The organism is Streptosporangium sp. NPDC049078 (assembly GCF_040648855.1).
Lineage (GTDB): Bacteria > Actinomycetota > Actinomycetes > Streptosporangiales > Streptosporangiaceae > Streptosporangium.
Genome location: NZ_JBEZEL010000008.1, coordinates 211,095 through 266,895 on the forward strand (window position 1 = coordinate 211,095; position 55,801 = coordinate 266,895).

The 55,801-nt window shown below is 70.4% G+C and carries 53 protein-coding genes, 1 pseudogene and 1 riboswitch (1 of these 55 running past the window's edge); of the genes and pseudogenes, 23 read left to right on the forward strand and 31 right to left on the reverse strand.

Annotation, left to right across the window (positions count from 1 at the left end):
• Positions 1 to 107: 107 nt before the first annotated feature.
• Positions 108 to 209: pseudogene (locus AB0B90_RS15535) on the forward strand (uroporphyrinogen decarboxylase family protein); the annotation flags it as partial.
• A gap of 72 nt (positions 210 to 281) precedes the next feature.
• On the opposite strand, the gene AB0B90_RS15540 reads toward AB0B90_RS15535, so the two are convergent.
• Positions 282 to 1,340, reverse strand: a complete 1,059-nt coding sequence (locus AB0B90_RS15540) for a DUF4349 domain-containing protein (protein ID WP_350946699.1) — start codon at positions 1,338 to 1,340, stop codon at positions 282 to 284.
• Positions 1,341 to 1,494: 154 nt separating this feature from the next.
• On the opposite strand from AB0B90_RS15540, the gene hemG reads away from it, so the two are divergent.
• The 3 genes from hemG (at position 1,495) to AB0B90_RS15555 (ending at position 4,529) form a co-directional block, all read left to right on the forward strand.
• Positions 1,495 to 2,937, forward strand: coding sequence for a protoporphyrinogen oxidase (gene hemG, locus AB0B90_RS15545; protein WP_350946700.1), 1,443 nt, complete (start codon positions 1,495 to 1,497; stop codon positions 2,935 to 2,937).
• A gap of 2 nt (positions 2,938 to 2,939) precedes the next feature.
• Positions 2,940 to 3,641, forward strand: coding sequence for a hydrogen peroxide-dependent heme synthase (hemQ, locus tag AB0B90_RS15550; RefSeq protein ID WP_350946701.1), 702 nt, complete (start codon positions 2,940 to 2,942; stop codon positions 3,639 to 3,641).
• A gap of 315 nt (positions 3,642 to 3,956) precedes the next feature.
• Positions 3,957 to 4,529, forward strand: a complete 573-nt coding sequence (locus AB0B90_RS15555) for a hypothetical protein (protein ID WP_350946702.1) — start codon at positions 3,957 to 3,959, stop codon at positions 4,527 to 4,529.
• On the opposite strand, the gene AB0B90_RS15560 is transcribed toward AB0B90_RS15555, so the two are convergent.
• On the reverse strand, positions 4,511 to 4,645 hold the full coding sequence (locus AB0B90_RS15560) for a hypothetical protein (protein ID WP_350946703.1): 135 nt from the start codon (positions 4,643 to 4,645) through the stop codon (positions 4,511 to 4,513). The genes AB0B90_RS15555 and AB0B90_RS15560 overlap by 19 nt on opposite strands.
• Positions 4,646 to 4,820: 175 nt before the next feature.
• Entirely contained in the window at positions 4,821 to 5,222 is a 402-nt protein-coding gene (msrB, locus tag AB0B90_RS15565; RefSeq protein ID WP_350946704.1) for a peptide-methionine (R)-S-oxide reductase MsrB, read from the reverse strand.
• Positions 5,223 to 5,739: 517 nt separating this feature from the next.
• On the opposite strand from msrB, the gene AB0B90_RS15570 reads away from it, so the two are divergent.
• On the forward strand, positions 5,740 to 6,228 hold the full coding sequence (locus AB0B90_RS15570) for an NUDIX domain-containing protein (protein ID WP_350946705.1): 489 nt from the start codon (positions 5,740 to 5,742) through the stop codon (positions 6,226 to 6,228).
• Between the two features lie 153 nt (positions 6,229 to 6,381).
• Positions 6,382 to 6,834 (forward strand): YbaB/EbfC family nucleoid-associated protein, encoded by a 453-nt coding sequence (locus AB0B90_RS15575; RefSeq protein ID WP_350946706.1) that lies wholly within the window; start codon positions 6,382 to 6,384, stop codon positions 6,832 to 6,834.
• 169 nt (positions 6,835 to 7,003) lie between these two features.
• On the opposite strand, the gene AB0B90_RS15580 is transcribed toward AB0B90_RS15575, so the two are convergent.
• From AB0B90_RS15580 to AB0B90_RS15595, 4 genes are all read right to left on the reverse strand, one after another.
• The gene (locus tag AB0B90_RS15580; RefSeq protein WP_350946707.1) at positions 7,004 to 7,813 is read right to left on the reverse strand and encodes a hypothetical protein; all 810 of its coding nucleotides are present in this window, start codon (positions 7,811 to 7,813) and stop codon (positions 7,004 to 7,006) included.
• Between the two features lie 16 nt (positions 7,814 to 7,829).
• The gene (locus AB0B90_RS15585) at positions 7,830 to 8,219 is read right to left on the reverse strand and encodes a hypothetical protein (RefSeq protein ID WP_350946708.1); all 390 of its coding nucleotides are present in this window, start codon (positions 8,217 to 8,219) and stop codon (positions 7,830 to 7,832) included.
• A gap of 226 nt (positions 8,220 to 8,445) precedes the next feature.
• Entirely contained in the window at positions 8,446 to 8,814 is a 369-nt protein-coding gene (locus AB0B90_RS15590) for a hypothetical protein (protein ID WP_362923005.1), read from the reverse strand.
• A 177-nt stretch (positions 8,815 to 8,991) separates the two neighbouring features.
• Positions 8,992 to 9,732 carry a pyrimidine reductase family protein gene (locus tag AB0B90_RS15595; RefSeq protein WP_350946710.1) on the reverse strand — a complete coding sequence of 247 codons (741 nt, stop codon included), beginning with the start codon at positions 9,730 to 9,732 and terminating at the stop codon, positions 8,992 to 8,994.
• 145 nt (positions 9,733 to 9,877) lie between these two features.
• Here AB0B90_RS15595 and AB0B90_RS15600 point away from each other — a divergent pair, with 145 nt between their 5' ends.
• Positions 9,878 to 10,264, forward strand: a complete 387-nt coding sequence (locus AB0B90_RS15600) for a hypothetical protein (RefSeq protein WP_350946711.1) — start codon at positions 9,878 to 9,880, stop codon at positions 10,262 to 10,264.
• Positions 10,265 to 10,369: 105 nt separating this feature from the next.
• On the opposite strand, the gene glgX is transcribed toward AB0B90_RS15600, so the two are convergent.
• From glgX to AB0B90_RS15620, 4 genes are all read right to left on the reverse strand, one after another.
• Positions 10,370 to 12,490, reverse strand: a complete 2,121-nt coding sequence (gene glgX / locus AB0B90_RS15605) for a glycogen debranching protein GlgX (protein ID WP_350946712.1) — start codon at positions 12,488 to 12,490, stop codon at positions 10,370 to 10,372.
• A gap of 338 nt (positions 12,491 to 12,828) precedes the next feature.
• On the reverse strand, positions 12,829 to 13,257 hold the full coding sequence (locus AB0B90_RS15610; protein ID WP_329083919.1) for an OsmC family protein: 429 nt from the start codon (positions 13,255 to 13,257) through the stop codon (positions 12,829 to 12,831).
• A gap of 106 nt (positions 13,258 to 13,363) precedes the next feature.
• Entirely contained in the window at positions 13,364 to 14,983 is a 1,620-nt protein-coding gene (locus tag AB0B90_RS15615; protein ID WP_350946713.1) for an isovaleryl-CoA dehydrogenase, read from the reverse strand.
• A 281-nt stretch (positions 14,984 to 15,264) separates the two neighbouring features.
• Positions 15,265 to 16,722, reverse strand: a complete 1,458-nt coding sequence (locus AB0B90_RS15620; RefSeq protein ID WP_350946714.1) for an ankyrin repeat domain-containing protein — start codon at positions 16,720 to 16,722, stop codon at positions 15,265 to 15,267.
• A 164-nt stretch (positions 16,723 to 16,886) separates the two neighbouring features.
• On the opposite strand from AB0B90_RS15620, the gene AB0B90_RS15625 reads away from it, so the two are divergent.
• A complete protein-coding gene (locus AB0B90_RS15625) occupies positions 16,887 to 17,627 on the forward strand; it encodes a DUF1707 domain-containing protein (RefSeq protein ID WP_362900189.1) in 741 nt (246 codons plus the stop codon).
• 35 nt (positions 17,628 to 17,662) lie between these two features.
• Here the strand turns inward: AB0B90_RS15625 and AB0B90_RS15630 are convergent, their stop codons facing one another.
• From AB0B90_RS15630 to AB0B90_RS15660, 7 genes are all read right to left on the reverse strand, one after another.
• Positions 17,663 to 18,424: a sirohydrochlorin chelatase gene (locus tag AB0B90_RS15630; RefSeq protein WP_362923008.1), complete on the reverse strand. Its 762-nt coding sequence runs from the start codon at positions 18,422 to 18,424 to the stop codon at positions 17,663 to 17,665.
• Positions 18,421 to 19,149, reverse strand: a complete 729-nt coding sequence (locus tag AB0B90_RS15635; RefSeq protein WP_362923010.1) for a phosphoadenylyl-sulfate reductase — start codon at positions 19,147 to 19,149, stop codon at positions 18,421 to 18,423. Before AB0B90_RS15635 ends, AB0B90_RS15630 begins: the two co-directional genes overlap by 4 nt.
• Positions 19,146 to 19,322, reverse strand: a complete 177-nt coding sequence (locus tag AB0B90_RS15640) for a hypothetical protein (protein ID WP_362900185.1) — start codon at positions 19,320 to 19,322, stop codon at positions 19,146 to 19,148. The genes AB0B90_RS15635 and AB0B90_RS15640 overlap by 4 nt, the downstream gene beginning before the upstream one ends.
• The gene (locus AB0B90_RS15645) at positions 19,319 to 19,462 is read right to left on the reverse strand and encodes a hypothetical protein (RefSeq protein ID WP_012893136.1); all 144 of its coding nucleotides are present in this window, start codon (positions 19,460 to 19,462) and stop codon (positions 19,319 to 19,321) included. The genes AB0B90_RS15640 and AB0B90_RS15645 overlap by 4 nt, the downstream gene beginning before the upstream one ends.
• A gap of 49 nt (positions 19,463 to 19,511) precedes the next feature.
• Positions 19,512 to 21,194: a nitrite/sulfite reductase gene (locus AB0B90_RS15650; protein ID WP_350946721.1), complete on the reverse strand. Its 1,683-nt coding sequence runs from the start codon at positions 21,192 to 21,194 to the stop codon at positions 19,512 to 19,514.
• 148 nt (positions 21,195 to 21,342) lie between these two features.
• Complete coding sequence (locus tag AB0B90_RS15655; RefSeq protein WP_350946722.1) at positions 21,343 to 21,477, reverse strand: putative leader peptide; 135 nt, start codon at positions 21,475 to 21,477, stop codon at positions 21,343 to 21,345.
• 111 nt (positions 21,478 to 21,588) lie between these two features.
• The gene (locus tag AB0B90_RS15660) at positions 21,589 to 21,714 is read right to left on the reverse strand and encodes a hypothetical protein (RefSeq protein WP_350946723.1); all 126 of its coding nucleotides are present in this window, start codon (positions 21,712 to 21,714) and stop codon (positions 21,589 to 21,591) included.
• 192 nt (positions 21,715 to 21,906) lie between these two features.
• On the opposite strand from AB0B90_RS15660, the gene AB0B90_RS15665 reads away from it, so the two are divergent.
• From AB0B90_RS15665 to rsgA, 4 genes are all read left to right on the forward strand, one after another.
• Positions 21,907 to 22,305, forward strand: a complete 399-nt coding sequence (locus AB0B90_RS15665) for a YccF domain-containing protein (RefSeq protein WP_350946724.1) — start codon at positions 21,907 to 21,909, stop codon at positions 22,303 to 22,305.
• A 93-nt stretch (positions 22,306 to 22,398) separates the two neighbouring features.
• Entirely contained in the window at positions 22,399 to 23,409 is a 1,011-nt protein-coding gene (locus tag AB0B90_RS15670) for a YihY/virulence factor BrkB family protein (protein WP_350946725.1), read from the forward strand.
• Positions 23,410 to 23,422: 13 nt separating this feature from the next.
• Positions 23,423 to 23,501, forward strand: a riboswitch (ZMP/ZTP riboswitch).
• 32 nt (positions 23,502 to 23,533) lie between these two features.
• A complete protein-coding gene (gene glyA, locus AB0B90_RS15675; protein ID WP_350946726.1) occupies positions 23,534 to 24,790 on the forward strand; it encodes a serine hydroxymethyltransferase in 1,257 nt (418 codons plus the stop codon).
• Positions 24,791 to 25,145: 355 nt separating this feature from the next.
• Positions 25,146 to 26,273 carry a ribosome small subunit-dependent GTPase A gene (gene rsgA / locus AB0B90_RS15680; protein ID WP_362923013.1) on the forward strand — a complete coding sequence of 376 codons (1,128 nt, stop codon included), beginning with the start codon at positions 25,146 to 25,148 and terminating at the stop codon, positions 26,271 to 26,273.
• Between the two features lie 182 nt (positions 26,274 to 26,455).
• Here rsgA and AB0B90_RS15685 read toward each other — a convergent pair whose 3' ends face one another.
• The 4 genes from AB0B90_RS15685 to AB0B90_RS15700 form a co-directional block, all read right to left on the reverse strand.
• Positions 26,456 to 26,770 (reverse strand): WhiB family transcriptional regulator, encoded by a 315-nt coding sequence (locus AB0B90_RS15685; protein ID WP_012893126.1) that lies wholly within the window; start codon positions 26,768 to 26,770, stop codon positions 26,456 to 26,458.
• Between the two features lie 105 nt (positions 26,771 to 26,875).
• A complete protein-coding gene (locus tag AB0B90_RS15690; RefSeq protein WP_350946728.1) occupies positions 26,876 to 27,832 on the reverse strand; it encodes a sucrase ferredoxin in 957 nt (318 codons plus the stop codon).
• A gap of 126 nt (positions 27,833 to 27,958) precedes the next feature.
• Positions 27,959 to 29,491, reverse strand: coding sequence for a glycerol-3-phosphate dehydrogenase/oxidase (locus tag AB0B90_RS15695; RefSeq protein WP_362923015.1), 1,533 nt, complete (start codon positions 29,489 to 29,491; stop codon positions 27,959 to 27,961).
• Positions 29,488 to 30,126 carry a TetR/AcrR family transcriptional regulator gene (locus tag AB0B90_RS15700; protein WP_362923017.1) on the reverse strand — a complete coding sequence of 213 codons (639 nt, stop codon included), beginning with the start codon at positions 30,124 to 30,126 and terminating at the stop codon, positions 29,488 to 29,490. Before AB0B90_RS15700 ends, AB0B90_RS15695 begins: the two co-directional genes overlap by 4 nt.
• 46 nt (positions 30,127 to 30,172) lie before the next feature.
• Here AB0B90_RS15700 and AB0B90_RS15705 point away from each other — a divergent pair, with 46 nt between their 5' ends.
• The 3 genes from AB0B90_RS15705 (at position 30,173) to AB0B90_RS15715 (ending at position 34,962) form a co-directional block, all read left to right on the forward strand.
• The gene (locus tag AB0B90_RS15705; protein WP_362923160.1) at positions 30,173 to 31,747 is read left to right on the forward strand and encodes an FAD-binding oxidoreductase; all 1,575 of its coding nucleotides are present in this window, start codon (positions 30,173 to 30,175) and stop codon (positions 31,745 to 31,747) included.
• 75 nt (positions 31,748 to 31,822) lie between these two features.
• A complete protein-coding gene (locus AB0B90_RS15710; RefSeq protein ID WP_362923019.1) occupies positions 31,823 to 33,331 on the forward strand; it encodes a metallophosphoesterase in 1,509 nt (502 codons plus the stop codon).
• 35 nt (positions 33,332 to 33,366) lie between these two features.
• Positions 33,367 to 34,962, forward strand: a complete 1,596-nt coding sequence (locus AB0B90_RS15715; protein ID WP_362923021.1) for a bifunctional 3'-5' exonuclease/DNA polymerase — start codon at positions 33,367 to 33,369, stop codon at positions 34,960 to 34,962.
• 82 nt (positions 34,963 to 35,044) lie between these two features.
• On the opposite strand, the gene AB0B90_RS15720 is transcribed toward AB0B90_RS15715, so the two are convergent.
• The 5 genes from AB0B90_RS15720 to AB0B90_RS15740 all read right to left on the reverse strand — a co-directional run bounded on the left by AB0B90_RS15720 (position 35,045) and on the right by AB0B90_RS15740 (position 42,811).
• Positions 35,045 to 36,376 carry an MFS transporter gene (locus AB0B90_RS15720; RefSeq protein ID WP_362923023.1) on the reverse strand — a complete coding sequence of 444 codons (1,332 nt, stop codon included), beginning with the start codon at positions 36,374 to 36,376 and terminating at the stop codon, positions 35,045 to 35,047.
• Between the two features lie 238 nt (positions 36,377 to 36,614).
• A complete protein-coding gene (locus tag AB0B90_RS15725) occupies positions 36,615 to 38,717 on the reverse strand; it encodes a protein kinase (protein WP_362923025.1) in 2,103 nt (700 codons plus the stop codon).
• 215 nt (positions 38,718 to 38,932) lie between these two features.
• Entirely contained in the window at positions 38,933 to 40,342 is a 1,410-nt protein-coding gene (locus tag AB0B90_RS15730; RefSeq protein WP_350946735.1) for a DUF1116 domain-containing protein, read from the reverse strand.
• Between the two features lie 122 nt (positions 40,343 to 40,464).
• Positions 40,465 to 41,913: an FdrA family protein gene (locus AB0B90_RS15735; protein WP_362923028.1), complete on the reverse strand. Its 1,449-nt coding sequence runs from the start codon at positions 41,911 to 41,913 to the stop codon at positions 40,465 to 40,467.
• Complete coding sequence (locus AB0B90_RS15740) at positions 41,900 to 42,811, reverse strand: DUF2877 domain-containing protein (RefSeq protein WP_350946737.1); 912 nt, start codon at positions 42,809 to 42,811, stop codon at positions 41,900 to 41,902. Before AB0B90_RS15740 ends, AB0B90_RS15735 begins: the two co-directional genes overlap by 14 nt.
• 189 nt (positions 42,812 to 43,000) lie before the next feature.
• Between AB0B90_RS15740 and AB0B90_RS15745 the strand changes: the two genes are divergently transcribed.
• The 7 genes from AB0B90_RS15745 (at position 43,001) to AB0B90_RS15775 (ending at position 50,908) form a co-directional block, all read left to right on the forward strand.
• On the forward strand, positions 43,001 to 44,572 hold the full coding sequence (locus AB0B90_RS15745; RefSeq protein ID WP_350946738.1) for a PucR family transcriptional regulator ligand-binding domain-containing protein: 1,572 nt from the start codon (positions 43,001 to 43,003) through the stop codon (positions 44,570 to 44,572).
• A gap of 94 nt (positions 44,573 to 44,666) precedes the next feature.
• The gene (locus AB0B90_RS15750; RefSeq protein ID WP_350946739.1) at positions 44,667 to 44,882 is read left to right on the forward strand and encodes an RNA-binding S4 domain-containing protein; all 216 of its coding nucleotides are present in this window, start codon (positions 44,667 to 44,669) and stop codon (positions 44,880 to 44,882) included.
• Positions 44,883 to 45,163: 281 nt separating this feature from the next.
• Entirely contained in the window at positions 45,164 to 46,552 is a 1,389-nt protein-coding gene (locus AB0B90_RS15755) for a solute carrier family 23 protein (RefSeq protein WP_350946740.1), read from the forward strand.
• Positions 46,549 to 47,418 carry an FAD binding domain-containing protein gene (locus AB0B90_RS15760; protein WP_362923031.1) on the forward strand — a complete coding sequence of 290 codons (870 nt, stop codon included), beginning with the start codon at positions 46,549 to 46,551 and terminating at the stop codon, positions 47,416 to 47,418. Before AB0B90_RS15755 ends, AB0B90_RS15760 begins: the two co-directional genes overlap by 4 nt.
• On the forward strand, positions 47,411 to 47,887 hold the full coding sequence (locus tag AB0B90_RS15765) for a (2Fe-2S)-binding protein (RefSeq protein WP_350946742.1): 477 nt from the start codon (positions 47,411 to 47,413) through the stop codon (positions 47,885 to 47,887). Before AB0B90_RS15760 ends, AB0B90_RS15765 begins: the two co-directional genes overlap by 8 nt.
• Complete coding sequence (gene cutA, locus AB0B90_RS15770) at positions 47,884 to 50,274, forward strand: aerobic carbon-monoxide dehydrogenase large subunit (RefSeq protein ID WP_350946743.1); 2,391 nt, start codon at positions 47,884 to 47,886, stop codon at positions 50,272 to 50,274. Before AB0B90_RS15765 ends, cutA begins: the two co-directional genes overlap by 4 nt.
• A gap of 232 nt (positions 50,275 to 50,506) precedes the next feature.
• A complete protein-coding gene (locus tag AB0B90_RS15775; RefSeq protein ID WP_350946744.1) occupies positions 50,507 to 50,908 on the forward strand; it encodes a hypothetical protein in 402 nt (133 codons plus the stop codon).
• Between the two features lie 242 nt (positions 50,909 to 51,150).
• On the opposite strand, the gene AB0B90_RS15780 is transcribed toward AB0B90_RS15775, so the two are convergent.
• The 3 genes from AB0B90_RS15780 to AB0B90_RS15790 are packed head-to-tail and all read right to left on the reverse strand — an operon-like array spanning position 51,151 to position 54,181.
• Positions 51,151 to 51,708, reverse strand: coding sequence for a hypothetical protein (locus tag AB0B90_RS15780; RefSeq protein ID WP_362923034.1), 558 nt, complete (start codon positions 51,706 to 51,708; stop codon positions 51,151 to 51,153).
• A 14-nt stretch (positions 51,709 to 51,722) separates the two neighbouring features.
• Entirely contained in the window at positions 51,723 to 53,942 is a 2,220-nt protein-coding gene (locus AB0B90_RS15785; protein ID WP_362923036.1) for a hypothetical protein, read from the reverse strand.
• A complete protein-coding gene (locus tag AB0B90_RS15790; protein WP_350946747.1) occupies positions 53,939 to 54,181 on the reverse strand; it encodes a hypothetical protein in 243 nt (80 codons plus the stop codon). Before AB0B90_RS15790 ends, AB0B90_RS15785 begins: the two co-directional genes overlap by 4 nt.
• 448 nt (positions 54,182 to 54,629) lie before the next feature.
• Here AB0B90_RS15790 and AB0B90_RS15795 point away from each other — a divergent pair, with 448 nt between their 5' ends.
• Positions 54,630 to 55,049 carry a PPOX class F420-dependent oxidoreductase gene (locus tag AB0B90_RS15795; RefSeq protein ID WP_350946748.1) on the forward strand — a complete coding sequence of 140 codons (420 nt, stop codon included), beginning with the start codon at positions 54,630 to 54,632 and terminating at the stop codon, positions 55,047 to 55,049.
• A 65-nt stretch (positions 55,050 to 55,114) separates the two neighbouring features.
• On the opposite strand, the gene AB0B90_RS15800 is transcribed toward AB0B90_RS15795, so the two are convergent.
• On the reverse strand, positions 55,115 to 55,801 hold the 3' portion of the coding sequence (locus AB0B90_RS15800; RefSeq protein ID WP_350946749.1) for an LLM class flavin-dependent oxidoreductase. Its footprint extends 213 nt past the window's final position; only the last 687 of its 900 coding nucleotides appear in the window; the start codon falls outside the window, past its right edge — the gene reads right to left on this strand; its stop codon occupies positions 55,115 to 55,117.

A 55,801-nucleotide genomic window follows, 5' to 3' on the forward strand; every position in this document is an offset into this window, starting at 1 on the left:
GCCCCCACAGGGCCCGCCAGCCAATGTGCTGCCCGCCCGACCCCCCCCCCCCACGCATGGCCCGGCCGCCCGCGGTGCACCCCCCCCCCCCCCCCGCGGCCGAGACCGAGGGCCACGTGTTCAACCTGGGCCACGGAGTGCTGCCCGGCACCGACCCCGACCAGCTGGCCCGCCTCACCGACTTCGTCCACGAGACCTCGGCCCGCTGACCGGACCCGGCTCCCCGGCCGGAGACGCCCCATCGCGGGCGGTCGGACGCCCGGCCCGCGCGCCCCGGGCGTTCACCCGGGGGCGCCTCCCCGCCCCGGGCTCATGGGAACCGGTCCTCCGCCCCCGCTCTCCTTCGCGTCCTCGCCGTCCTCCGCCTCGTCCTCGTCGTAGCGGTCCGGCTCGGGGTCCGCGGGCGCGGGGCCGAGCGGCCCGTCGCCACGTCCTGAGCGCCGTCCGCGGCGCATGAGGGCCACCGCGAGCCAGACCAGGCCGATGAGGACGAGCCAGGGGAGCAGTACGCCCAGGAGCGTCAGGCCGACCTTGACGGCGGTGACGAAGGCGCTCCACCCCGTCCGCAGGCCGCCGAGGAAACCGGACGGCTCGTCCTCCTCCTGCGGAACCACCGTCGCGGGGCCGACCAGGTTCAGCGTCAGCGTCGCCACGCTCGTCTGTGAGGCGAGGGTCTTCTGCCTCGCCTGCAGGGACTCCAGCTCGCTCTCGCGGTTGGAGACCTCCCGCTCCACCTCGAGCACCTCGCCGATGGTGTTGGCCCGCTTCAGCAGTGTGCGCAGCGAGTCGAGCGCGGCCTTCGCCGACTTCAGCCGGCTCTCCACGTCGGCCACCTGCTCGGTGACGTCCTCGGTGTTCTGCTGCAGCGACTCGCGGGTGCCCAGATCCTTGCCCAGCCGGTCGAGCGCGCCGGGATAGTTCCCCGGCGGGATCTTGAAGACCAGCGTCGCGGAGCCCTCGCCGCCGGAGTGGGCGTCCGACCTCTCCATGGCCAGGTAGCCGCCCGCGGCGGTGACGATCTGCCGTGCCCGCTCGGCGGCGGCGGTGACGTCCTTGGCCCTGACCGTCATCTCCGCCGTGTAGATGATCGCCCTGTCCTGTGGGACCACCTTCACCTGGGCGGTCTTCTGTGCCTCGTTCTTCGGGGCGGTGTCCCTGCCCGAGGCGTCCTGCGGGGCCGCCTCGCCGACCTGGACGTCCCCCCGCGCACCGGAGCCGGCGGCGGGTGCCGCGGCGTCGGACGCGCTCTGCGACTCGACCCCTCCTCCGCAGGCGGACACCAACAGCGCCAGGACCACCAGGGGAGCGGCCAGGCGCGGACCACACCGGATTCTGCTCACTGATCTCATGAACCTCCTGACGCCCGGCGCGGTGAGGCGGTTCGACGCGGGCAGTCACGATGGCGTCACGTTCTTCACGCCGCCGGGTCACGGAGGTACCGGGAGCGTGAGCGGGATACGCGGGCGCGGGGAGGGGGCGATACGGTCGGGAGTCATGGAAGGCAAGCGGAGGCATGTGGTGGTCGTCGGCGGCGGGATCGCCGGGCTGGCCGCCGCGTGGCACCTGCGAGGGCGCGGCGAGCACCTCAGGGTGACCGTTCTCGACGGCGCCTCGCGGATCGGCGGCAAGCTGCACGCCACCGAGGTGGCGGGAGTCATGATGGACGCGGGTGCCGAGGCGATGCTCGCCCGGCGGCCCGAGGGCAAGGAGCTGGCCAGGCTGGCCGGGCTGGGCGACGAGCTGATGTCTCCCGGCACCGTCAAGGCGGGCATCCTGACCAGGGGTTCGCTGCGGCCCATGCCGGAGGGACACGTCATGGGCGTTCCCTCCGACGTCCTCGCGCTGGCCAGGTCGGGCGTGCTGAGCCCGGCGGGCCTGGCCCGGGTGCCCCTGGACCACATCCTTCCGGCCACGCGCGTCACCACCGACGTGTCGGTGGCGGCCTACGTCCGGGCCAGGATGGGCGAGGAGGTGGTCGACCGGCTCGTCGAACCGTTGCTCGGCGGCGTCTACGCGGGCAGGGCCGAGCGGCTGTCGCTGGACGCGACCATGCCGAGGATCGCGATCGCGGCCAGGTCGGAGCGGTCGCTGCTCGCCGCGACCAGGGAGATCGTCGCCGACACCCCCAAGGACGCCGGCCCCGTCTTCACCACCCTGAGGCGAGGGATGGGCAGCCTGCCCGAGGTCGTCGCCGCCGCCTCGGGGGCCGAGATCAGGACCGGCGTCACGGTCAGGGAGCTGCGTCGGACCGAGGACGGCTGGCTGCTGGTCACCGGACCCGTCCCCGCCCCGGAGACCGTCGAGGCCGACGCGGTGATCATCGCCGTTCCCGCGCCCGCGGCGAGCCGTCTGCTCGCCGGGGAGGTGCCCCGGGCCGCCGCGGAGCTGGCCAGGATCGAGTACGCCAGTATGGCCATCGTCACCCTCGCCTACCCGCGCGAGGCGTTCCCCGCTCCGCCGACCGGCAGCGGCTACCTGGTCCCGGCCGTCGACGGGCGGCCGATCAAGGCCGCCACGTTCAGCTCGGTCAAGTGGCCGCACCTGGCCGAGAACGACCCCGGCCTGGTCCTGCTGCGTTGCTCGATCGGCAGGATCGGCGAGGAGGGCGTGCTGCAGCGCGACGACGCGGAGCTGGTCGCATTGGCGATCGCCGAGATGGTCGAGGTGATGGGCGTGCGCGGGCTGCCCCGCGACTCGCGGGTGACCCGGTGGGGAGGGTCTCTGCCGCAGTACGAGGTGGGCCACCTCGACCGGGTGGCCCGCATCCGGTCGGCCGCCGCCGACCAGCCCGGCCTGGCCCTGTGCGGTGCCGCCTACGACGGTCTCGGCATTCCCGCCTGCGTCGCCACCGCCCGTACCGCGGCGGCCCGGATTCTCGACCACCTCGATCCCGCGAGAGAATGGCGGGACAGCACCGATTCGTTGACAAAGGGGTGACGATGACGGACGCCAACCCGCGCCCCAAGGCGCGCGACCTGAACCAGGTGATCCGCTACACGATGTGGTCGGTCTTCAGGATGAAGGAGCGCTGTCCGGGCCACCGGGAGGGCATGGCCGCCGAGGTCGAGGAGCTCATGGCCCAGATGGGCCGCAAGGACGTGGTCACCCGCGGTCTGTACGACGTGTCGGGTTTCCGCGCCGACGCCGACTTCATGTTCTGGTGGCACGCCCCGACGGCGGAGGACCTGCAGGAGACCTACTCGCGCTTCCGCCGCACCGGCCTGGGACAGCTGGCCGAGCCGGTCTGGTCGGCCATGGCGCTGCACCGACCGGCCGAGTTCAACAAGTCACACATCCCGGCCTTCCTGGCCGAGGAGGAGCCGCGGGCGTACGTGAGCGTCTACCCGTTCGTGCGTTCCCTGGAGTGGTATCTCCTGGACGACGCCGACCGCCGCCGGATGCTCGCCGAGCACGGCAGGATGGCCCGCGACTACCCCGACGTGCGGGCGAACACCGTCGCCTGCTTCTCGCTGAACGACTACGAGTGGATGCTTGCCTTCGAGGCCGACGAGTTGCACCGCATCGTCGACCTGATGCGCGTCCTGCGGGGCGCCGAGGCCCGGCGGCACACCCGCGAGGAGACGCCCTTCTACACGGGGGTCCGCAAGCCGCCGAGCGAGCTGATCGCGGCGCTGCCGTAGCCTCCGCGCGTTCCTTCGCCGCGGGGCTTCGGCCCGGCGGCGAAGGGGAGGCGCGGCCGGGCACACTCCGTGAACCTCTCGAAACCCGTGAGGTTCGGGAGTTTCGTGAGGTGAGGGAAGTGTCTCCTGTGACGGCCCGGCGGAAAATAATCCGCTGAAGGTCTCTTTGTCGTCCCTTGGCTTTGTCATACTCGGGGAAAATCACCCGTCTATGTGAGGCCGAAGGTGAAAAGGGGCGAAGATCTGGCACGATCCAGGCGACGTGCTCGGGGGCGCCGGAGAAAGAAGTCTCGCTCACCCGTTCTCGAGGTCTCGGTGGCCGTCACCGCCTTCGCCGTGGGGGCCCTCGCGGTGAGCGGGTGGTTTTCCGGTGATCAGGCCTCGGCGGGCGGGATGACCCCGGCGCCGGTGCCGAGCGCCGTTCCCCGCGCCGCCGCACCGCCGCAGTCCCCCGTGTCGGGCGCGGTGGTGGCCGCCGAGGTGGACGGGAAGGGGGCGAAGAGCGAGGAGGAGGCCGCGAAACGGTCCAAGGCCGAGAAGAAGCGCCAGAAAGACAGGGAGACCGAGGCCTCGGGGCCGTCCAAGCACACCGACAAGAAGGCGGTGGCCTACTTCGAGAGCCGTAAGGCGACTAAGCGGGTCAAGGACATCCGCATGGTCGGCGGCTATCTGCGGATATACACGGACCTGCCGGAGAGCGCGAGCAACTCGAAGCAGGCGATCAAGCTCTGTGAGGCGGGGGTCGACTATCTCGTCGGAGAGCTCGGCGTGCCCAGCCCCGTGGTCTTCGTCCAGGCGGAATTCGGGGAGAACGGCAACCCGGTCCTGGCCAACGTCCTCGGCCCCGACGACCCCGACTGCCGCCTCACCTATCCGAGTCCGCGATAGTCGACGCGGCGCGCCACCGGGGCCACTCGGACCCGGGTTTTGCCGCAGATCGAGCAGCGCTGGGTGACCACCCGGCCGATGGTCTCGATGATCTCCCATTTGTGGCGGAGATGCACGAGGACTCCTTAGACGATCACACTAAGCGAAACCGTGAATACCATGGGTCGTCTCGCTCTGCCCCTCCTGGTGGCTCGTTAACCTTCCGGGCGGAGCGACATGACTGTCCGAACGCGTTGAAGGCCCCACCGGAGGTGCGCTCCGGCGAGGCCTTCACGGGTGTGAGCCGGTAGCTTACTCGACGGGCTCCAGCCTCAGCGAGACGGAGTTGATGCAGTATCGGTCGTCGGTGGGGGTGCCGTAACCCTCGCCGTGGAACACGTGGCCCAGATGCGAGTCGCAGGTCGCGCACCTGACCTCGACGCGGGTCATGCCCATCGAGCGGTCCTCGATCAGGGTCACCGCCTCGGACTTCGACGGCTCGTAGAAGCTCGGCCAGCCGCAGTGGCTGTCGAATTTGGTATCGGACCTGAACAGTTCGGCGCCGCAGGCGCGGCAGCTGTAGACACCCACCGTCTTGGTGTCGACGTACTCCCCGGTGAAGGCGCGCTCGGTCCCCGCCTGGCGGAGCACGCGGAACTCCTCGGGAGAGAGCTGGACGCGCCACTCGGCGTCGCTCTTTACCACCTTGTCCATTCCACCAGCCTATGCGGTCTCCGGGGTGGGCGGAGGGAGGAGATCCGGGGACGGGGGGCGATCGGAGGGGGTGTGTCCGGGAGGCCGCCCGCGTGTTGTGCGCGTCCGGAAAAATCTTGAAGGGCGAAGCATCCTTTTGTGGCCGTTTTGGCGTCTTTAGGTATGTGGAGGGTGTTTCACCTTCCCGCTGAGGGGGGAGATCATCTGCCGGCCGCTCCACGCTCTGCGGATCGGCCATGATGCCACCGTCCGGGCGGCGCGCCAGCGTCCGGACGCCGGTGGGTACGACAGATGATCATGCTGGTCCGTCCCGTCGAGTGCCCGGTCCCGCCGCCGTGGCGGCTCCGGGGCGGACCACCCGTTTCGCCCGTCGTTCCGGCTCGCTGCCTTAGGGTGCGCTTCCGAGGGGGACCCGGTGACTCCCGGTCTCGCGGTGTGCTCCGGGTGCCGGTTGACCTACGGTTGTCCCTGACCGGCGGGCGACCGCCCGCGCCTCCCCTGCCCAGGACGGACTCCCTTGAGCGACCGCGACAACAGCACGGCACCCGTCGACCCCCGCCCGGCGGGCCGCTCCCACATCGGGGTCAGCTGCAGCTTCGTCTGCCACGACGGCGAGGGCCGCGTCCTTCTTCACCTGCGCGGCCCCAAGGCGAGAGACAGCCGCGAGGTGTGGGACTCCGGGGCGGGCGAACTCGGTTTCGGCGAGGACTTCGAGGAGTGTGTGCGGCGTGAGGTGGGGGAGGAGTTCGGCGCCACCGCCATGGAGCTGGTCCAGGTGGGGGTGGCCAACGTGAGGCGGACCTCGGGAGACGCGCCGACCCACTGGGTGTCCGTCCAGTTCGCGGTTCTGGTCGACCCGCGCGAGGTCACGCCGTCGGAGCCGGACCGCATCGGGAACCTGACCTGGTTCGGCGAGGACGAACTGCCGACCGGCCTTCACCCCGCGCTGCCGGGCCTGCTCGCCCGGGTGGCACCTCACATCGGCTGGTCGGCCGCACGCGCCTGAACGGCGCCCCCTGGAGAGCGCCGAGCCTGTTCGGGCCCGTCGTCGGGCGACTTCCTTGAGGTGGATGGTGGCTGTTTACCCGCGTTATCGCCATATGGGGCATTAGAGTGCGTATGGCATTTTTGATCTTGACTCGTTTCCTGGAGGATTCGGATGACCACGGCTGACGGCCGCTTCGGGCGGACGGGTAATCCTGAGGTGGACCAGCTGGCGGAGGGGTTCGACAAGCTCTCGGCGCGCTACGAGCGGATGCGTGAGGAGCTGACCGAGATGCGGGCCCACGGCGAGGCGGCCGACGGGCTGGTGAAGGTGGAGGTCGCTCCCGGCGGGGCACTGCTGGGCGTCGACATCAATCCCAGGGCGATGAGACTGGGCTCGGAGGCGCTGGGAGAGGCGATCATGGAGGCCGTGGGGGAGGCCTCGAAGATGGCGGCCGCCCGGATGGACGAGGTACTGGCGCCCCTGCTCGGCGGCATGACGGGGTTCAGTGAGGCGCTGCAGGGGCGGATGCCCACCCTGGACCCGGAGGGTGGTCTCTCCGCGGATCCACGGGTCGCCGAGGCGCTGCGGAACCTGCGGGAGATGCGCGACAAGTACCAGGTCTGAGGCGGCTCCCGCACCGGGACCACGGTGACGCCGACGTGCACGCGATGCGCGACGAGGGCTCCGGCGCCGGGTCGCGTCCGTGTCGGCGCGCGCCGGGTACGAGATCCGACGCGGTCGCACACGACGCGGGGCGGGGACACGTCATGTCCCCGCCCCGCGTCATGTGCGATCAGGTGTAGGACCAGCCTTCCCCCGGCGATCTGGTCGCGCTCTTGCGCACGATGTCGTCGAAGTCCGTCCTGCCGTCCGTGCCGTCACTGTCGAGGTTGGCCTGCGGCAGGGGGAACTGGTTGTCCGCGCCCATCAGTGCCGTCAGGTTGCCCAGGCTGAAGATGACGGCCGCCGTCGCGCCGACGACCGCGTTGACCGTCGTGCCCATCAGCAGGAGCCCGGACGACTCCTGAGTGGCCTTGGCTATCGCCACCAACGTGGCGCCCTGCGCGGCGACCGGCGGTACGGCCGAGGCCATCATCTGCTTGCCGATCAGCTCGACGATCTCCGAGGCGATGATGATGCCCAGGAGGCCGTCGACGATCGTTCCGGCGTTGTTGACGATCTTATGGATCTCCGACTGGGCGCCCTGCACCGCGGTGGCCATCTGCGACGCGGCCGTCTCCAGCTGCTGGACCTCCTGGAAGACGATCGACATGAACCTGTCGAAGGCCTTGCGGTCCTCGCCCTCGGGCCAGGCTGCCTGAACCGCCTTGACCTCGTTGTCCCACTCCCTCGTCCGCAGGTGCAGGAGTTTCAGGTTGACCGTACGCCAGTCGTTGAACGCCTCGGTGATCGCCTGGTCGTCCCCCGGCTGGGCGAGCAGCCATACGGCCGCCGCGCCCGCCGCGGGCTTGGCCAGTGTCCCGGCCAGCTGGATCTTCGCCAGGGTGGCGGCCCACGCGGGGCCGTAGGTGCCCAGGAGCTTCATCCCGCCGATGGTGGCGACCCCGGCTATGGCACCGGTGAAAGCCTCTTCGCCCGCCATGGAGCCTCCTTCCCGTTCAGTCGGTGGGCCCCAGGGCCTTGCCCTTCGTCGCCCTTTCGAGGTCGGCCACGTCCAGCGCGATCTTGCCCTGGAGGTCGGCCGTCTTCAGCGTGTCCTGTGCGCGAATGGCGGTCGCCAGTTCGGCCTCCCGGTAGTGGTGCACCACGCTGAGCAGTCCCGCGTTGATGCCGTCGAGGCATTTGACGAAGTCGGCGGCCTGCTTGGCCTGGTACTCCCGGGACGGTGTGTAGTTGTTGGCCACCGTGACCGCGCCGATGGCGCCCCACTGGTAGGCGCTGAGCCGTGTGTTCTCGGCCAGGGTGCTGACCTGCTCCGCGATCGGCCGGAAGACCCTGATCAGGTTCTGGGTGGCGGCCTTGAGGGCCTCTGTGTTGACGTCGACCACTGTGCGTCGGCCTCCTGGATGTCACGCGTGCCGCACCCCCGTGGCGCGACTCCCGGTTTCCTGTCTATGAACGAGGAGTAAATCAGGAGAACCAACAACATCACAGGTATCTCTCGATCTTTGTGACAAAGATCAAAAAGCCCGGCGCGGTCGAGCGGGCTCGACCCGCCGGGCGCGGGAAAGCGGCGGGAGCGCGGCGGGAGCGCGGCCGGAACGGGGGTGAGGGTCAGCCTCGGCGTCGCCGGGCGGCGGCGAACGTCACGTTCACGCCGATGATCCCGACCCACATGAGCGCCAGGATGAACATGAGGACTGATTCGCTCAGGCCGGTGTAGGACACCGCGACCGTCCCCGGCACCCCGAGCCCGAGGGAGATGATCGACAGGGCGAGCCGCTGCCCGGCGTCCAGGGACGGGCGGACCCCGGGGCTCTCCCCGCGCGCCTGGGCGAGCCGGTCGTCCACCCGTTTGTCGATCTCCTGGTCCATCTTCTCCAGGAAGCCCTCGACGAGGGAGTCTTCGTATTCCGGCCCCAGATGCCTGCGGGCCTCGAGCGAGGCGCGCAGGTCGTCGTCGGAGGAAGGGGTTCGTGGCATATTCGAGATATATCGTTTCTGTGCGGGGAAGTCCAGGCGAATGCCGGCCCGGCCTCGCGGAACCCTCGGCGAGGTCACGGGACCCTTTGAGTCCTCGGCGTCCTCGGCGTCCCTGAGCCCTCGCCGTCCTCTGTGTCCTCGGCATCCCTGCGCCCTCGGCGCGGTGGGGATCGGGCCTCAGACGGTCTCGGTCTCCTCGTCACGTCGCCGGACGTAGCGGGTGAAGAGGAACCCCTCGTCCTCCAGGACGTGGGCGAGGCGCAGGCGAGCGAGCGAGGACGGGCCGTCGAGGACCCTGGCGGCGTCTCCGCCGATCAGTATCGGGCTCACCGTGAGACAGAGTTCGTCGACCAGATCCGCGGCGGCGAACTGGGCGTTCACCTTCGGGCCGCCTTCGCACAGCATCCGGCCCAGGCCGCGTTCGGCGAGTTCCCTCACCGCCAGCGCCGGATCCACCCGCTCGCCCCCGGCCACGATCACGTCGGCGTTCCTGGCGGCCTCCTCGCGGCGTTCCCTGGGGGCCGCCTCACAGGTGACGACGATCGTTCGCGCCTCGGGGTCCGCGTCGGTGAACAGCGGGCCCGACAGGTCGAGATCGAGCCCGCGGGTGATCACCGCCACCGGCGGGACGGCGGGGCGTCCCTCGCGCAGCCCGCGCCACGACGGCCTGGCCCGTACCGGGCCGTACCCCTCGGCCCGTACGGTCGCCGCCCCGGCCACGACGACGTCGGCCAGCCCGCGCAGCACCCAGAAGACCTGGCGGTCGCCCCTGCCGGACAGTTCGCCGGACAAACCCTTCAGCCAGGTCCCGCCGTCGGCGCTGGCGACCATGTTGATCCTGAGGCACGGGTCGTCCGGATAGGCGTAGACCCGCGCGAGATCGACCTCGGCGGAGGTCTCGGGATGGATGAGGCGCATGGCCCTACCTTCGCACGGAGGCGAGCTGTGAACTTTCCCGGAATGGTCGATAACGGTTGGGGTGGCTTGTAGTGACTTCGGATGACTCCCGATACATGATTCATCCTTGAAGAGACGGGAGGGTCGTGTGAGGCTTGTCACGATCGTGACATGGTTGATCACCGCGATGGCCGGGATCTACCTGCTGTACCTGTGGCTCTCCGGGGGAGGGCTACGTCAGCAGGCGACCAAGGTGACTCGCTTTCCGACGTTGTTGATCTTCGCTCATCCGGTCCTGGCGATCTCCGCCCTGGCCTGCTGGGTCGTCCACGTGGTCACCTTGGACCCGCTCTTCGCCTGGCTGTCGTTCGGTGTGCTCTCGGCCTCCGCGCTGCTGGGCTTCACCATGTTCACCCGCTGGCTGGGCGCCGGCCGCCACGCCCGCGGCGCCGAGCAGCGCTTTCCCGTGGTCGCCGTCCTGCTGCACGGCGCCGTGGGAGTGGTGACGTTCGTGCTCGTCCTGCTCACCGCCGCGGTCGCGTCCGGTGCCTGAGAGTCCGGCGCTTGAGGGTTCAGGGGGTCGAGAGTCCGATGTCGGGGGCGTCCGGCGTCTGAGAGCCGTCTCTCCTGTTCGCCGCCCGAGGGGCGTACGGGATCCCTACAGGCGCGCGCAGCGCAGGATCCGCACCGAGCGCCCGGTCACCTCCACCGAGGCCTCGGCCGGCCAGGACCCCTCGGAGAAGGGGAACGTCTCAGGACCGTCGTCCGCGGTGTCCAGCACGTGCTGCCATCGCTTGCCGTACTTCGCCTCGGGGAGGCTGAAGGCCATGTTCTCGTGGTGGGCGTTGATCAGGAGCAGGAACGAGTCGTCCACGATCCGCTCGCCTCGCGTGTCCGGTTCGGTGATGGCGTCGCCGTTCAGAAAGACGGTGAGCGACTTGGCGTAACCGGTGTGCCAGTCACCGGCCGACATCTCCACCCCGGCCGGAGTGAGCCAGACGATGTCGCGGGTCCCGTCGTCGGCCTTGTGGCCGTGGAAGAAACGCCGCCGCTGGAAGACGGGATGCTCTCGCCGCAGTTTGGACAGGCTCCTGACGAAGTCGAGGAGGTCTCCCTCGCTTCCGGCCAGCGACCAGTCGATCCAGGAGACCTCGTTGTCCTGGCAGTAGGCGTTGTTGTTGCCGTGCTGGGTCCTGCCGAACTCGTCGCCGGCCGGCAGCATCGGCACGCCCTGGGAGACGAACAGGGTGACCAGGAAGTTGCGGCGCTGGCGCCGGCGCAGGTTCACGATCTCCGGGTCCTCCACCGGGCCCTCGGCCCCGCAGTTCCACGACCGGTTGTCGTCGGTGCCGTCGCGGTTGTTCTCCAGGTTGGCCTCGTTGTGCTTGTGGTCGTAGGAGACCAGGTCGGTCAGGGTGAACCCGTCGTGGCAGGTGACGAAGTTGATGGAGGCCACCGGGCGGCGCCCCGAGATGGCGTAGAGGTCGGCGGACCCGGTCAGCCGGGAGGCGAACTCGGGCAGCGCGGACCCGCTCCCGCGCCAGAAGTCGCGCACGCTGTCGCGGTACTTGCCGTTCCACTCCATCCACAGCGGCGGGAAGTTGCCCACCTGGTAACCGCCCGGCCCCACGTCCCACGGTTCGGCGATCAGCTTCACCTGGGAGATCACCGGATCCTGCTGGATCAGGTCGAAGAAGGCGCTCAGCCGGTCGACGTCGTGCAGTTCGCGGGCGAGGGCGGAGGCCAGGTCGAACCTGAAGCCGTCCACGTGCATCTCCAGCACCCAGTAGCGCAGCGAGTCCATGATCAGCTGGAGGGCGTGCGGAGAGCGGACGTTGAGGGAGTTCCCACAACCGGTGTAGTCGAGGTAGTAGCGCCGGTCGCCGTCGTGCAGGCGGTAGTACGACCGGTTGTCGATGCCGCGGAAGCCCAGCGTGGGACCCATGTGATCACCCTCGGCGGTGTGGTTGTAGACCACGTCGAGGATGACCTCGATGCCCGCCTCGTGCAGCGCCCGCACCATCGCCTTGAACTCCAGCACCTGCTCACCGCGCTGGCCCGAGCCGGAGTAGGCGGCGTGCGGGGCCAGGTAGGCGATCGTGTTGTAACCCCAGTAGTTGGTCAGCCCTCTGGCGACCATCGCGTGCTCGGGGACGTACTGGTGCACCGGCATCAGCTCCACCGCGGTGACGCCCAGGCTCAGCAGATGGTCGATGACCGCCGGGTGGGCCAGTCCCGCGTAGGTGCCGCGCTGCTCCTCGGGCACCGCGGGGTGGCGCATCGTGAGCCCGCGCACGTGCGCCTCGTAGATCACGGTCTGGTGGTACGGGGTCCGGGGCGACCTGTCGTTGCCCCACTCGAAGAACGGGTTGATCACCACGTTCTTCGGCATGAAGGGGGCGGTGTCCTCGTCGTTGCGGTTTCCCGGATCGGTGAACTGGTACGAGAACATCGCCTCGTTCCACTTCACGTCGCCCTCGACGGCCTTGGCGTAGGGATCGAGGAGCAGTTTGGAAGGGTTGCACCGGTGCCCCTGGTCGGGGTTGTAGGGGCCGTGGACCCGGTAGCCGTACCGTTGCCCCGGCATGATCCCCGGGACGTAGCCGTGCCAGACGAATCCGTCGACCTCGGTCAGCTCGACGCGCTCCTCGCGGTCGTCGTCTCCGAAAAGGCAGAGCTCGACACGCTCCGCTACCTCGGAGAACAGTGAGAAGTTGGCACCCACGCCATCCCAGGTGGCGCCGAGCGGATAAGACTCTCCCGGCCAGACTGCGCGCATGTGACCCTATTCTCCTCTGGTAAGGCTCCCCTGTGCAGGGTGTTCTCGCCTCTGTCACTTTAAGGTGGTATTGAGGAGTTTCGTATCCGGGGTTTGGCGTGCTTTCCGTACCTGCCGTTTCCGTGCATGCGCTGTGACCACGCGTGTCCGGCGAGGACACGCGTGGCCGCGAAGATGTCGTGCCCGGCCCGCCGCCGACCACCCAGGGTGACCGGTTCGAGGCGGTTGCCGCTGAAGAAGGTCCGGCCGGGTGAGTGCCCGGCCGGAGCGGTTCGGTCCCCGGTCAGCCCGATCGCGCGCCTACGGCCCCGATCGGCGGCGTGCGCGTACGGCCGTGATCAGCTCAGCAGTTCGGCGTTGAGACTGATCGTCGTGCCCGAGAGGGCCTTGCTCACCGGGCAGTTGGCCTTGGCCGTCTCGGCCGCCTCCTGGAACTGCTCGGCCGTGAGGCCGGGAACCTGGGCGCGGACCGAGATGACGATCCCGGTGATGCCCTCACCCGGCTGGAAGGTCACGTCGGCCTTCGTCTCCACGGTCTGGGGCGGGGTGCCCGCCTGGGCCAGCCCGTGGGAGAGGGCCATCGAGAAGCACGAGGAGTGGGCGGCCGCGATGAGCTCCTCGGGAGAGGTCTTGCCATTGGCCTGCTCGGCGCGCGAGGGCCAGGACACGTCGAACGTGCCCACCCCGGAGGAGTCGAGGGAGACGCTGCCGGAACCGTCGAGCAGCGCGCCCTTCCACTGGGTCGTCGCGGTACGTGTCGTCGCCATGGCGATTATCCTTTCGATCATGAACCGTTGGCCATGACCGACCCTACTCGGCGCCGGTGCCCGGCTGTGTCCGGGGCGCGCCCCGGACACAGCCGGGCACCGGAGGTCAGAAGGAGGCGCGGTCGAGGAGGGCGTCCAGATCCAGGCCGGCGGGCAGGGTGCCGAAGGCGCGGCCGGTGTCCCCGGCCAGGCGGGAGACGCAGAAGGCGTCGGCGACGGCCGCGGGGGCGAGCCGCACGAGCAGGGAGCCCTGCAGCACCAGCGCCATGTCCTCGGCGACGCGCCGGGCGCGGACCTCGAAGTCGCCTGTGTCGTCCAGGGACTTGCGCAGGCGGTCGGCGGCGGCGTCCAGGTGCCGGTCGGCGCCGGCGGCGAGCGCGACCTCGGCGAAGAACACCTCCCGCGCCTCGGGCTCGCGGCCCAGGGCGCGCAGCACGTCGAGCGCCGCGACGTTCCCCGATCCCTCCCAGATGCCGTTCAGCGGCGATTCACGAAACAGCCTGGGCATCTGCGACTCCTCGACGTAGCCGTTTCCTCCCAGGCACTCCAGCGCCTCCGCCGCGTGCGCCGGAGCGCGCTTGCAGATCCAGTACTTGCTCACGGCCAGCGCGGTGCGGCGCAGCGCGGCCTCGGCCTGGTCGCCGGCGATGGCCCGGTCGGTGGCTCCGGCCAGCCGCGTCATCAGGACGGTCGCCGCCTCCGACTCCAGGGCGAGCTCGGCCAGGACGTTGCGCATCAGCGGCTGGTCGGCGAGCTTCCTGCCGAACGCCCCGCGGTGCCGGGTGTGGTGGACGGCCTGCGTGACGCCGTACCGCATGCCGGCCGCCGAGCCGATCACGCAGTCCAGCCGGGTCATGTTGACCATCTCCAGGATGGTCCGCACTCCGCGTCCCTCCTCGCCCACCAGATGGGCCGTCGCGCCGTGGTACTCCACCTCGGCGCTGGCGTTGGACCTGTTGCCCAGCTTGTCCTTCAGCCGCATCAGGTGGACGGCGTTGCGGGTGCCGTCGGGAAGGACGCGGGGGAGCAGGAAGCACGACAGTCCGCCGGGGGCCTGGGCGAGGACGAGGAACACGTCGCACATCGGGGCGGAGTTGAACCACTTGTGCCCGGTCAGGGCGTAGCTCCCGTCGCCCAGCGGTTCGGCGCGGGTGGTGCCCGCGCGAACGTCGGAGCCGCCCTGCTTCTCGGTCATCGCCATTCCCGCGAGCACGCCGCGCTTGCCGAGCGGCGGGCGCAGCCCGAAGTCGTAGCTCCGCGAGGCCAGCAGGGGCTCCCAGTCGGCGGCGAGCGCCGGGCTGTGCCGCAGCGCGGCGATCGAGGCGTAGGTCATCGAGATCGGGCAGCCGTGTCCGGCCTCGACCTGGCTCCAGACGTAGAACTTGGCGGCGCGGGCCACGTGCGCGCCCGGCCTGGCGCTCGCCCACGGGGTGGCGTGCATGCCGTTGTCGACGGCGACGGTCATCAGCTCGTGCCAGGCGGGATGGAACTCCACCTCGTCGATCCGCCTCCCGTAGCGGTCGTGGGTGCGCAGGACGGGCGGGTGCTCGTTCGCGAGCCTTCCCCACTCCTGGGCCTGTTCCGAACCGGCGAGAAGACCGAGCCGGCGCAGTTCCCCGGTGGCCCATCCCGCCCCCTCGCGTTCCACGCCGTCCATCAGGGCGGCGTCGGCGGACACGTCGTGTCCGGTGAGCGGGTGAGCCTGGTTGAAGACGTCATGGGTCACGTGCGGCCTCCGGTAACTCATTCGGCTCGTCGCCGGGTTCTGCGCCTATCTCAACATCCTGCCGGGGGAAAGTTGCCCTTTATTGGGCGCTATATCCGATTTACGTCCGCTGTTGGACACCGGCTTCCGGAAGTTCACCCCGCCGTACGCGTACGGCGCGGACCGCGCGGACACGCGTACGGACCACTGTCGGCCACGCGGGAGGATCCGCGCTCGTCCCGACGGCGCCGGGACGAGGCGAGAGCGGGCGCGGACCGCCGGGTGAGGCCCCCGCCCGCGCGTCAGGGATTCTTGACCAGGTCGCGGACGTAGTCGTCGTCCTCGTCGCTCTCCGCGAGCACGCGCTCCGCGCCCCGCTGAGCTCGCGCGTCCCCCCGGGTGGCGAGGCCGCGCGTGGCCTCGGCGACCGTGTTCAGGTCCTCGTCGTCGAGCCTGGCGGCGAGCGCGTCGCGGATCCGCTCGCTGTCCTTGGGGTCCTCCGTCAGGCCCGCCAGGCCCATGGTGGCCCAGTCGCGCACCTCGGCGTCGGGGTCCTCGGTCATGGAGATGAGCAGCGCGAGCCCTTCGGCGTGACCCGGGGGCAGGACGGCGGCGAGCGCGGCGGGATCGGCCTGGGTGCGGGTCCAGCCGTCGGCGGTGACGATCTCCAGCACCTCGGGCAGGGCACGCGGGTCGGCGTGGTGACCGAGCGCGCCGAGCACCGAGCGCAGCACCCGCTCGTCGCCCTCGGTGGCCGCCATCCGTCGCAGGATCGGCAGCGACTCCTCCAGGAACGGCTTCTCGTTCTCGGTGAAGCCGAGCTGGGCGAGCACGTCGACGGCGAACTCCCGCTTGCGCGGATCCTCGTTCGAGCACAGCCGCGCCGCCGCGTCGAAGGTCTCACCGTCGTCGCGCCTGCTCAGCGAGCTCGCCACGGTCCACCAGGTCTCGGCCTCCTCGTCGATGTCCCGGTAGGGCATCGCCCGCTCGACCAGCTCGTCGAACGGCAGCCGCTCGCCCGTGGCGTCCTCCAGCAGGGTGGCGACGGCCGCGTGCCCGCGCTGGCAGGTGAGTTCGGCGACGCGGGTCCCGTCGGGTCCCACCGCCGCGACGGTCACCAGGTCGGTGCCGTCCTTCGCCCTGCTGCGGCCCACGACGAACTGCGAGCCCTCGGGGGCCTGCTCGGTGAGCTGCTCGAGAAGCGCGCTCTCCAGCTGGGTGCCCAGCCAGTCGTAGGCGATGGAAAGCGGCGTGTCGCCGTCGCCGTCGGGCCGGTCGGCCTCGGCGCCGGCCTGCAGCAGCGTCTGTACGACGCCCAGGGCGCCGCGCCGGGTGGCCAGGGTGAGCGGGGTGTCGCCGCCCTCGTTGGCGTCCTCGGGGTTCGCTCCCGCGGCGAGCAGCGCGCCGACCGCGTCCGCCCGCCCGTTGGCGGCCGCCCAGAGCAGAGCGGTCCATCCGCCGGCCTCCCGCCCGGACACGTCGGCACCGGCGGCGAGCAGCGCCCGCAGGACCTCGACATGGTCCCAGGAGGAGGCCACGCACAGGGGCAGTCCCTCGTCCTCGCCGCCACTGATCCGGTTGGGGTCGGCTCCGTGGGCCAGCAGCGCGCGCACGATGTCCACGCGGCCCTGGTTCGATGCCAGGTAAAGGGCGGTGGGCTCTTCCGTGCCGTCGGGGTCGGCGCTCGTGCCGTTCCGCAGCAGCCGCTCGGCCCGCTCGGCGTCGTTGGCCGCCACCGCGTCCAGGAGTTCTCGGTACATGCCTCCGGATCATATGGCGTGCCTCCCCGGCGCGGCCGTACGCCGGTCCCGCGCCCCTGGTGGGGGGGCGTCATCCGATCTGATTAGCGAGTTTCCTCCCTCGGGGGGATCCGCACGCCGTAGCAACTCGCGATATGTTGTGAGTTATGAATAATCCCGGGGAAATGCGGGTCTCGGACGCGGAGCGGGAAGCCGCCGTCGAGTGGTTGCGGGTCGCCTCCGTCGAGGGCCGTCTCACCCTCGGGGAGCTGACCGAGCGTACCGAGGCGGCCTACACCGCCGTCACCCAGGCCGAGCTGGCGGTGATCACCTCCGACCTGCCCGGCGGTCGCCCGGTGCCCGCACCCGCCTATCCTCAGCCCTCGTCGGGGGAGGGCGGCTCGGTGCGACGCTGGTTCGTGGCGGTGATGAGCAGCTCCAAGCGGCGCGGCACCTGGCGGATCGACAAGCCACTCGGCGCCGTCGCCGTGATGGGCGACGTGCTGCTCGACCTGCGCCAGGCGGAGGTGCGCACGGGGGTGGTCGACATCATGGCCACCGCGATCATGGGTGACGTGAAGATCATCGTCCCGGACGGGGTGGACGTCGAGATCGACGGCATCGCCATCATGGGGGACAAGAAGGTCCAGGTCATCGAGGCACCCCCGGGCACGAACGCGCCGCTCGTCCGGGTCGCGGCCTACGCCCTCATGGGAAGCGTCAAGGTGGTCGGGGACTCCAAGGCCAAGCCACTCAAGAAGGCGATGGCGGCCTGGCGCAAGCAGTGGGAGGAGATGCGCGCCGAACTCACCGGCGAGTACGGCCACCACAGAGCAGGGCCCGGCCCCCACCAGATCCACCCCTCCAACGAGGAGCGTCCGAGGCCCCCCTGGCCCCCGGCGCCACCCCGGCTTCCCGACCTCTGAGGGCGGCCCAGGGGGGCGAGTCGTCTCCCAGGGGCTCAGGCGGTGGCGAGGGCCGGATGTCGGTGGGTGACGAGTTCGTAGCGTTCGAGCAGCACCGCGGCGACCTCGGGGGCGGCGCCCAGCACGTCGGCGACGGCGTCGGCGCCCGCCGCCAGGGTCTCGCGGCGGATCCTGTCGGCGAAGTGGCCGGGGGCGAGCAGGTAGGGGGCGACCACGATCCGCGAGGCGCCCGAGCGCCGCAGGCGCAGCACGGCCTCCTCGGGGGTGGGACCGGCGGCCGAGGCGTAGGCCGCGGTCACCGACCGCCAGCCGCGCAGCCTCGCCCAGTCTCCGGCGATCCCGGCGACCGTCGCGTTGGCCCGCCGGTCGCTGGAACCGGCCGAGACCAGCACCACGGCGGTGCCGGGCTCGCCGGGCTCCACGCCGGCCTCGGCCAGGCGCCGCTCCAGTGCGGCGACGAGCAGCGGGTGCGGGCCGAGCGTGGCGCCCGCGTGCACGCGCAGCAGGGGCCGCCGCGCCGTCGCCTCGGCCAGCGCGCCGGGGATGTCGACCCGGCTGTGGTAGGCCTCGGTGAGCAGCAGCGGCAGCACCGCCGCCTCGGTGAGCCCCGACAGCGCCATGGGAAGCGTCGGGGAGGCGTGGTCGAGGTAGGCGGTGCGTACGAGGAGCTCGGGCCGCGCGTCCCGTACCAGGTCGAGCAGGGCCTCCACCGTCGCGGCGGCGCGCGGGTCACGGGACCCGTGCGCCACCGCGACCAGCGGTGTCCCGAGAGCGGCGCCGGTGGCACGCCAGGTCATACGTGGAGCCCGCACTCGGTCTTGCCCATGCCCGCCCAGCGACCGCTGCGCGGGTCCTCTCCCGGGGCGACCTGGCGGGTGCAGGGGGCGCAGCCGATCGAGGGGTAGCCGTCGTAGTGCAGCGGGTTGATCAGCACCCCGTTGTCGGCCATGTAGTTGTCGACGTCGTCCTGCGTCCACCGGGCGATCGGGTTGATCTTGACCATCTGGCGCTTGGCGTCCCACTCGACGACCTTGACGCCGGCGCGGGTGACGGCCTCGTCGCGGCGGATGCCGGAGACCCAGGCGAGATACGGCTCCAGGGCGCGATTCAGCGGCTCGACCTTGCGCAGGTAGCAGCACAGGTCGGGGTTGCGCCCGAACAGGCGCGGGCCCAGGTCGCGCTCCTGCTCCGCCACCGTACGGGACGGCTTCACGTCGATCACGTTCACGTCGTAGACCTGCCGGACGGCGTCACGGGTGCCGATCGTCTCGGCGAAGTGGTATCCGGTGTCGATGAACAGCACGTCCACGCCGGGCTTGACCCGGCTGACCAGGTCGATCAGCAGGGCGTCGCTCATGGAGGCGGTCAGGCAGAGCCGGTCGCCGAAGGTCGCCGCCGCCCAGCGGATGATCTCAAGGGCCGAGGCGTCCTCAAGGAACCGCGCGGCCGACTCGACGATCTCCTGCAGGTCGAGGGTCCCGCGCTGCTGACGTAACCCGACTTCGATGTCCACCAGTGTCATCGCTCGCTCATCCAATCCTCGTTCGCCGCGCGGGCAGGTCGTGCCTCACGGGCCGTCGCGCTCGTCGTCGTGCCGGAACTCACCGTGCGGGCCGTGCCGGTCGCGGTGACCTCTCCGGTCGGAGAGGTCGGCGCGGCCGGCACGTTCGCCGCGTCGGATTCGCCGTGCGTCACGAGCGCACCCCGATTCCGAGAAACTTCAGCTTGAAGGCGCGCACGCACGACCGGCAGTACCAGCCGCCGTCGCCCTCGTAGGGCTCCAGGTCTTCCTCACCGCAGTACGGGCAGTGGAAGGGAACGGCTCGCTCGCTCATCCGCTCCTCCTCGTCCCGCCCGTTACCGAAAGGACGGCGTGTCGGCCGTTCACTTCAGGTCCGCGTCGTCGGCGCGCTGCACCCAGTCGGAGAAGGTCTCGTTCTCGTCCTTCTGCTTCTCGAAGTTGCGGAGCACGCGCTCCACGTAGTCGGGAAGCTCCTCGGAGGTGGCCTTCAGGCCGCGGACCTTGCGGCCGAAGCCGGGGTTGACGCCCAGCGAGCCGCCCAGGTGGATCTGGAAGCCCTCGACCTGCTCGCCCTTGTCGTTCACGACGAGCTGGCCCTTGAGGCCGATGTCGGCGACCTGGATGCGGGCGCAGGAGTTGGGGCAGCCGTTGACGTTGATGGTGAGCGGGCTCTTGAAGTCGGGCAGCCGCTGCTCCAGCTCGTCGATCAGGTTGGCCGCGGTGACCTTGGTCTCGACGATGGCGAGCTTGCAGAACTCGATCCCGGTGCACGCCATGGTCTGGCGGCGGAAGGTGGAGGGGTTGACCTGCAGGTCGCCCGCCTCCAGCTCGGCGACGAGGCTGTCGACCCTGTCGGGTGCCACGTCGAGGATGACCATCTTCTGCTCGACCGTGGTGTGCACCCGGTCGGAACCGTGCCGCTCGGCGATGTCGGCGATGAGGTTCAGCTTGTCGCCGTCGAGGCGGCCGACCTTCGGGGCGAAGCCGACGTAGAAGTTGCCGTCCTTCTGCGGGAAGACGCCCACGTGGTCCCGGCGGCCGCCGCGCGGCTGCTCGGGCGCGGGGCCGTCGGGCAGGACGTATCCCAGGTATTCCTTCTCCAGGACGTCGCGGAACTTCTCCGGGCCCCAGTCGTTGATCAGGAACTTGATCCTGGCCCGGTGGCGCAGGCGGCGGTAGCCGTAGTCGCGGAAGATGCCGATCACGCCACCGTAGGCGGGGGCGACCTGGTCAGGGGTGAGGAAGACGCCCAGCCGCTTGCCCAGCATCGGGTTGGTGGACAGGCCGCCGCCCACCCACAGGTCGAAGCCGCGCTCGCCGTTCTCGTTCACCACGCCCACGAACGCCACGTCGTTGATCTCGTGCACGGTGCAGTGCGCCGGGCACCCGCTCACCGCGGACTTGAACTTGCGCGGCAGGTTGGAGTAGGCGGGGTCGCCGATGTAGGTGTCGTGGATCTCCTGGATCTGCGCGGAACCGTCGATGACCTCGTCGGTGTCGATCCCGGCCAGCGGGCAGCCCAGGATGACGCGCGGGGTGTCGCCACAGGCCTCCGTGGTGGACAGGCCCACCGACTCCAGACGCTCCCAGATGTCGGGAACGGCCTCGATCTCGATCCAGTGCAGCTGGATGTTCTGCCGGTCGGTGACGTCGGCGGTGCCCCTGCCGTAGAGGTTGGAGATGTCGGCGATGACGCGCAGCTGGGCCAGGTTGAGCCGGCCGCCGTCGATCCTGACCCGGAGCATGAAGTAGCGGTCGTCGAGCTCCTCCGGCTCCAGGATCGCGGTCTTGCCGCCGTCGATCCCGGGCTTGCGCTGGGTGTAGAGCCCGAACCAGCGCATCCGGCCGCGCAGGTCGGAGGGGTCGATGGAGTCGAAGCCGCGCTTGGAGTAGACGTCGATGATCCGCTGACGGACGTTGAGCCCGTCGTCGTTCTTCTTGTTCTCCTCGTTCTTGTTCAGCGGCTCGCGGTAACCGAGAGCCCACTGACCTTCGCCGCGCGGGCGCTTGTGATGTCGGTTCGCCGACCGGGCTGGGGTCGTCATGCGCGCGTCCTTTTTGTGGCTCGATGGAATGATTTCCGGACGCGCACAGGCGGCACCTCCCGCCTCATCGTCGAGTGCGGGGGTCGATTACTCAGAAGAGGACGCCTGTTACGCGGCCGAGCTGGGTGAAATCAGCAGGGGGCGACTGTTAACGGACGTCACAACAGATGGCGCTGCGGACACGCAGGAGGTCGACGTGGCGTCGCACGACGAGCAAGGGGTCCGCTGGCATGTCTACGACGATACCTTGGGCACGGTGGATGTCCAATGCGGGGTCCACCATCTGGACGCGGACGTGGTATCGGGAGTCGCGCGGGGAGCGGGGGCAGCCACCCGTCGAGACCCCGCCGGACGGCGGGGTCTCGACGGGTGTGGCGGGCGCCGGGGGTTCGGATCAGCCCTGGCGGGGCCAGTCCAGTGCCGACTCCCGGGGCTCGTGGACGGGCTGGTGCTGGCAGTCGCACCACGAGCCTCCCCGGCACTCGTCGTGCCGCCGCTCTTTGCAGTCCTCGCAGATCATGGCTCCATTCTCTGCCCTTTCCGGCCGGGGCATCACTCGGCTCCTCCCTCGGACCTGAGCCGCGATCGACAGGGACTTCACCGGAGCGTCGCGGCGAAACGGGCGCTCCACTCGGGTCGGGGTCCGGATCAGGGGCGTTTCAGGGAGACGCCGGATGGAGCAGGCGCCCTTTCACCTGACATGCTCGTAAATATGCGGACACTGTTGAACGTCATTTGGTTGGTCTTCGCGGGGATCTGGCTGGCGATCGGCTACGTACTCGCTGGAATCGTGTGCTGTGTCCTGATCATCACGATCCCGTTCGGCATCGCGTCGTTCCGGATCGCCGCCTACGCGCTGTGGCCCTTCGGCAGGACCGTGGTGCGCGACCCCGACGCGGGCGCGCTGTCGACCATCGGCAACGTGATCTGGTTCGTCGTGGCCGGCGTCTGGCTCGCGATCGGGCACCTGCTGACCTCGATCCCGCTCTTCCTGTCGATCATCGGCATCCCGATGGGCCTGGCCAACCTGAAGCTGATCCCGGTCTCCCTGCTGCCGCTGGGAGCGCGCATCGTCGACGTCGACGACGCCGAGGCGTTCTACCGCAGGTAGGTTTCGCCGCGGATGCCGAGGGCAGCCCGGTGAGATTCGATCGTTGCCCGCCTGACTCGTGATCAAGAGCGGCTAGGAATACCGTTGTGTGGCATGACGTCCACTGATGCCCCGGCTCATCGGCCCGGGCCCGAGCGGCGCCCCCCGCGCGGGCCCGGGGTGCGGTTGCGCGCCGGCGTCGCCTGGTTGCGCAGGGACGTCTGGGGCAGGCTGCGGGCGCTGCTCTCGTGGATCCGCGGCACCGACGTGTGGACCCTGATCGTCGCGACCACGAACGCGGGCGTCACCTACCGCGTCACCGGCCTGGCGGGTGAGGCGGCCTTCTTCGCGTTGCTGTCGCTGCCGCCGTTCATGCTCGGCCTGATCGGCATGCTCGGCCAGCTGACCCGCGTGTTCGGCCCCGAGACGGTCAAGAACGTCAGCGACTGGATCGACGAGCAGGCCCACCTGCTGTTCACCGACAACGCCGTGGACACCGTCGTCACCCCCCTCATCGAGGACGTGCTGAAACCCGAGAACCAGGTCTCGCTGATCTCCCTGGGCTTTCTGCTCGCGCTCTGGTCGGGCTCGCGGGCGCTGTTCGTCTACGTCGACCTGATCTCGGTCGCCTACGGCCTCGGCGAGGAGCGCGGCATCATCCGCACCCGCCTGATGTCCTTCGGGTTCTACCTGGCGGGTCTGCTGATCGGCCTCGTGGTGATGCCGGTGCTCGTCCTCGGCCCGGCCGCGCTGCGCGGGGCCCTGCCGGCCGACTACACCGTGCTGGTCGACATCCTCTACTGGCCGGTGGTGGTCATCGGCTCGGTGATCTTCCTCACCCTGCTCTACCACGTGAGCGTGCCCGTGCGCACGCGCTGGTGGCGCGAGCTTCCGGGAGCGATGCTCGCCCTCGTCATCTGGATCGCCTGCGCCGCCGTGCTGCGCGCGGTCCTCGCCGCCTGGTTCTCGCCCGTCTCCATCTACGGCTCGCTCGCCGCTCCCATCGCCGTGCTCTTGTGGCTCTACATCACCGCGCTGGCCGTGCTCATCGGCGCCACGCTCAACGCCGAGGTCGACCGGCTCTGGCCTGTCGAGGGCGCAGGTCGCGCCGGGCGTGCGGCTTAGTCCGCTATCGTCTAAGCCGCGACTGGCGCATAAGGTGGGAGAGACCACCGGGGAGCGAAAGGGCGAGGAGGCCGAGCGCCTGGGTCTTCGCGCGATGTCGACGACGACAGGGGAGTGAAGGCGCATGAGCGCTCTTTCCAGCGTGGATCCGCAGATCGCCGAGCTCATCAAGGCCGAGGAGCGGCGGCAGTCCGACACCGTCAAGTTGATCGCCTCGGAGAACTACGTCTCCAAGGCCGTCCTCGAGGCCACCGGCACCGTCCTGACCAACAAGTACTCCGAGGGCTACGCCGGCAAGCGTTACTACGAGGGCCAGCAGGTCATCGACCAGATCGAGACCCTCGCCATCGACAGGGCCAAGGCCCTGTTCGGCGTGAACCACGCCAATGTGCAGCCCTACTCGGGCTCGCCCGCCAACCTCGCCATCTACCTGGCCTTCCTGAAGCCGGGCGAGACCGTGATGGGCATGGGCCTGCCGTTCGGCGGCCACCTGACCCACGGCTGGTCGGTCTCGGCCACCGGCAAGTGGTTCAACCCGGTCCGCTACGGCGTGCGGCAGGACACCGGCCGCGTCGACATGGACGAGGTGCGCGAGATCGCCCTGCGCGAGCGCCCCAAGCTGATCTTCTGCGGTGGCACCGCGGTCCCGCGCACGATCGACTTCCCGGCCTTCGCCGAGATCGCCCGAGAGGTCGGGGCGGTGCTCGCCGCCGACATCGCGCACATCGCGGGCCTGGTGGCCGGTGGCGCACACCCGTCGCCCGTGGGCCACGCGGACGTCATCTCCACCACCACCCACAAGACCCTGCGCGGTCCCCGGGGCGCCATGCTCATGGCCACCTCCGACGAGCACGCCACCGCACTCAACAAGGCCGTCTTCCCCGGCCTGCAGGGCGGCCCGCACAACCACACCACCGCGGCCATCGCGGTGGCGCTCAAGGAGGCGTCGACCGACGAGTTCAGGGACTACGCCCGCCAGGTGGTCATGAACGCGCAGGCGCTGGCCGAGGAGCTCCTGGCCCGGGGCTTCGACCTGGTCTCCGGCGGCACCGACAACCACCTCATCCTCTTTGACCTCACCCCCAAGGGCATCGGCGGCAAGCCCGCCGCCCAGGCCCTCGACAAGGCCGGGCTGGAGACCAACTACAACAGCGTGCCCTTCGACACGCGCAAGCCGTTCGACCCCTCGGGCATCCGCATCGGCACCGCGGGCGTGACCAGCCGGGGCATGGGCGTCGCCGAGATGCGGCAGATCGGCGCCTGGATCGACCAGGTCGTCACCGCCCTGGCCAAGGACGAGGACGAGGCCAAGCACGTCATCACCCGGGTCCACGGAGAGGTCAGGGAGCTCACCTCCCACTTCCCCGCCCCCGGTCTGTGATCTCCTCCCCGGAGGGCGGGCCGCGATCGGGGTGATTCTCCACTCCGATCGCGGCCCCGCCCTCCGGGGGATCTCCACCGGTTCGCGGCGCACCGGGCGACGTCCGGGCCGGGTGGAGCCCTCCGGGCTCGGCCCGGGGGATCCCGGGGCACCCCGGGAAACACGGCAAAAATGTGTTTGCGCCGGACGGGAGGCACTGCGCTAAGGTTCTCCCGAAGAAGCCGTTCGAGAAACGCGCGGCCACGAGGCGACAGGAGGTGGGAAGCATGCGGGTTGTTCTGGTGAGCCTGCCGTCCATCAACCTCCGGGTGCCCGCCTAGCCGATTCGCGACGAGGCACCCGGCCTTCCACAAGGGTGCTTACGTTGTCTTCGCCGATCATCTCTTCTTCATCCGTTCTCACCTCGCTCGGCTGGAACGACTCTCTCGCCGCCGAGCTTCCCGCAGGCCTCATCCCCGCCCGGGTGTCCCGCGTCGATCGCGGTGCCGCCGAGGTGCTGACGGCCTCCGGTCATCTCCGGGCCCACTACGGCGCCAGGGTGCGGCGCGACGCCGCCGCCGACCCCGTGGCCCTGCCCTGCGTCGGTGACTGGGCCGGGCTCCGCCGCCTGGCCGAGGGCCGTTTCGAGCTGGAGGCGCTTCTGCCCCGGCGCACCGCGTTCGTGCGCGGCGGCGTCGCCAGGGTCTCCAGGGGCGGGCTCTCCGGCGACTCCCAGGGCCAGGTGCTCGCCGCCAACGTCGACGTCGTCTTCGTCGCGGAACCCGCCCTGCACGCCACCGACACCGCCGACCTGGGCAGGATCGAGCGGCTGCTCGCGCTCGCCTGGGAGAGCGGGGGGCGTCCCGTGGTGCTCGTCACCAAGTCCGACCTGATCGGCGAGGGCCTCGGCTTCCTGATGGAAGAGGTCGCCTCGGCGGCGCCGGGTGTGGACGTGCACCCGGTCTGCTCCGTCACGGGCGAGGGCGTCGACATCGTCCGCGGCTATCTCGAGGGCACGCGCACCGCGGTGGTGCTGGGCGCCTCGGGGGCGGGCAAGTCGACGCTCGTCAACGCTCTGGCGGGGGAGGGGGTGATGGAGACCCAGCAGGTCAGGGCCAGCGACGGCCGGGGCCGTCACACCACCGTGCACCGCGAGCTGATCCCGCTCGCGGGGGGCGGGCTCATCATCGACACGCCGGGTATCCGCCGCATCGGCCTGTACGACATGGGCGAGGGCGTGGACATGGTCTTCTCGGACCTGGAGGAGCTCGCCGCGCGGTGCAGGTTCGGCGACTGCCGCCACGACAGCGAGCCGGGCTGCGCCGTGATCGCCGCGATCGAGGACGGCACGCTCGCCGAGCGGCGGCTGGAAAGCTGGAACAAGCTTCAGCGGGAGGCCGCGTGGATGGCGTCCAGGACTGACGCGCGGCTCCGCAAGGAGCTCCAGGGCAGATGGAAGAGCATCACCAAGGAGATGCGGAAGGCGGGCCGCAACAGGCCCTGAAACGCGAAAAGGGCCCTGAAGGGAACCGATGGGCCCTGGTGAGAAGTGGAAGCGCGGGGGAAACCCGCCGTGCGGTCGCCCGTTCCGGGGGGCCGCACGCGCGGGGCCCGACGCGACAACGTGTGATCTCGCAGGGGGTTCGCGAGATCACACGTGCGGGGGAAGCCGGGTGGAGGTACTGCTCAGGCGACGGCACTGATGCCGGCGCTGGCGGCGCGGCGCATACGACGGCGACGCTCGGAGGCGCGCTCGTCCTCGTTCAGACCGCCCCAGGTGCCGTACTTCTCCGGACGGGAGAGCGCGTAGTCCAGGCACTCGGCGCGAACAGGGCACTGGGCACAGATCGCCTTGGCCTTACGCTCGCGGATGTCACGCTCGGGCTGACGCTCGCCGTCGGGACCGAAGAAGAGCACGAGGTCCTCGCCCCGGCACGCGGCGTCATCCTGCCAGCCCCAGCTGGGCCGAGGCCGGGCGGTCTGCCGACGTACCTGAGACATGAGAAAACCACCTTATAGTGAGAGGGTATTTCTGGTTGATGCCGCATTGGACGCTTGTGACGTCCCTGAGGACAACGCCTGGATTGGCCGTGATGTTCCCTCAGGTCAGGTCAGCGCGGACGTGGCGTACCGCACAGGGGCTACCCTGTCCAGCGTGACCAGCCGGTAGGTAGTGATCGTATCGGCGCAAGCCGTACCGCATGGCGTTGTCAGCGTCATGGGTTCAACCACTACCCGAAAACGGGTGCCATTACCGCGCACAAATGCCTCGGTGACGGCGCCGTCCAACCTGGAGGATTCCACGGCCACTCCGCCAACCGAGAGATCACCCGTATGAACGCGGATGAAATGCTCAGCGGCCTGCAGTGGCTCAGGGATGCCTGCGCGTCCCCGGAAACGGTCGAGGATGACCTCGCCGGACCGGTACGCGTTGGCTGCCGCGATCGCAGCAGCCTGAGACATGCTGCCGTAGTAAAGCCCGTGTGGCAAGCACACGAGGTTGGCGGCGTATCGATCGCCGCCAACATGTGATGTTTCCCATACTGTGTCCGGCAATGTTTTTGCCAAGGACCGAGCGAGGGGTAGTCCAATGCGGGCGCAGCACGCGTTGCGCTTGGCATGCGTGCAGACCAGAAAAACCGGCTCACTCACAAGTATGCAGGACTCCGGGACCACTCCGGCCACCACGTTGTCAAGGTTAAGATCGTCCGGATCTGCGATGACGCCTTCGGCGATCCACGGTTCGGCCGATCCGGAGTCGGCGACCATGACGTGAATGCCGGTTTCCACGAGGTTTCTGCGTCCCGGGCGGCGGATCAGCTGGGGGCGGATGCCGAGGCGGGTGGCCCGTTTGACAAGAGTGTGAACTTCCTTGGGAAGATCGCAGTCTTCCAGGTGGGAGGCCCAGGGGCCGGGGTGCTCGATGAGAAGCCAGAAGCGGGCTCCGACGGTCGCGCTGGCGTGAAGTGGCAGCTCACCGGTGTGACAGCCCGGAGGGTGGGTGCACCCCTTGGCGGCTCTGACCGCTCTGTCCGCCCTGCCCACGACGCTCCCCGTGCTCACGCTCTCTCCTCGCTCTGACTTAGGTAAGACTAACCTAATGGTGAGAGAGGGGTGGCGAGGAGCGAAACGATCACAGCTGGGTGAAGGCGCGTGCGTCGGCGGCCTTCCGGCTCCGGCGGGCAGACGTCAGTAGGCCAGTGCGGCACGCGCCATGGGGAGGGCCGCGTCGCGGTCCCGCAGGACGAGGCCGACCCTGGTGCGCCGGTCCAGGAGGTCGTCCACGTCCAGGGCGCCCTCGTGCCTGACGCCCCAGACGAGCTCGGCCCCGGTGACCCCGGTCGGCCCGGGCTCGGCCAGCCAGGGGTCCTCCGCCATCAGGGACCGTACGGCGGCCGCCTCACTCCCGTACCGCTCAAGCAGCCGGTCCGCCTCCCGGCCCTCGCGCCCGTCGCCGTTCGCGTCCTTCCCCGGGTGCGCGCCGGCCCCGACGAGGGGAAGGTCCGCCGTGCGGCTCGGTCCCGCGTCGAGCCCGCCCAGCGACACGGCCCGGTCGATCGCGTCCTCGGCCATCCGCCGGTAGGTGGTGAGTTTGCCGCCCACGATCGTCATCAGCCCGTCCGGCGTGCTCAGCAGCGTGTGCCTTCTGGACAGGTCGGCGCTGCGGCCGCCGCCGGCGCCGGCGAGCAGTGGGCGCAGTCCCGCGTAGGTCCCGGCGACGTCCTCGCGCCGGATCGGCTCCTCCAGCACGGAGTTCAGGATGGACAGCAGGAAGGTCACGTCATCCTCCGGCGCCTGCGGTACGTCGGGGACGGGGCCGTCCACCGCCTCGTCGGTGAGCCCGACGTAGACCCGCCCGTCGGGCTGGGGAAGAACGAGGACGAAACGGTTGCTCTCCCCGGGAACCGGTACGTGCAGCCCCGCGGCCAGGCCGGGCAGCGTCTCCGGTCGCAGGACCAGGTGGGTGCCGCGCGAAGGGCTCAGCCGGATGCCCGGGTGCAGTCCGGCGGCCCAGACGCCGGTGGCGTTGACCACCGTCCTGGCCCGGATGGTGAAGATGTCCCCGTCGAGTTCGTCGCGGACCAGCGCGCCGTCGCCCGACAGCTCCAGCGCACGGCAGCGCGTCAGTATCCTCGCCCCGTGGGCCGCAGCGGTCCTGGCCACGGCGATCACCAGGCGGGCGTCGTCGGTCAGGCGCCCGTCCCATGACAGCAGGGCGCCGCGCAGCCCGCGCGAGTCCAGCGGCGAGGCGAGGGCGAGAGCCTGCGCGGCGGAGATCCGTGAGGGGCCGGGCAGGAGGTGGCTGGGCGTGCGTGCCGCGACCCGCAGCCCTTCGCCGAGGCGGTATCCGGTCATCAGCAGCGCCGCGTGGCGGCGGGAGACCTCGGGGACGAGCGGCAGCAGGTAGGGATGGGCGCTGACCAGGTGCGGCGCGGTGCGCCCGAGCAGGTGGCCGCGCTCCACCGCGCTCTCGTACGCCACCCCGACCTGCCCTTTGGCCAGGTAGCGGAGCCCGCCGTGGATCATCTTGGAACTCCACCTGGAGGTCCCGAAGGCGATGTCGTGGGCGTCGATCGCGGCGACGGAGAGGCCGCGGGAGGCCGCGTCGAGCGCCGCCCCGGCGCCGGTCGCGCCCAGCCCCACCACCAGCACGTCCACCACGAGGTCGCGCACCTCGGCCAGCTCGCGTGCGCGGCGGGCGGCGTTGAGAGAGGAGTTCACGGTCGCAGGTACCTTTCCAGGAGCGTGGCGAGCTCGGCGTCCAGGTCGTCCAGGCTGACCGGGGCGTCCGTGCCGCCCGGGCCACCTGGGCCGTTCGGGCCGACCGTGCCGTCCGGGGTGTCGGGGCCGGCCGGGTCGAGCATGGTCGGGCCGGAGAGAAGGAACGACTGGGCGGTGAGCAGCACCGCCCTGGCCATCCTCGCCGGGTCACCGCGCCGCACGGTGCCCCCCTCCTGGCCTCGGACGATCGCCGCCTCGACGAGCGCGAGCATGGCCTCGTGGCTCGCCCCCCTGCGGTCCAGCAGGTAGGGCAGGAGCAGCTCCGGGTCCACCTCGACGATCTTTCGCCAGAGCGGATGGTCGCGCAGTGCCCGTACCGCCGCCACCGCGGAGGTGACCGGGTCCCCGGTCGCGAACCGGTCCGCGACGCTCACCCACTCGCGGGTCATCAGGTCGGCGACGAGGGTCCGCATGTCGGGCCAGCGGCGGTAGATCGTCATGCGGGAGAGCCCTGCCCTGCGTGCCACGTCGGTGAGCGTGGCACGCCGCACCCCCACCGCGAGGACCACCTCGCGGGCGGCGTCCAGCACCTGGCCGCCGCTCTCCGCGTCCGCATTGTGACGAATAGACGTCATGTGTCACAGTGTAAGGGTGGAAAATCCGACGAGTGCCACCGAGCCCATGCTCTGGTCCGGCTGGGGTGATCCCGGCAAGGCCGCCGACCTGCCGGAACCGGTGAGAAAACTGCTCCACGACGTGCTGGGCGTGAGCCCGCGTCCAGAGCGGGCCGCCGGGCTCGGCGAGGTGCGGTTGCCCGCCGTGACCCTCTCGTCGCCCGTGCGGGCGGAACTGTGCGGCGTGGTCGGCGCCGATCACGTGCGCTCCGACGACGAGGCCCGCGTCCGGCACACCCGCGGCAAGTCCACCCCCGACCTGATGCGTATGCGCGCCGGAGACGGTTCCGACGCGCCCGACGCGGTGGTGCTGCCCGGTTCGCACCGCGAGGTGCTGGAGGTGCTCGCCGTCTGCGCCGCCCACCGGATCGCCGTGGTCCCCTTCGGGGGCGGAACCTCCGTGGTCGGCGGCCTGGTCGCGAGCAGGCAGGGCTTCGCCGGTGTCGTCGCGCTGGACCTGGTCCGCCTGGACCGGCTGATCGCCGTCGACGCCGAGTCGATGGTCGCGGAGATGGAGCCAGGGCTCCGGGCACCTAGGGCCGAGCGGCTTCTGGCCGGGCACGGGTTCACCCTAGGTCACTTTCCGCAGTCGTTCGAGTACGCCACGCTGGGAGGCTTCGCCGCCGCCCGTTCCAGCGGGCAGGCCTCGGCCGGGTACGGGCGTTTCGACGACATGGTGGTCGGCATGACCGTGGCCACTCCGCGCGGGACCCTTGAGCTGGGCCGGGCGCCCAAGTCGGCGGCCGGGCCCGACCTGCGCCAGGTGATCCTGGGCTCGGAGGGGGCCTTCGGCGTGATCACCTCCCTGAGGCTCCGCGTCCGGCCCGTGCCCGAGGAACGGGTCTACGAGGGGTGGCGGTTCGCGTCGTTCACGGAGGGGTCGGCCGCGCTGCGACACCTCGTCCAGCAGGGCGTCGTGCCCACCGTGCTGCGCCTGTCCGACGAGACCGAGACGATGGTGGGCCTGGCACGCCCCGGCGAGATAGGCGCCTCGCCGACCGGTGCGGGCTGTCTGGCGATCGCCGGATACGAGGGCTTCTCCGAGGTGCCCGCCCTGCGCGAGCGGGTCGCCGCCGTGCTGTCCGGGCTCGGAGGCGTTCCTCTCGGCACGGATCCGGGGGAGTCGTGGGTTCACGGACGCTACTCGGCGCCCTATCTGCGCGACTCGCTGCTCGCCGCCGGCGCGACCGTCGAGACCCTGGAGACGGCCGGGTTCTGGTCCAACCTGCCTCGCCTCTACGACGCCGTACGGCTCTCGCTGCACGCCTCGCTCGGCTCGCCGCTGGTCATGTGCCACATCTCCCACGTGTACGGCACCGGCGCCTCCCTGTACTTCACGGTCGTCACGGCGCAGGGCGACGACCCCGTCGGGCAGTGGCGAGAGGCCAAGCGGTCGGTCAACGAGGCGATCGTCGCGGCCGGGGGCACCGTCTCGCACCACCACGGGGTCGGTCGCGACCATCGGGAGGCCTACGCGACCGAGATCGGCGACCTGGGTGTGGAGATCCTGCGCGGGATCAAGGGCAGGCTCGACCCCGAGGGCATCCTCAACCCCGGCGTTCTCGTCCCGCCGGGCGGGTGAGGGACACGGCTTCGAGATCGGCCGCCTTTCCCGAGAGGTGTGCGGCTTTTTAAGATCATTGCCAAGATATGGGCCATGGTTGACATAAGACAGGCGGCGGAGCGCGGGCGTGAGGTCTCCTCCCGGGTGTCGAAGGAGGGGGCGGGCTGGTCCTGCGCCCAGACGGGCACCTTCAAGGACCTGCTGCCCAGTAAGGAGACCTTCTCCTGGCTGAACCCGCGCACCATCTGGCGGTCGCGGAACGAGGTCCTCGCGATCCTGTTCGGAGACCCCTCGGGGCAGGTGAGGGCGCGCTGGGTGGGCTCGCAGCGGGACCGGGGCGTCGACCCCTCCTTCCGCATCCCGATGGACGTCGGCTCCGGGTTCTCCTTCCTTGTCCTCGGCGACACGGGGGAGGGCGACGCCTCGCAGTACGCCGTGGTGCCGGGCATGCTCAAAGTCGGTGAGGACACCGCGTTCGCGGTTGTCGCCAGCGACGTGATCTACCCCACCGGCTCGGGCAACGAGTACGAGGACAAGTTCTTCCGCCCGTACCAGGACTATCGAGCGCCGATCTACGCGATCCCCGGCAACCACGACTGGTACGACGGGCTCGGTGGTTTCATGCGCGTCTTCTGCGAGGCCCCCGCCCTGGAGGCCGAGAACGAGGGGTTCAAGCTGTCGCCCTCGGGATTGCGCGGTCTGCTCTGGCGCAAGCCGGAGAAGATCGACGAGGCCCGGCTGGCGAGGGCGCGCGAGCTGCGGGCGAAGCCGGAGCAGCGGGCCGTGCAGCCCGCCCCCTACTGGGCGATGGAGACCCCGGGGCTGCTCATCGTCGGGGTGGACACCGGTATCTGCGGCGACATCGACTCCGAGCAGGCCACCTGGCTGCGCGAGGTCTCCCGCGATCCCCGGCCCAAGGTGCTGATCACCGGAAAGCCCATCTACAGCCGTAACGACTACAAACCGTCGAAGCTGGCCGGCGGCGGAACCATCGACGACATCGTCACCGACCCCGCGCACAACTACGTCGCGGCGATAGGCGGCGACGTGCACAACTACCAGCGCTTCCCGGTCAAGGTCGGGGACCGGACCATCCAGTATCTCGTGGCGGGCGGATCAGGGGCCTTCATGCACGCCACCCACACCATCCCGAGGGTCACCGTGGGCGGCGTGCACGAGGACGACTACCGCTGCTACCCGCTGCGCGGTGACTCGCTCTCGTTCTACAGCGGGCTCTACAGTGACCGGCTGCGCATGCGGTGGCTCTACCTCACGCCCGACGAGAGCGCGGCGCTGATGTCCCGGCGGATCGGCAACACCCCGGTGAGGGACATCCCGGCCGTGCCGATCACCCGGCGGATGCGGTGGGTCGCCAGGATCCTCGGCGGCTGGCCGATGCCGCTGCGGCTCCCGGTGGGCAGGACGTTCCACCGCTACCTGTCGGAGCTGTCCGACTGGGACACCCCGCCGTTCTTCAAGAGCTTCCTGCACGTCTCGGTCACCTCGGAGGCCCTCACGATCCGCTGCTTCGCCGCCACCGGCTGCCTGCGGCAGGAGATCGAGCCCCCGGTCGAGGACGAGATCGTCATACCGCTCGTCTGATCGAGAATGTCGTACCGGCGTGGCAGGGTGGGCGTATGCACGTGTCGGTCGCGGCGGCTCCCGGGGGTGGGGGTGTGCTGCGTGTGGACGGCGAGCCCGCCGGGGCCGTCGCCGATCTGGCCTCGGCCGTCCGCGAGCTGGAGGCCCGGGGGCCGCGCTGGGTCTGGGCCGACACGCGGGAGGTCTACCCCGCCCTGCTCGCCGCGGGGGTGCGGCTCGCGCGCTGCCATGACCTCGCGCTGACCGAGGGCCTGCTCCTCGCCCACGAAGGGCGGTTCGGCGAGCCGAGGTCGGCCCCCGCGGCCTACGCCCGGCTGCACGGCCTGCCCGTGCCCGACGATCCGCACGGCCCCCAGGCACGGCAGGCCACGCTTTTCGAGGAGGAGGCGTCCCCGCCGGACGCGGACCTGGTCGCGGAGGTCTACGCCGACCAGTTGCGGCGCGTGGAGGCGACCGCCGACCCCGGGCGCTTCCGGCTCCTGGTCGCCGCGGAGTCGGCCGGGGCGCTGGTCGCCGCGGAGATGGCGAGGGAGGGCATGCCCTGGCGCCGGGACGTGCACGACGAGCTGCTGACCGGCCTGCTCGGCCCGCGTCCTGTGCACGGCATGCGGCCCGCCAAGCTCCAGGCCCTGGCCGACGAGGTGGCGGCGGCGTTCGGCACGCCGTTCAACCCCGACTCCCCGCAGCAGATCGTGAGGGCGTTCAAGGCGGCGGGCGTGCCCGTCGCCTCCACCAGGGCCCACGACATCAAGCAGGTCGAGCACCCGGGCGTCGCGCCCCTGCTCGCCTACAAGGAGATGGCCAGGTTCTACAGCTTCCACGGTTGGGCCTGGGCCGACCAGTGGGTGCGCGACCACCGTTTCCGGCCCGAATACGTGGTGGGCGGCGTGGTGACGGGCCGGTGGGCGACCAACGGTGGCGGGGCCCTGCAGATCCACAAGCTGATGCGCAAGGTCATCGTGGCCGACGACGGCTGGACGCTCGTCGTCGCCGACGCGGCCCAGCTGGAGCCGCGTGTGCTGGCCGCGATGGCGGGGGACGTCGGCCTCGCGAGGGCGGCCGGGCAGATAGACCTCTATCAGGCGCTGGCGCAGGCGTTCGGCGGCGAGCGCGACAACGCCAAGATCGCGATGCTGTCGGCGATGTACGGAGGCACCAGCGGAGACGCGCCCAAGCTGCTGGCCGTGATGCGCCGGCGCTTTCCCCGCGCCTACCAGTTCGTGGAGGACGCCGCCAGGGCGGGGGAGGAGGGCAAGGTGGTCCGCTCCTGGCTGGGCCGCACCTCGCCCCCGCCCTCCGCCCGCTGGCGGGAGCTGGTCTCCGGCCCCGAGGGAGGCCGCGCGGCTCGCGACCGTGGCCGGTTCACCCGCAACTTCGTCGTCCAGGCGACCGCGGCCGAGTGGGCTCTCGTGCTGATGGCCGTGCTGCGCGGCCTGCTTCCCGCCCCGGCCAGACTGGTGTTCTTCCAGCACGACGAGGTGATGGTGCACTGCCCGGCCGAGCAGGCGGAGGAGGTCGTCGCGGCGGTCGGCAAGGCCGCGGAGGAGGCGACCCGGTTGTTGTTCGGATCGACCCCGGTGCGCTTCCCCATGCTGGCCGTCCCGGTCAGGTGTTACGCCGACGCCAAGTGACGCCCGGTGGGGCCGGGCGTCTTTGGCGGTTTCGGACACTCCCGGGCGCCGGTTGAGCGGATCGGGTGAGGGCGGTCGTGGCTCAGGCGCGGGTGAGGGCGAGCCAGGCGCCGGTGACCGTCACCATGACCGCGACCGCCGCGCCGAGCACGCCGTACGACAGACCACCGACGATCAGACCGGCGATCACGGTGCCGGCCGCGCCGCAGACGTTCATCAGCAGGTCGGAGAGGCCCTGCACGGGGGTGCGGTGTTCCAGCGGCACGGCCTCGCTGAGCATCGCCGAGCCGGAGATCAGCCCGAACGACCAGCCGAGGCCGAGCAGGAGAAGTCCGACGGCCACCTGCGTGACGTCGTGCGTCCCGGCCCCGCCCGCGAGGACGGCCGCGGCCAGCAGCAGACCCATTCCCGCTACCAGCACCGTTGTCCTGCCCACCCGGTCGGCGAGCCAGCCGACCACGGGCGACAGGACGTACATCCCCGCGATGTGCAGACTGATCACGATCCCGATGACCGTGTACGTCGAACCGCCGTGGTCGAGGTGGACCGGGGTCATGGACATGATCGAGACCATCGCGGTGTGGCTCACCGCGATCGCGACCAGCGCGCGTGCCGCCACGGGTGTCCCGCGCAGCACCCGCCAGGCGGTGCGGAACGTCCCGGCGCTCTTCTCCGAGGGGGCGGGTCCGGGCGCGGGGACGTCGGAGTCGGGGGACGTGTCGGAAGACGCGTTGGAAGACGCGTTGGAAGACGCGGAGCGGGCCAGGAGCAGGGGGTCGGGACGCAGGGCGACCACGATGATGCCGAGGGCGATCGCGAAGCTCACCAGGGCGACGGCGAACGGGCCGCTGCCCGACGGCATCCCGAGCCCGGTGCTGAATCGCTCGGCCGGTTCCGCCAGGTTCGGCCCGGCGACCGACCCGACGGTGGTGGCCCACACCACCAGCGAGAGGTGCCTGGCCGAGTGCCCCGGCGGGGACAGATCGGTCGCGGCGTAGCGCGAGGCGAGGTTGCCCGCGCTGGCCGCGCCGAACAGCACCAGCCCGGCGAGCAGCAGCGGCCAGGAGCCCAGGGCGACCGCGAGCAGCGAGACCAGGCAGCCGAGCAGGGCGCAGCCGTAGGCCAGGGTGAGCCCGGCGCGCCTGCCACTCCTCCCGGACGATTTCGCGGTGGGCAGCGCGAGCAGCGCCGCACCCAGCACGGTCGCGGTGCCGGCCAGCCCGCTGAGCGCCGTGGAGCCGGAGAGCTCCCTCACGGTCACCGAGCTGAAGGTGAGCCCCACTGCGACTCCGATCCCGCCGCTGATCTGGGCGGCGGACAGGACGGTGAGCGTCCGCCGCTGTACGGCGGTGACTCGCGTCTTCCTGCCGGGGGAGGCGCCGGGGGGCGTGGTGTTCGTGGGGTTCGCGGTCACGAGCGAAGTCTGCCATCACTCATGACCGAGCCACGAGACCTTTTCGGGAGCGGCACGGTGGACGGCGGGCGCGACCTGGACATGGCGGGACGGCGGTGCGGGGTGAAGGACGACGGGACGGGGTTCGGCCGATGAGGCATGTGATGAGACGAAGGAGCACGGACGGCGGGAGGGATCGGTGGTGAGGTGAAGGATGGTGGACGGCGGGAAGGCCGGGGGTGACGGCCGGTCGCCGGGATCAGCTGACCGAGCTGAAGGTGGCGAAGAACGTCTCCAGGATGTCCGCGTTCTTCTCCCAGTCCAGGTCCTGGACCTTGAACGTGATCTGGTAGGCGGTCCGGCCGTTGAGGGCGACGTAGCGCGTCAGCCCGTGCATCGGGACACCGTTCGGCTGGACGTAGGTGTACTCCCAGTCCGCGGCCTTCCACGTACGGTAGTTCACCGCCATCACGCTGACCTCGGTGTATTCGTCCAGGCCCTTCTTGCTGGCCTTGCCCAGTGCCGTCATCGGTTCCTCGACCGGCACCTCGGTGACGACGATGGTCTGCCCGCCGCTCTTCGGCCCGGTGAAGGTGACCACTCCGCCGGAGCTCGCCTTCACCGTCCAGTCGCCGGGCACCGCGCCGGAGACGCCGGCGGCGCTCGCCAGTTTGAAGCCCTCGGGGATCTCCTCGCTCGGCCCGGTGGACGTCACCGGCGCGTCCGTGGCGGAGATCGCCGTGGACGGGATCGTGGAGACCGGGGTGTCGGAGGCGTCGCTGGGCAGGAAGACGAGCAGTCCGGCGACCACGATGGCCAGCACGCCGCCCCCGCCGAGCATGAGCAGCCGGAAGTCGGGGCCGCCCTCGCTGTTTCCCCGGGCGCGGCGCGAGGTCCCGCGCATCCCGCTCCGGCCGGGCGAGGTGACGGACCGCGAGTCCCGTACGGCGGTGCGGGAGGACGGTTCCCGCGCCGAGGGGGTGGGCCAGAGCGTCGCCTCGCGGGCCCTGGACGCCTCGCTCTGCCCGCCGTGACGCGGTGCGGACGACTGCGCGGGCGACAGTGCCGGCGACGGTGCCGACGATGCTGCGACGGGCAGATCACCGGAGAAACTGCTCAGCGGGTCGAACGGGTCTCCGTCGGGTCCGGTGGCCGGGATGCGCAGCGCGTCGTAACCGCGTTGGTGCCCGCCGGTCAGACCGGTGGCCCCGCCCGCCTGCGGGAACCCGCCCGAGCCGGACGCGGGAAAGGACAGCAGGTCCGCGCGGTGCGACCTCGGAGGGCCGGAGAGCGCGTCGCCGCCCGAGGAGTCGTTGGCGTACGGGACCCGGATCGGCCCCGAGGGCGTCTCGATGATCCGGGAGGGGGGCGGCCCCGACGGCGCGTTCAGCGGGGGCACCAGGTGGATCGGCATGGAGTCGCCCGGGATCGGCATCGACGAGGGCATGGGGCTGGGCGCGCGGTTCGGGGTGCTGGAGCCGTGGCTGCGCAGCACCCGATCGAGCAGGTCCGACACCTGCGAGGCGCTCATCCGGTCGGCGGGGTTCTTGCGGAGCAGGCCCTCGATGACGGCGATGAGGGCACCGGCCCGCTGCGGGCGGCTGGGCTCCTGGGTGAGGATCGCGCCGAGCACGGCCACCGCGTCCGGTCCCTCGTAGGGGGGTCGCCCCTCGACCGCCGCGTACAGCGTGGCGCCGAAGGACCACAGGTCGGAGGCCTGTGTGAACGGCTGGCCCGACAGCCGTTCCGGCGGGATGTAGGCGGGCGAGCCCATCATCAGGCCGGTCTGGGTGACCGTCACGTCTCCCTCGATCGCGGCGATACCGAAGTCGGTGAGCACCACCCGGTCGGAGGTGAGCAGCACGTTGCCCGGCTTGACGTCGCGGTGCATGATCCCGGCGGCGTGGGCGTGGCGGAGCGCGTCGAGCACCCGGACGCCGATCTCCGCGGCCTGGACCACGGGCAGTGGCCCGCTCTGCCGCACGGCCTGCTCCAGCGACCAGGCGCGGACCAGTTCCATCACGATCCAGGGGCGGCCGTCCTCCTCGACGACGTCGTGGACGGTGACGATGCCGGGGTGGCTGAGCCGGGCCGCCGAGCGGGCCTCGCGCAGCATCCGCCGGTGGGCTCCCTGCTTGCCCGCGTGGTCGAGGCCGTAGGGGAGGATCAACTCCTTGACCGCGACGTCCCGGTCGAGCAGGACGTCGTGCGCGTGCCACACCATGCCCATCCCGCCACGTCCGACCGGTGACACCAGGCGGTAGCGCCTGCCCACCAGCCGGCCCTGGCCCTCCGGTGTCGCGCCCGCGGAATCGCCGCCCTCAGGCCCCAGGGGGTTTCTCCCGAGCAAGCGATCGGTCATCGTTCCCCGTTCCCCAAAACCAGCCCTGTGCGGTGGACACGATATCGGGAGGGCATTTGGTTATGGAAGTTTGCATGCCGAGAAGGCGTATGACGGTATTTGTCAGGATCGGTGCTCTTCAGATCACTGATCTTGCGTCCACGCTCTGAACGTCGCCGAATGCTACCGGCGGATGGAGAAATTGTCAGCTTTACCCAATCTTAATAGACAAAAGATCAATACGTAGCCGTGTGTTCATGATCGGCGGCCTCGGCGAGTGCGGCGAGGGCCGAGGTGAAGGCCGAGGCGGGCGGGCTGACCAGCCCCGCGCCGACCTGCCCGGTTCCCGCGACCCGTCCGGCGATACCGGTGTTCACGGTGGGCAGCAGGCCGGTCCTGGCCACCAGCGTGACGTCGACGCCGACCGGCGTGCCCCGGAAGTCCAGCCCCGGGATCTGGTACGCGGGATGCTCGGCCAGGGTGATCTCGTACATGGACCGGGTGGCCGCCATCGCGTCCGACACGTTCCCGCCGACGAACCTCACGATCGCCGGGGCCGCGGCCATCGCGAAGCCGCCCAGCCCCGCCGTCTCGGTGATCGTCGAGTCGCCGATGTCGGGGTTGGCGTCCTCGGGGCCGTAGGCGCCCAGGTAGAGGCCGTCCGGCACGCCCGCGGGGCCGGTGAACCAGCGGTCGCCCAGCCCGGAGACCTGGATCCCGAAGTCCGTGCCGTTGCGGGCCATCGCGACGACCATCGTGGAGCCGGGGACGTTCCTCGCCGCGTCCGTGCTGACCTTGCACGCGGCCATGCCCGCGTTGAGGAAGAAGTGGTCGTTGCCGTTGACGAAGCGCAGGACCTCGGAGGCGTGGCCGGGCGCGGCCTCCACCACGTCGGGGGCGAGCTCACGCACCATCAACGAGGTGGCGGCGCGGTTGCGGTTGTGCAGCTCGTCGCCCATCTGCAGGGCCTGGGCGGCGAGCGACCTGAGATCGAGCGGCCCGCTCCGCTCCAGGGTGGCCTGGAGCACCGGGCCGAGCACATCCGCCATCCAGCGCAGCCGCTCCAGCACCTCGGGCCCGTACGCGCCGTAGCGCAGCACCTTGCCCAGCCCCTCGTTGAGCGAGCAGTAGGCGGTGCCGCCGTGCTCGGCGTCGCGCACCTCGAACATCCACATCGACGGGGTGACCACACCCGCCATCGGCCCGACGGTGCGGTGGTGGTGGCAGGAGTCGAACCGGGCACGTCCGGAGGCGAGCCGCTCCTCGGCCTCCTCGGGGTCGGCGGCGAGCCCTTCCAGCAGCATCGCCCCGATGAGCGCGCCCCGCATCGGTCCCGACGCCCGCTCCCACTCGATCGGCGGGCCGGCGTGCAGGAAGGTGCCCTTCGGCAGGTCGAGCACCTCGTGCGCCGGCCGTACCCCGACGAGTTGCGGCCGCGCCGTGACCAGGCGGCCCACGGCCGTCTCGTTGGCGCGGACCCTGCGCGGGTCGGCCAGCACCCTGGCCAGGTCGGCCTCGGTGCCGGGCATCGGCGGGCGCCAGTCCACCCGGACCCGCGAGACGGCCTGCGCGTCCAGCGCCTCGCCGAGCACGTCGGCCCCCACCGTGATCACTTCCGGCTCGCCGGAAAGCATGGACAGCGTCATCACTTCTCCCTGATGAACCTGAGACCCGAGCCCGGAACGGGTCTGAAGACCCGAGCCGGAAACGAGCCCGGAAACCTCCGCTTCCGAGGAGGAGGCACGAACGGCGTGAACAGTGCGAACGATCAACGAGTGTTCGCGGTGATCCCGGCGGCCACCCGCGCGGCGTACCCGGCCGCCTCGGCGTTGGACGTGAACACCGCGGCCCCCGCCGCGTTCAGTGCCCCGGCCTGCGCGGCCAGCCCCTGCGGGTCGCCTTCCGAGCCGACCAGCGCCACCACCGCGGTGACGCCTCCGGCGACGGCCTCGGCGATCGCGGGCGCGAGCCTGGCGGAGGGATCGGGATCGGAGCCGTGGCCGAGAACCACGTCGAGCAGGACGACGTCGCCGGGCGGCACCTCGGCCAGGGCCTCCAGGCGGAGCGTCGGGTCGATCATCGGATGGGCCCTGCCGACCGTGTAGGCGTCGTCGCCGAAGTCGGTGAACTCGCCGGTCCCGGCGATGAGCCTCGCCTCCACGCACAGCGTCCCGCCCGAGTAGATTCCCCGCACGTTCCTTTCCGCGCCGGGGCCACCTGCCCCGGAGGGAGACGCGGGAGACGCATCGGCTGTCCCGGGGGCGGGCCAGGAGGGCCAGGTGGGGATCGGGGCGCCGAGGGCACGCAGGGCGGCCTCGGTCACCGAGGTGAGGTCGGCCCGTCCGGGACCGAGCAGCGCGGTCACGACCGGTGTGCCGAGCCTCGCGACGGCCTCCTCGACGGCCCGCGCGACCTGGGGGGCCGGAGGCTTGGAGATCAGGACGATCAACTCGGTGGCGGGGTCGGCGTCGAGGGCCTCCAGAGCACGCAGGGTGGACAGCCCGCCCACGTCCGCGGACAGGTCGCGACCGCCCACGCCGAGCACGTGGGACACCCCCACTCCCGCGAGGTCGAGCAGGCAGGTCACCTGCTGCGCGCCCGTTCCCGAGGCCGCCACCAGCCCGACAGGACCGGGCCTCAGGACGTTCGCGAAGCCGAGGCCCGCCCCGCCGATCACAGCGGTGCCGCAGTCCGGCCCCATGACCAGCACGCCGCGCTCGGCGGCGCGCCTCTTGAGCAGAACCTCCTGCTCGACCGGCACGTTGTCACTGAAGATCATTACCGACAGTCCGGCCTCGACCGCGTCCAGCGCCTCGGCGAACGCGTGCGGGCCGGGCACCGAGACGAGGGCGAGGTCGGCCGCGTGCTCGCGGGCCGCGGCGCGGACGGTGCGCGGAGGGAGTTCGGCGGCGCCGCCTCCGACCCCGCCCGCGGACAGGGACGGGGCCGACAGCGCGGCCAGCAACCCGTCCAGTTCCGCGGACGCGGCCTCCAGGGCGTCACTCTCGCCGCGCAGCGCGATCAGTAGATCGGCGGGCCCGGCCTGGGGGAGGTCGAAACCCAGCTCGGAGGCGATCTGCAGGTTGAGTTCGGTGGCCATCGCCACCACCGCGACCTTCACGCCGGGCAGCGCGCTCGCCGTGCGGCTGACCCGCATCAGGCTCACGGAGTCGTGGTAGACCCCCGTACGCGTCCGGACCACGTCAGTACTCGCCATTGCCCCCGCCTTCCAAATCGATCACCGCCGCGAGCCCGATCCGCAGCCCCCACGCCAGATCGGCCCCGGAGGTGTGGCCCAGTTGCAGGAGGCGGTGCAGCGCCGGCTCCAGGGAGTGCCGGCCCGCCAGCCCCCGCAGCACGGCCAGTACCTCGCCGCTCGCCTCGCCCCGGGCGGCGCAGTGCAGCAGCGCCGCCGAGATGGGGGTGGTCCTGCCACGCACGTCGAAGGTGACCGCGGCGGCGAGCCAGTCGGCCAGCCACACGGCACGTCTCGCGCCCACCGCCCCGCCCAGGTGACGCAGCGCGACCAGCAACCCCGCGAGCACGTCGTCGCCGCTGGGCGTGAGCCCGGGACCCAGGCCGACCAGCTGCTCGGCGGCCGTCACGCTTTTCAGCAACGAACCCTCGGCGCACCCCTGGGCCAGCAGGCCGGCAGCGCCGTTGCCCTCCAGTCCGGGACGCCTCGGCGACCGCTCGCACAACTCCGCCATCGCGGGCAGCGAGCGGGCCAGCCGCGCCGTCTCCACGGCACCGAGCGCCGGGGCCGGGTTCCACCAGCGATGGGCCCGCAGGCTGAGCCGTCCGACGTCGATCGAGCCGTCTCCGACGGACGCCTCGTCGCCCACCGCGACGCGAGGCATCGGGTCGGTGACCACCATCGCGTTGGGCAGGCGGGTGGCCTCCCCGGTCACCACCGCGATGACCTGCGGTTCCATCTCCGTGCGTACCTCAAGGTAGACGCCTGCCGGGAAGGCCGCCAGCACCCGCGCCGGGCGGCGGGGCGCCTCCAGCACCTGGCGCAGGGCGGTACTGGCCGCGCCGGTCCCGTGCGTCCACGCGTGTACGCGCTGCGTCTTCGGCGCCCTCGGCGTCCTCTGGCGTGTTCCAACGGTCATGAGCGCTCCTCGGCAGGCCCCGTAGGTGTGAAGGTGCTCTCTCCAGCGGTTCGCTCGCTCACGGACTCCCCCATCCATTGAGCAGACGGTAGAACGGGCGTGAACGCAGGCCGTACGGAGAAAGCTGCCAACACTCCGCTCAAAGGTTGGCTCTTCCTGACAGACGGGTCCATCAGTCACAATCACCTCATGGAACCCCCCGTACGCCCGGCGAGCACCGGAACGATCATTCACGGCGTCGCCGTCGGCGAGGTCCTCGGCGTCTCGACACTCGCGGGAGCCCGGCTGATCGCGGGGGAGCGGGGGCTGGACCGTGTCGTGCAGCGCCTCAACGTGATGGAGGTGCCCGACGTCCTGGCCTGGGTCAAGCCGCACGAGCTGCTGCTCACCACCGGCTACCCGCTGCGCAACACGCCCCAGTCGCTCGGCAGGCTCGTGGCAGACCTCGACGAGCGCGGCCTGGCCGCGCTCGCCATCAAACTCGGCCGCTATCTCGACGAGTTGCCCGAGGAGATGGTGGAGCAGGCCGACCGGCTGGGATTCCCGCTCATCCAGCTTCCCGACGACGTCGGCTTCGACGACATCCTCAACCAGGTCCTCACCGACATCCTCAACCGCCAGGCCGCCGTACTGGCCAGGGCGGAGGAGGCGCACCGGGCACTGGTCCAGGTCGTGCTCGCCGGGGGAGGACTGCGCGAGGTGACGGCCGAGGTCGCCGGGCTGCTGGGCGCGGGGGTGGCCGTGCTGGACGGGACAGGGCACGTGCTGGCCGCGGCAGGGCCGGTCGAGCACGTGGCCGCGCTGCGCGAGGCCTCGAAGGGGCCCGACGGGCGCCACGCCTCGGTGCCGGTGGTGGCGGGCGGCCACCACCACGGCAGGATCGTCGCCTGCGGCCCGGTCGGGGCGATCGGTGACAGCGACGTCGGCATTCTGGAACGTGCCGCCACGGTCGCCGCGCTGGTGGTGACCCGGCAGGAGGCGGTCAACGCCGTCGAGAGCAAGTATCGCGCCGACTTCCTGCGCGACGTGCTCACCGGGAGGGCGGGAGGCTCCGAACGGGTCGCTTCCCGGGCCAGGGCCTTCGGCTGGGACCTGCAGCGCCCGGTCACCGTGCTGGTGGCCGAGCTCGACCCCGAGGGCGACGAGCGCGCCGCCCAGGACCGCCTCGTCACGTGCTGGACCGGTGCGATGCGCCGCCACGACGCACGCGGCGCGGTGGCCGGGTTCTCCCACGAGGTCGTCACCATCGTGGACGCCTCCGTCGACGCGGGCCGCCTCGCCAAGGACGCCGCCGCGGCCTTCGCCGAGTCCCTGCCCGCCACCTTCTCCACCGGCGCGAGCCGCACCGCCATCGGGGCCGAGGCGCTGCCCGAGGCGTACGGCCAGGCGCTGAAGGCCGCGCGGGTGGGCCGCCAGCTCCACGGCAACGGCGCGGTCGCGAACTTCGACCAGCTCGGCGTCTACCGGCTGCTGTCGCTGGTCAACGACACCGCCGAGCTGCACGCCTTCGTCCGCGAGACCCTCGGCCCGCTCGCCTCCGACGACGACGCGGAGAACGCCGACCTGCGCCGTACGCTGCAGGTGCTGCTGGAGACCAACCTCAACGTGGCCGAGACGGCGCGCAGGCTGCACTTCCACTACAACACGCTGCGCTACCGGATCGGCAAGCTGGAGCGCATGCTCGGCGGCTTCACCGAGGACGCCCACCTGCGCCTGAACCTCACCCTCGCCCTGCACGTCCTGCGGATGCGCGGCATCTGACGGCGGCGTCCGGCGGCGGCGTCCGGCGGGGGCATCCGACGGCGGCGCCCGGCACGGCGAGGAGGGCGCGCAGGCGGGATCTAAGCTGTTCGGCGTGAACGAGACCTTCGAGCTGGAAACCGAATACATCCCGCTGTGCGACCTGCTCAAATACTGCGGCGTCACCGAGACGGGCGGTCAGGCCAAACACTTCATCGCCGACGGCAACGTGCTGGTGGACGGCGAGGTCGAGCTCCGCAAGACCTGCAAGATCCGTGACGGCCAGGTGGTGAGCGGCGACGGCTTCGAGATCCACGTGGTCGGGAAGTGACCGCTCCGCGGTCCGCGTGGCCGGGAGGGTGACGGCTCCGGGATCCGGGCGGCCGGGAGATCGACGTGCCCCGTGGCGGGCGCCGCGGGCGGCCCTCACCGGGGCGGCGGGTGCGCGGTGTGCGAGCTGTCCACTGCTACGCCCCGCAGATTTGGCAGATCATGACGATGTAAGGGCATGCTTTCGGTCCTAACGTGCCCGCAACAGCTGTAAGGGGATTCGCCGGAGGGAAGCCCGCGGGGTGGTTCACCGACCGACGGCCCGGTGAAAGGTGGGGCTCGATGGTTGCAGGTTGGACGAAGTACGGCGACGGCAGAACGCTCGCCCCAGGAGAGGTGGTCAAACCCGACGAGCGGCTGTCATGGCCGCGGATGGTCGGATTCGGGGCGCAGCACGTCGTCGCGATGTTCGGTGCGACCTTCGTCTTCCCCCTGCTGATGGGACTCGACCCCAACGTCGCCATCATGTTCTCGGGCGTCGGAACGATCATGTTCCTGCTCATCGTGAAGGGGAAGGTCCCCAGCTACCTCGGGACCAGCGCGTCGTTCGTGGGCGGCGTGCTCGCGATCCGGGCGCTCATGGGCGGTGACACGCCCGCCACCGACGCGATCGTCACCGGTGCCATCCTCGTCGCCGGACTCGTCCTCGCGCTCGTGGGCGTGGCCATCCACTTCCTCGGCGTACAGATCATCAACCGCGTCTTCCCACCGGTCGTCACCGGCGCCGTCGTCATGCTGATCGGCTTCGGGCTGGCGCCCGTCGTCGCCGACATCTACTGGCCGCAGGACCAGTGGATCGCCCTGATCACGATGACCGTCACCTTCGTCCTCATTGTGCTCTTCAAGGGCTTCATCGGCAGGATCGCCATCCTGCTCGGTCTGATCGTCGGCTTCGTGCTCTCCTGGCTGGCCGACAAGGTCTTCGGGAACATCACCGCCTTCAACGCGGGCACCGGAGCGGTCGACACGCACCCCAGGGTGGACTTCAAAGACGTGGCGGCGGCCGACTGGATCGGCCTGCCGAGCACGCACTTTCCCGACTTCAAATTCTCCGCCGTGCTGCTCGTGCTGCCGGCGGTGATCGCGCTGGTCGCCGAGAACGTCGGCCACGTCAAGGCCGTCGGCGAGATGACCAAGACCGACGTCGACCCGTACATGGGCCGGGCGGTCGCCGCCGACGGCGCCGCCACCGTCGTGGCCAGCGCCTTCGGAGGGTCCCCGACCACCACCTACGCCGAGAACATCGGCGTCATGGCCGCCACCCGCGTCTACTCGACGGCCGCCTACTACATCGCCGCCGTCATCGCGATCCTGTTCGGCCTCTGCCCGAAGTTCGGCGCGCTGGTCGCGGCCACGCCGGGTGGTGTGCTCGGTGGCATCACCGTCATCCTGTACGGCATGATCGGCCTGCTCGGCGCGAAGATCTGGGTCGAGAACCGGGTCGACTTCGCCGACCCCGTCAACCTCGTCCCGATCGGGGCGGGGATCATCCTCGCCATCGGCCCGGTCAAGCATATGATCAGCTCGGACTTCACGCTGGAGGGCATCGCCCTCGGCACCATCGTGGTGGTGGCCGGCTACCACCTGCTCCGGGTCATCGCCGGGCGGGGCGGCAGCGGCGGCGGTGCCGGTCCGCAGGTGTCGGAGCCGCGACGAGAGGCCACCGGGTGAAGCCACCCCCGTTCGAATACCACGCTCCCCGCTCCCTCGGCGAGGCGCTCGACGCCCTCGCCGGGGCCGGGGAGCACGGCAAGGTGCTCGCCGGGGGGCAGAGCCTGATCCCGATGCTGAACATGCGGCTCGCCGCCCCCGCCCACCTGATCGACATCAACCGGCTGGCGGAGCTGGCGTTCGTCGACGTCACACCGGAGGGCGTCCGCGTCGGAGCCCTCGCCAGGCACGCCCAGGTGGAACGCGACGGATCGGCCGCCGCCGCCCAGCCGCTGCTGGGCAAGGCGCTCCGGCTGGTCGCCCACCCGGTGATCCGCAACCGGGGAACCGTGGTCGGCAGCCTGGCCCACGCCGACCCCGCCGCCGAACTGCCCGCCGTCCTCGCCCTGCTGCGGGGCTCGGTGCGCCTGGCGCGGTCCGGCGCCGTCAGGGACGTGGCCGCCGACGACTTCTTCACCGGCCCGCTGGAGTCGGCGGTCACCCCCGGTGAGCTGGCCGTCTCCGCGTTCTTCCCCGCGCCGCCCCCGCGCTCGGGCACCGCGTTCCGCGAGGTCGCCCGCAGGCACGGCGACTACGCCCTGGCCGGGATCGCGGCGCTCGTCGTCCTGGACGACGACCTGAGGATCACCTCGGCGACGGTGGCGTGCGTGAGCCTGGGCCCCGTGCCGCTGCTCGTCGACGTCTCCGAGGCCGTCGGCCACCGCCCGGCCGCCTCGGCCGACTGGGCCTCGGCGGCCCGCGTCGTACGGGACCGGGTCGACCCCGAGGCCGACATCCACGCGACCGCCGCCTACCGGCGGCACCTCGCCGGAGTGCTCACCGAGCAGGCACTCCGTGACGCCGCCAGGGAGGCCGCGGATGCATGAGATCACGCTGACCGTCAACGGGGTGCTCCGGCAGGCCGAGGTTCCCGCGCGGCGGCTGCTGTCGGACTGCCTGCGGCACGACCTCGGTCTGACCGGCACGCACGTCGGGTGCGAGCACGGCGTCTGCGGATGCTGCACGGTGCTGCTGGACGGCGAGCCCGTCCGCTCCTGCCTGACGTTCGCGGTCACCGTGGACGGGCGCGACATCACCACCGTCGAAGGACTCGCCGACTCCGACGGCACGCTCTCGCCGGTGCAGCGGGCCTTCGCCGAGTGCCACGGCCTGCAGTGCGGCTTCTGCACCCCCGGCTTCCTGTGCACGGTGACCGCGCTGCTGCGCGACAACCCGGCGCCGACCGACGAGGAGGTGCTGGAGGGCGTCTCCGGCAACCTGTGCCGGTGCACGGGCTACCAGAACATCGTCAAGTCCGTCCACCGCGCGGCCGAGATCATGGCGGAGGACCCGTGACCACGAAACTGTTCGGCGAACCGGTCACCCGGCGCGAGGACCCCCGGCTGCTCACCGGCAGGGGCCTGTACCTGGACGACCTGGGAGCCGGGGCGCTGGAGGCGGCGTTCGTCCGCTCCCCGCACGCCCACGCCAGGATCCGCGACATCGACGTCTCGGCCGCCATCGAGGTCGAGGGACTGGTGGCGATCTACACCTGGGAGGACCTGCCCGGCGCGCTCGCCCAGCCGCTGCCGCTGCTCATCCCGCACCCGGCGCTCACCCACGGCCGCACCGCGTACCCGCTCGCCCGCGAGATCGTCAGGCACGTCGGCGAGCCCGTCGTGATGGTCGTCGCCCGCGACCGCTACCTCGCCGAGGACGCCTGCGCGCTCATCCAGGTCGACTACGAGATCCTCAAGCCGGTGGTCGGCGTGGAGGAGGCCGCGCAGTCAGCCCAGCTCGTCCACGAGGGCGTGCCGGGCAACGTCGGCGCGCACCTGGTCCAGGAGGTGCCCTCGGACGCCGGGCTCGGCGCGCGCGAGGCGATCGACGCCGCGCCGCACACGCTGTCCTTCCGGCTCGACATCGAGCGCAGCGCGTCCATGCCGCTGGAGGGCCGCGGCGTGCACGCCCGCTGGGACGCCGACGACCGCTCCCTGCGCGTCCACTCCAGCACCCAGACCTCCACCAGCGTCCGGATGGCCATCGCCGCCAAGCTCGGCCTGCCGCTGCCGAAGGTCGAGGTGATCGCCCCCGACGTGGGCGGCGGGTTCGGCGTGAAGATCGTCCACCCGTGGCCGGAGGAGATCCTGGTCCCGTGGGCGGCGATCACGCTCGGCCACGAGGTGAAGTGGACCGAGGACCGGCGCGAGCACTTCGTCTCCTCCGCGCACGAGCGGGCCCAGGTGCAGTCGGTCCGGGTCGGCTTCGACGACGAGGGCCGGGTGCTCGGCCTGGACGTCGAGATCCTGCACGACCACGGCGCCTACACGCCGTACGGGATCATCGTGCCGATCATCACCTCCACCCAGCTGCTCGGCCCCTACCGGATCGGCGCCTACCGGGTCGAGTTCTCCTCGATCTACACCAACACCGTGCAGGTCACCCCCTACCGCGGGGCGGGCCGCCCCCAGGGGGTCTTCTGCATGGAACGGACGATGGACCACATCGCCGAGTATCTGGGGGCCGACCGTACGGCGGTGCGCGCGGCCAACTTCATCCAGCCCGACGAGTTCCCCTACGACCAGGGCCTGATCTTCCAGGACGGCCGCCCGCTCATCTACGACAGCGGCGACTACCCCGAGTCGCTGCGGATGCTCAAGGAGCTGATCGGCTGGGACGACTTCCCCGCGTTGAAGGCCCGCGCCGCCGCCGAGGGCCGCACGATCGGGATCGGCGTCGGCTGCTACGTCGAGGGCACCGGCGTCGGCCCGTACGAGGGCGGGCACGTCCAGGTCACCTCGGACGGCCGGGTGCACGTCTCCACCGGCCTCACCTCCCAGGGCCAGGGCCACGAGACGGTGTTCGCGCAGATCGCCGCGTCCGAGCTGGGCGTGCCGATGGAACGGGTCTCGGTCGTCACCGGCGACACCCGCAGGTTCGGCTACGCGGTCGGAACCTTCGCCTCGCGCGCCGCGGTGATGAGCGGCAACGCGATCGCGCTGGCCTGCAGGAAGGTGCGGGAGAAGGCCCTGCGGATCGCCGCCGACGCGCTGGAGGCCGACCCCCGCGACCTGGAGATCGTCGACGGGGAGGTGCGGGTGGCGGGCACCCCCGGCGCCTCGATCCCGCTCGCGACCGTGGCGGTGCTGTCCAACCCGCTGCGCTACGCCTTCGACGAGGAGGCGGCCAGAGCCACCCAGTTCGCCGGCGCCGCCTCCTACGACCGGCCGCCGGTGGCCGACGGGGAGGAGCCGGGGCTGGAGGGCCGCGACTACTACTCGCCGATCCGCTCGACCTTCGCCTCCGGCATGCACGCCGCCATCGTCGAGACCGACCCGCTCACCGCCGAGATCCGCATCCTGCGCTACGCCGTCGTCCACGACTGCGGCAAGCTGATCAACCCGATGATCGTCGAGGGCCAGATCCACGGCGGCGTCGGCCAGGGCGTCGGCGGGGCGCTGTACGAGAAGATGGTCTACGACGGTCACGGCCAGCTGCTGAACGCCTCCTTCATGGACTTCCTGATGCCGTACGCCACCGAGGTGCCCTTCATCGAGACCGCGCACCTGGAGACGCCGTCCCCGCTCAACCCGCTCGGTATCAAGGGCGCGGGCGAGGCGGGGGTCATCCCGGTCTCGGCGGTGCTCGCCTCGGCGATCGAGGACGCCGAGGGGATCCGGATCGACAAGATGCCCATCTCCCCGTCGGAGCTCTTCGACCTGCGCCACGCCGCTACGACCTGACCTCCGGGGGCATCGGGGTTCCCGGGGCCGGCTCTTCTCGGCCCGACGCGAGTCGTCTCCGGGAGATCTGCGGGATCACTCGGCCGCTTGACCGCGCGTTCACGCTACCTCGTCCTATCTTGTCGGCGCCTCAGCCGCACCCTGGAGCCTTACAGGTTGTCGAAAGCACGGCCGAACAGTGATCGTTGCCTAGGTTCCACAGAACAACGGTTCATCTAGGAAGGATCAACGAGTGATCACTCGTCGAATCGGCGCCGTCGCGCTTGCGGCGGTTTGCGCCGCTGTGCCGCTGACCGCTCTTTCCGCATCCGCCGCCCAGGCAGGCACGGCAGCCTTTCTCGGCCCGGTGAAGTGCGCTCCGATCAGCAACAACGAATTGTGTGCGCGTGGTATTACCGGAAGTCCGGGTGGTTACGACGTGGCCTACTACAAGAACGAGGGATCCAAGCTCACTGCGCGATTCCGCCTGATGTGCATAAATGGTTTCCAGAAAGACGACAACGGCCCCTTCTCCATCTCGGCGGGCCAGGTGAAGAGCTTCGTCTTCGCGGTCGGTAACCAGGGCTCATGCCGGGTGCGAATGCAGGACATCACCAACGGAGGGTACTACTACAGCCCTTACGTGGTTCCCTGAAAATCGGTGGACAACGATCTGTCGCCTCATCGATAGATCGTTGAATCGAAAAGCCGTCGGGCGTCGCCTTCGAAAGGAGGCGACGCCCGACGGCTTTTCGCGGGTTCCGGTGACTCCTGTCCTGTCGCCATGCAGGTGGTGACAGGTCGGTGCCAGGGCTTCCATTTGCGAACCTGACAGTCGTTGAGGCCAAGCGCGACTGTTCGATCGTGAAGGCCTTCTGAGGAGTGATGGGGCTGGGGCTATTCGCCGAGTGCGCACTTGTAGAGGTGGCCGTAGCGTTTCTGGGCGATCCGCATCAGGTCGATCATGTCCCTGATCCCGTCCCTGCCTTTGGCGAACGCCGCGAAGAACATGGTGAGCAGCCGCTCCTTACCGCCGCAGCGAAACTTCGCGACCACCTCGTATGGCTGACCGGTATACGGGCCGTTCGGCAGGTAAACCGAAAGTCCCTCACCGAGGTCAGCGGGCAGTGTGACCGCTCCGTGCTCGGTGTATGCCTTACGTTTGTCGTCCAGGATGTAGTCGAAGTCTCCTTTTAACGCCCAACCGATTCCCAACGGGTTGGGGTAGATGTCCGGTGTCCGGCAAGCACCGTCCTCGTCGGTGCCGTCCGTGAGTTCGGCGAGCGGCCCGGTTAAACCCGTGACCATTCGGAATGCCTGCTCGGGCACGAACTTGCAGATGTAGGGAGATGAGTCGACAATCGGGCTGAGGGTGGCGGGTGCGGGGCTTGGAGCGGGAGTGGCCTCCGGACTGCAGGCCGCGCCGAGGATCACGAAGGCGAGCAAAGCGGCCACCGAACTGCGATGTCTCACTTGCTCCCTCCCGAGGATGACGGGATCTGGAGATCGAGATAGTCGTCCACTCTGCTGGTGACACGCAAAGTGCTGTTGAAGCGGTTGATTAGATCGCTGCTCCCACTTTTTTGGCGAACCCAGTCAAGAAAGTTGCCGTATTCAGCTGGACTCATCTCAATGAAGGGCTTGATCGTCGGCGGGGTTCCGGTCGCGAAAATCTTGCCTTTCAAATCACCGGAGTCGAGCACGCCCTTGTTCAACATGGCTGTGGCGATCATCTGCTCCGCCAGTCTCTCCACGCCGATCCGATCATCCGCCAGTGTTCGGTGTGTCTCGTCCAGACTCAGGCTCTTGTCCGAAACCAGTTGGGCGGCCTGATTGGAGATCGCGTCGTAGGCGGCTCCGGAAACCTTGTCGTACTGACTAGTGATCAGCGAGCCGAAGGCCCCTTCGGCCAGCTCGCCTACCTGCTTGGTGCCTGGGAACGGGATCAGCCCGATCGTTTCACGCACCATGTTCTTTACCGCCTCGCTCGCCTTTTTGTCGTCCAGCCCTTCGGCGATCAACGTCTGGCGGCGAATCTCGACGAGATGCGAGAAGGGCTCCGCCTCCTCCACGACACGATCGAGAAGGAACTGTTTGACGTCGGCCTTGCCGATGCGGCCGTCCTCGTCGAAGTCGAAACGTTTGAGATCGGCCGCGGTGAAGCCGAGTGCCTTGAGGTTGGAGGCGTCCAGACCGACCGGGGGCATGCTGTCGAGGGCCGCCTTCATGTGCTCGGTCTGGGCGCGGAGCAGTGCCTCGAAGCCCCGGTCATCGCGGGTGGCCAGGGCCAGCGCGTACGACATGTCCGTGGCGTCGGCCTTGCCGAACGTGCCGTGGTTGAGGAGCACGTTGGAGAGCTGGTCGATGTTGGCGGCCATCGCCCGGGCCAGTGGATAGCGCAGGGGGTCAAGCCGAGCCAATGCCGCCCTGTCGGTGATCTCCAGGTTGCCGTCGTCGGCCTTGCCGAAAGCTCCTCGGACCTCGTCGGCCAGGACCTTGGTCAGCTCGGCGGCCAGCTTCCGGGAGGTGGCGTCCTGACCCGTCGTGGCGTTCAGCAGCACGTTGGTGAACGATTCGTGAGCGCCGGTGTAGCGGAAGGCGTCCAGTCTGGTGGTCAGCAGATGGGTCAACACGGACTGCTTCCACCCCGCCGGAGTGTGGGCGAGCAGCGCCTGGGAGGACTCCTTACCGGACCCGGCCGCGTGCAGCAGGTCTTCCACAACCGTCGTGTTGGAGGGTTTCCCGTTCTTTTTCACCGCTCCCGCCCCCACGTTCAGCAGGGGACCCAGGCTCAGTGCGGCGGCCAGGTCGAACAGGGGGACCTGCCTGCCGTTGACCACCGCCTGGCCGAGCACGTCCTTGCTCGCCGCCCATCTGCCCTCGTACTGCTCCTTCTCGTAGGCGACCGCGTCGCCGCCGACGAGTTCCATGAACCGTGCGGAGAGCGGTGGTTTCCCGTCGTTGGCGCGCCAGAGAAGTGCCTGTGCCTGGTATCCGGCGTATTTCACATCGCCGACGGTATGTTCGGTCCGGCCCTGCTCGGCGAGTTGTTTGAGGAAACCATCGCCCGCGTACGCGGGATTCTTGGGATCGGTTCCCTGGGCGAGGGCGTCGCCCAGCATGCGCAGGGCCTGCCTGCCCTGTGCGGAGAGACGTTCCAGCCGCGCCGTGTCGCCCCGGTTGCGGGCCTCGTTCAGCTGCGCCGCCAGGGTGCCGGGAAGCTGGGTGACACCCTTGGCCCCCAGCTTGGCCAGGAGCACCTTGGCGAACTCCGGGTCCTTGCCGCGGCCCGCGTACTTCTGTAGCCGGGCGAGAGCCTTGTCGTCGCCACCGGCGGCGAGTAAGGCCGCGCCGGCGGCCAGGCTCCCGTCGAGCAGGCCCTGGGCGGCGTCCAGTCCGTCGGGCATCCGCATGAAGGATCCCTCGGGTCTGGAGGTGCCGAAACTGATTTTCTCCCGCTCCAACTCGCGGACCAGCGCCTGTCTTCGTCGCAGGTCGGCGGCCTGCTTGTCGACCCGTCCGGCCAGGTCGCGTAGGCGCAGCGCCGGAGAGGTGTCCAGCCCGGCACGCTGGAGCTCGCCGTACAGCGTCTGTGCCAGTTGTTCCAGTCGCCCGGCCGTCTGGGTGTGCTTGCTGGTCATCGTGTCGAACTCGGGTTGTTTGACACCGGTGAAGCTCGACTCGGTCATGCCTTGCCCGGTAGCGATGCCAGCTTGCTCTGCGCACTGTGTACTGCTGTGGTGAGCAGGTCACGCAGTTCTCGCTGATGGGCATGAACCTCGGTGCCGAATCGGGTGCCCGTCGGCCCCACCCACGCGTCGTTCTCCATCAGACGGCAGGAAGGGTCAAGTGCCCACCAGTGCTCGTCCGACAGCCGCTGAATCCGCTCCACCACTGCCCGCATAGCCTCTCGATCGAGGTCGGCCACAACGATCCTCTCGTATGGCTCACCGTACAGAAACAGTTCAGGAGGCGGCTCCCGTTCATTTCACAGGTTAAACAGCGGCACACCTGCCAAACAAGCCCCTCCCTCGCGGAATGGTGAAACAGATCGAATTTCTGTGGCGAAAATGTGTGCACGATTTTCGAGTGGCGGACGATAAGTGTGGCCCTAAAAGTCGTTTATATGCATGTGAATTATGGGTTCCGGTCGGGTCCCGGTAGGTGTCACGGGCCGAAGGGCGCACTCTGCGGACCGGTGACCGAACCCCCTTGCCTGACCTTGGCGGGCATTACGCCAAGGTCAGGCAAGGGGTGGTCCGCGTGTGGAGGGCCGAGGGGCGGTCGTTGTCCGCGACATGGCACCGTGGGCATGTATCTCGTGAACCGCACGCGTCACCTGCATCGCAGGGGCACGGAGACGAAGAGGAGCGATCATGTCAAAGCCGCCGCTTCCCGATGAGGCAGTCGCGATGCTGAAGAAGCCGAACCCCGCCGTCATCACCACGCTTCGGCCCGACGGACGGCCGGTGTCCACGGCCACCTGGTATCTCTGGGACGACGGCCGGATCCTGGTCAACATGGACGAGGGCCGCAGGCGGCTCGACCACATGCGCGGTGATCCCCGCGTCTCCCTCACCGTGCTCGACGAGAACGGCTGGTACACCCACGTCAGTATCAGCGGGAACGTCGCCGAGATGTATGACGACAAGGATCTGAGCGACATCGACAGGCTGTCCCGTCAGTACACGGGGAAGCCGTACCCCCAGCGGGACCGTGGCCGGGTCAGCGCCTGGATCGAGATCGTGAACTGGCACGGCTGGGGCGCGCTCAAGGACAACAGCCAGCCCGGCTGACGACCGCCGCCCGCGTCGCCGCAGCGGCGTCGGCCGAAGAGGGCGCCGAGCCCTCATCGAGGTGGTCAGGGCAGGAGGGTGCGGGTCTCGGCCAGGAGGTCGCACTGCTCGCGCCAGTCGCCTCCCGCGAACCCCAGGACCACGTGACGCGCCCCGGCCTCGCGGTAGGCGGCGAGCCGCTCGGCCACCTGCGCGGGTTCGCCGGTGAGGGGCAGACGCACGGCCTTCTCCATGGGGATGCCGTATCCGGTGATGCGCGAGGCGATGGCATCGAGGGTGGGCAGTCCGGGAGCCGTGCCGAGGACGCCGGTGGCGCCGATGGCGACGACCGGCTCCGGGCGTCCGTGGGAGGCGGCGAGCTCGGCGAGCGTGGCCCTGCCCGAGGCCACCTCCGACGGGGGGATCATCGAGGGGAACCAGCCGTCCCCGTGGCGGGCCGCGCGTCGAACGGCCACCGCCGACGCGTTGCCGACCCAGATCGGCGGGGGCGTCACGGCCGGTTCGAGCCGTACCTCTCCCGGCTCGTCCACCAGTGCGACGGTCTCCCCGGCCAGTAGCCGCGCGAGCAGCTCCAGCGCGGTGTCGGTGCGCCTGCCGCGCTCCCCGTACGGCACTCCGGCCGCCGCCCACTGCCCGGGGCCGCCGCCGGAGCCGACGCCCAGGACCAGCCGTCCGCCGGAGACGTGCTGCAGGCTCGCGACCTGTTTGGCCGCCCACGCCAGGGGGCGGATCGCCGGGACGAACACGCTCGC

Bases quoted from the DNA above. Each gene is read 5' to 3' on its own strand.
- AB0B90_RS15650 (WP_350946721.1), bottom strand. From the start codon at position 21,194: ATGACGACCCCAGCCCGGTCGGCGAACCGACATCACAAGCGCCCGCGC.
- AB0B90_RS15705 (WP_362923160.1), top strand. From the start codon at position 30,173: ATGCTCTGGTCCGGCTGGGGTGATCCCGGCAAGGCCGCCGACCTGCCG.
- AB0B90_RS15785 (WP_362923036.1), bottom strand. From the start codon at position 53,942: ATGACCGAGTCGAGCTTCACCGGTGTCAAACAACCCGAGTTCGACACG.
- AB0B90_RS15630 (WP_362923008.1), bottom strand. From the start codon at position 18,424: ATGACCTGGCGTGCCACCGGCGCCGCTCTCGGGACACCGCTGGTCGCG.
- AB0B90_RS15590 (WP_362923005.1), bottom strand. From the start codon at position 8,814: ATGCCACGAACCCCTTCCTCCGACGACGACCTGCGCGCCTCGCTCGAG.
- AB0B90_RS15660 (WP_350946723.1), bottom strand. From the start codon at position 21,714: ATGATCTGCGAGGACTGCAAAGAGCGGCGGCACGACGAGTGCCGGGGA.
- AB0B90_RS15655 (WP_350946722.1), bottom strand. From the start codon at position 21,477: ATGGTGGACCCCGCATTGGACATCCACCGTGCCCAAGGTATCGTCGTA.
- AB0B90_RS15710 (WP_362923019.1), top strand. From the start codon at position 31,823: ATGGTTGACATAAGACAGGCGGCGGAGCGCGGGCGTGAGGTCTCCTCC.
- hemQ (WP_350946701.1), top strand. From the start codon at position 2,940: ATGACGGACGCCAACCCGCGCCCCAAGGCGCGCGACCTGAACCAGGTG.
- AB0B90_RS15765 (WP_350946742.1), top strand. From the start codon at position 47,411: ATGCATGAGATCACGCTGACCGTCAACGGGGTGCTCCGGCAGGCCGAG.
- AB0B90_RS15610 (WP_329083919.1), bottom strand. From the start codon at position 13,257: ATGGCGACGACACGTACCGCGACGACCCAGTGGAAGGGCGCGCTGCTC.
- AB0B90_RS15625 (WP_362900189.1), top strand. From the start codon at position 16,887: ATGCGGGTCTCGGACGCGGAGCGGGAAGCCGCCGTCGAGTGGTTGCGG.
- AB0B90_RS15755 (WP_350946740.1), top strand. From the start codon at position 45,164: ATGGTTGCAGGTTGGACGAAGTACGGCGACGGCAGAACGCTCGCCCCA.
- AB0B90_RS15795 (WP_350946748.1), top strand. From the start codon at position 54,630: ATGTCAAAGCCGCCGCTTCCCGATGAGGCAGTCGCGATGCTGAAGAAG.
- AB0B90_RS15745 (WP_350946738.1), top strand. From the start codon at position 43,001: ATGGAACCCCCCGTACGCCCGGCGAGCACCGGAACGATCATTCACGGC.
- AB0B90_RS15735 (WP_362923028.1), bottom strand. From the start codon at position 41,913: ATGGCGAGTACTGACGTGGTCCGGACGCGTACGGGGGTCTACCACGAC.
- hemG (WP_350946700.1), top strand. From the start codon at position 1,495: ATGGAAGGCAAGCGGAGGCATGTGGTGGTCGTCGGCGGCGGGATCGCC.
- AB0B90_RS15670 (WP_350946725.1), top strand. From the start codon at position 22,399: ATGACGTCCACTGATGCCCCGGCTCATCGGCCCGGGCCCGAGCGGCGC.
- AB0B90_RS15725 (WP_362923025.1), bottom strand. From the start codon at position 38,717: ATGACCGATCGCTTGCTCGGGAGAAACCCCCTGGGGCCTGAGGGCGGC.
- glgX (WP_350946712.1), bottom strand. From the start codon at position 12,490: ATGCGCGCAGTCTGGCCGGGAGAGTCTTATCCGCTCGGCGCCACCTGG.
- AB0B90_RS15730 (WP_350946735.1), bottom strand. From the start codon at position 40,342: ATGACGCTGTCCATGCTTTCCGGCGAGCCGGAAGTGATCACGGTGGGG.
- AB0B90_RS15575 (WP_350946706.1), top strand. From the start codon at position 6,382: ATGACCACGGCTGACGGCCGCTTCGGGCGGACGGGTAATCCTGAGGTG.
- AB0B90_RS15580 (WP_350946707.1), bottom strand. From the start codon at position 7,813: ATGGCGGGCGAAGAGGCTTTCACCGGTGCCATAGCCGGGGTCGCCACC.
- AB0B90_RS15715 (WP_362923021.1), top strand. From the start codon at position 33,367: ATGCACGTGTCGGTCGCGGCGGCTCCCGGGGGTGGGGGTGTGCTGCGT.
- AB0B90_RS15665 (WP_350946724.1), top strand. From the start codon at position 21,907: ATGCGGACACTGTTGAACGTCATTTGGTTGGTCTTCGCGGGGATCTGG.
- AB0B90_RS15740 (WP_350946737.1), bottom strand. From the start codon at position 42,811: ATGACCGTTGGAACACGCCAGAGGACGCCGAGGGCGCCGAAGACGCAG.
- AB0B90_RS15700 (WP_362923017.1), bottom strand. From the start codon at position 30,126: ATGACGTCTATTCGTCACAATGCGGACGCGGAGAGCGGCGGCCAGGTG.
- AB0B90_RS15635 (WP_362923010.1), bottom strand. From the start codon at position 19,149: ATGACACTGGTGGACATCGAAGTCGGGTTACGTCAGCAGCGCGGGACC.
- AB0B90_RS15620 (WP_350946714.1), bottom strand. From the start codon at position 16,722: ATGTACCGAGAACTCCTGGACGCGGTGGCGGCCAACGACGCCGAGCGG.
- AB0B90_RS15645 (WP_012893136.1), bottom strand. From the start codon at position 19,462: ATGAGCGAGCGAGCCGTTCCCTTCCACTGCCCGTACTGCGGTGAGGAA.
- glyA (WP_350946726.1), top strand. From the start codon at position 23,534: ATGAGCGCTCTTTCCAGCGTGGATCCGCAGATCGCCGAGCTCATCAAG.
- msrB (WP_350946704.1), bottom strand. From the start codon at position 5,222: ATGGACAAGGTGGTAAAGAGCGACGCCGAGTGGCGCGTCCAGCTCTCT.
- AB0B90_RS15685 (WP_012893126.1), bottom strand. From the start codon at position 26,770: ATGTCTCAGGTACGTCGGCAGACCGCCCGGCCTCGGCCCAGCTGGGGC.
- AB0B90_RS15595 (WP_350946710.1), bottom strand. From the start codon at position 9,732: ATGCGCCTCATCCATCCCGAGACCTCCGCCGAGGTCGATCTCGCGCGG.